This window comes from Bradyrhizobium sp. HKCCYLS3077, assembly GCF_051167555.1.
Classification (GTDB): Bacteria; Pseudomonadota; Alphaproteobacteria; order Rhizobiales; family Xanthobacteraceae; genus Bradyrhizobium.
Genome location: NZ_JBNPTH010000001.1, coordinates 453,024 through 509,894 on the forward strand (window position 1 = coordinate 453,024; position 56,871 = coordinate 509,894).

Sequence of the window (56,871 nt, forward strand, 5' to 3'; positions counted from 1 at the left end):
GCCGGCGGCGACGAAGCGGCCGAGCTGGATCTGGTCGACCTGCGTGGCGATGCCCGGCATCGGCGCACGCAAGATCGTGTGGTCGAGATCGCGCTGGGCGTCCTCGAGCTTGGCCTTGGCCTGGATGTAGGGCGGGAATTCCTCCAGCGGCAGGTCGGGATTGCCGAGCAGCTGGGTCTTGGCGTTGGAGAGCTGCTGCTTGATGAACTGCGCCTGTGCGCCCGCCGTCACCAGCGCGTTCGCGGCGTTGTCGAGATCGAGCTGCGAGCCGAAATTGTTCTTGGCGAGCGTCTGCTTGCGCTCGACGTCCTTCTGCTTGAGGTCGATGCCCTGGTTGGCCAGATCGAGCATCTGGCCGTAGATCTTGATGTTGGCGGTGAGGTTGTCATAGGCCGTGCGCGCCTGCGCCAGCGCCGCCTTGGCCTGGTCGACCGCGAGCCGATAGGGCACGGCGTCGATCTCGAACAGCTCGTCGCCCTTCTGGACCTGCTGGCCCTCCTTGACGAGAACCTTGATGATCTTGCCGGAGATGTCGGGCGTGATCAGAACCTTCTGCGCGCCGACATAGGCGTCGTCGGTGGTCACGTAGCGGCCGCCATTGAGATACAGCACGAAGCCGCCGATCGCGGCCACGAGCGGCAGCACCACCAGCAGCAGGGTGCGGCGGTAGCGGCGCAGGACTCCGGGACGCGCCGGCTTCGCGGCGGCAGCCGCCGGCGGCGCCGCGTCCGGGCTGGCCTTCTGTTCGGGGGCGAGTTTCAGGGCTGGCTCAGCCATAGCGCTGCTCCTTTCGCTGCTCGTCACACAGGGACTGCAGGGCGTTTCTCACATTTTCTTTGATGGCTTCGAGATGGGTCATCAGCCGCTCGGCATCGCCTGAGCTGATGCCGTGAAGGGCGGTGTCGGTCAGCTCGGCCTTGAGCACGCCGAGCTTGGCGAGCAGCGGGCGCGCGGCCTTCTTCAGATACAGCCGGTTGACGCGCCGGTCGGTGTCGTCGCCGCGGCGCTCGATCAGGCCGGCGTCTGCCAGCTTGTCGATCAGCCGCGTCAGGGTGATCGGCTGCATCTCCAGCTGCTCGGCGAGCTCGGACTGCTTCATCCCCTCGTTGCGCTCGACCTTGGCCAGCACGGCCCATTGCGCGCGGGTCATTCCGAAGCGCGCGGCTTCCTTGTCGGCATAGGCGCGCACCAAGCGCTGCAGCTCGCCGAGGGTAAACAGGAAGTTGGCGTCCGCGGAGGTGCGGCTCATGAGTGTCTCGATTCGGGATCGGAGGGAACTAAGCTTTGGCTGTAATGAGCCTCGGATATGATAAGCAAGCTTATGAATATTTCATTCTGTTTCGGTGCGGCCCCGTCCCGCGATTGACGCATGGCTCGGCCGCAGCCTTTGGCGGGATCGGTCCGAGATGCTAGATTGTCAGCGATGACCCTCGCCAAACCCATTTTCCCGGCACCGGACCATGATCATGGCCGCTGCGCGGCCGACGCCCTGGACCATGCCGAGCGCGTCTGCGCGCAGCGCGGCCAGAAGTTCACGCCGCAGCGCCGCCAGGTGCTTGAATCGCTGCTGTCGAGCCACCGGCCGCTCGGCGCCTACGAGATCATCGAGGAGCTCGCCAAGTCCGGAACGCGGCCGGCTCCGATTACGGTGTATCGCGCGCTCGAGTTCCTGATGGCCAACGGCCTGGTGCACCGCATCGAAAGCCGCAACGCGTTCCTCGCCTGCGCGCATGACCACGAGCAGACCGCGCTGGTCGCGTTCCTGATCTGCGAAAGCTGCGGCGCGGTCGGCGAGGTTCCCGCAGCGCCGATTGCCGAAAGCCTCAAGAGCGCCGCCGCCGCATCGGGGTTCCTGCCTAAGATGTCGGTCGTCGAGATCACCGGCCTCTGCGCGCACTGCCAGAAGGCGGCGTAAGATCCTTAGTGCGCCGCAAGGTGTACACGCCTAACTAATCATCGTATTCGAGATTTTCGCCCGGGCGACGGTGCGCCCCCTCTCCCCGTCCTTCACGGGGAGAGGGTTGGGGTGAGGGGCGGCCACACCCACCGACCGTGCTGAGAGTCCCCCTCACCCGGATGGCATCTGACGATGCCATCCGACCTCTCCCCGCAAGCGGGGCGAGGTAGGGCACCGCCGCTGCCGCCCTACCGTTCGCCTCACGACGCGGACCTAGACCACGCCGACCGCAGTCCTCCGCGGTTCAAAAACAAAAACGTCTTAGGGAGCCCCCGTCCTCGTGTCCGCACCGTCCCCTTCGTCCGCCGCCACCCGGCCACTCGGTCCGGGCGCCATCGCCATCACGCTCGTGCTCTGCCTGTCCTGGGCGTTCAACCAGATCGCGATCAAGCTTTCGCTGCCCGAAGTGCCGCCGATGCTGCAGGCGACGTTCCGCTCGGCGGGCGCGCTGCCGGTGCTGCTGATCTTCGCGCAGCTGCGCGGGGTGAAGATGTTCGAGCGCGACGGCACGCTGTGGCTCGGTCTGATCGCCGGCGCGCTGTTCGGCTTCGAGTTCGTGCTGATCTATCAGGGCCTGCTGCTGACCTCGGCCTCCCGCGCGGTGGTGTTCCTCTACACCGCGCCGTTCTTCGTCGCGCTCGGCTCGTTCCGCTTCCTAGGCGAGCGGCTCGGCCCGGCGCAATGGGGCGGACTTGCCATGAGCTTCACCGGCGTCGCGCTCGCGATCGGGATCCCCCAGGCCAATGTCGACAGCCGCGTCCTGCTCGGCGATCTCCTGGTGGTTGGCGGCGGATTGCTCTGGGGCGTCACCACGGTGTTCATCAAAGGGACCCGGATGCGTCTGATCGCGCCGGAGCGCGCACTCGGATACCAGGTCGCGGTCTCCGTCCCAATCATGGCCGCGGCCGCGCTGGTCGCCGGCGAGCGGCTGACCCATGTTCCCAGTCCGTTCGTAATCGGGCTGCTCGCCTATCAGGCGATCTGGGTGGTCGGGACTACCTTCACGATCTGGTTCGCGCTGATCAAGGCCTATTCGGCCAGCAAATTATCGGCATTTACCTTCATCACCCCTTTATTCGGGGTCGTGGCGAGCTATTTCATCCTGCATGACGCCCTGACGCTGGCTTTTGGCCTGGCTGCCGTGCTTGTGATCATTGGGCTTTTTCTCGTAAACCGCCCGAACCGCGCGGTCGCCGCCGCGACTGATCCATTGCTGACCGTCACCAAAACCTGATATCCGAGCGCCCATGAACAAGCCCGAGACAGTGCCCCAGAACGACATCGCCGGACCCGCTCCCCGGCATCAGACCACCAAAGTCATGGTCGGCAACGTCGCCGTGGGCGGCGGGGCGCCGATCGTGGTCCAGTCCATGACCAACACCGACACCGCCGATGTCGACAGCACGGTGGCCCAGGTCGCAGCGCTGGCGCGCGCCGGGTCGGAGATGGTCCGCATCACGGTGGATCGCGACGAGGCGGCCGCGGCCGTCCCGCACATCCGCGAGCAGCTCGACAAGCGCGGCATCACCACGCCGCTGATCGGCGACTTCCATTACATCGGCCACAAGCTGCTGACCGAGTACCCCGCCTGCGCCGAGGCGCTGGCGAAGTACCGCATCAATCCCGGCAATGTCGGCTTCAAGGACAAGCGCGACACCCAGTTCTCGACCATCATCGAGCTCGCCAACAAATACGGCAAGCCGGTGCGCATCGGCGCCAATTGGGGCTCGCTCGACCAGGAGCTGCTGTCGAAGCTGATGGACGAGAACGCCGAGTCCGCGAACCCGCGCGATGCCCGCGCGGTCATGCGCGAGGCCATGGTGCAGTCGGCGCTGCACTCGGCCGAACGCGCGCAAGAGCTCGGCATGCCCAAGGACCGCATCATCCTGTCGGCCAAGGTCTCGGCCGTGCAGGACCTGATCGCGGTGTATCAGGATCTCGCCGCACGCTCCGACTACGCCATCCATCTCGGCCTCACCGAGGCCGGCATGGGCTCGAAGGGCATCGTCGCCTCCTCGGCCGCGCTCGGCATTCTCCTGCAGCAGGGCATCGGCGACACGATCCGCATCTCGCTGACCCCCGAGCCCGGCGGCGACCGCACCCTCGAGGTGCAGGTAGCACAGGAGCTGCTGCAGACCATGGGCTTCCGCACCTTCGTGCCGCTGGTCGCGGCCTGCCCGGGCTGCGGCCGCACCACCTCGACCACGTTCCAGGAGCTGGCGCGCTCGATCCAGGATTTCATCCGCGACGAGATGCCGACCTGGAAGACCAAGTATCCGGGCGTCGAGGCGCTCAACGTCGCGGTCATGGGCTGCATCGTCAACGGCCCCGGCGAGTCCAAGCACGCCAATATCGGCATCTCGCTGCCGGGCACCGGCGAGGCCCCGGCCGCGCCGGTGTTCGTCGACGGCAAGAAGTTCCGCACCCTGCGCGGCCCGACGATCGCCGCCGACTTCAAGGCCCTGGTCATCGACTACATCGACCAGCGCTACGGAAGCGGTGCCAAGGCGCCGGAGAGCGTGACCGCGGCGGAGTAGGGCAGGGGCTTACATCCGAGGGCGCCTGCGCGCCCTCGCGGAAGCCGCTTAGTTCGCGGCCCTCCTTCGTATGCCACATGTGAGTTGAATCCCACCTGCCACTGCATCGACGGTGCGCTCCCTCTCCCCGTCCTTCACGGGGAGAGGGTTGGGGTGAGGGGCCGCCACACCCACCGACCGTGCTGAGAGTCCCCCTCACCCGGATTGCATCTGACGATGCAATCCGACCTCTCCCCGCAAGCGGGGCGAGGTCTTCAAGCCGCTACGCCGGTTGTCTGACGCGCGGCAGTCTGTGAGCGAAGCAATCCCTCTGCCTGCAACCCGCGGCTGCTTGCTCCCTGCTCGTCATTCTGAAACCTTCCGCCACGCGCGCGAATGCGTTCCCGACACGCCGCTGCCGTGACCCGCGCGATCACCCGCTGCCCCACTACCGCCCGCATGATCAGCACCTTGAGGCCTGCTGAAGAGGATGCCGCAATGAACCTCGATGTCCGGGAAATGGAGCTCGCCGAGACCGCGCTGGTCATCGACTATTTCTATTCATCCAGCATCGAGCAGCTCGACCTGATGGGTATCGACCCCACACGCTTGCCGACCAAGCCGGTGTGGGCCGGCCTGTTCAAGACGCTCTACGAGCTGCCGCTCACCGAACGCGCGGCTCTGCTCGTGATCTGGCGCCTCGACGGCCGCCCGATCGGCTTCTCCAGTTGCGACCGCATCGTGTTCGGCAACCGGGCCCACATGCATCTGCACGTCACCGAGCCCGAGCTGCGCGGCCGCGGCTTGGGCACCGAATGTATCAGCCGCAGCATCGATCTGTATTTTGATCGCCTGCAGCTCAAGCAGCTGTTCTGCGAGCCGCACGCCTACAACACCGCGCCCAACCGCGCGCTGCAGAAGGCCGGCTTCCGTTATCTGAAGACCTACAAGACGGTGCCCGGCCCGATGAACTACCATCAGGCGGTGACGCGCTGGATGATCGAGCGGTGAGGGCGCGCCCGCCTGCTATCGCGCTTCATTGCGGTCAGCGCATCATCTCGCCAGAGACGGTCTAACTCTTTCCACGTCGTCATTCCGGGGCATTCGCGCGCAAAATGGCGCAGCCATTTTGAGTCCGCGCGAATGAGCCCGGAATCCATAACCACAGGCAGACATGGGTCGAAGACGATCGCCACATCGATCCCGTCCCTCATCGGCAGTCGTGGCTATGGATTCCGGGCTCGCGCTTCGCGCGCCCCGGAATGACGCGCGGAGAGAGTAGCAGTGTCGTCCCGGCCTTGAGCCGGGACCCATAACCACCGTCTTGAGTTGTTGCGCAAGCTGGAGCGGCGTTCTTCGTCATCACACCCGCTTGTGAGTATGGGTCCCGGCTCAAGGCCGGGACGACAGCGGTGGGTGTGGCCGGCGCTCGCGAGACACAAATTGCCCGTCGCGTTACCATGTCGCAGCCATCGGGCCTTGTGTCGTCGGGCAAATCAGATCGATCCTTCCGCCCGTCCCGCCTCACTGAAGAGGGGCGCTTCGCGGTCGTCACGAACGTGGAGGCGGGATGCGGTGGACGCGACGTGGCGCAGCGGGCCGATGGGCTCGCGGACGAACGTCATGGCGCGGACGGTCAAGTCGCATGGTCCTGACATCCCGACGCTGATGCCAAGCTGGCCGACGATGGGCCGGTGACGGGGGCAAGAAAGCCCGGTCCCCGGGGAGAGTGCGAAGCAGCCGTTAAAACCATTGCGCAGGGAGGGCCGGGTCTTGTCCGGCTGAACCTGTGGTACCTGCCGCCTGCTTGTTTTTCCGCAGGCGGGCCACGGGCCTCAGTCGGGGCCCGGCCTTCCTTGCGCCCTCTGATTGGTGAGGGCGAGAGAGAAGATCAATGCTCGGACGCGAAACGCGGGCGCGAGGGTGATGAACTGCGTCTACAAACTCAGTCGACGTAAGTGTACCCCGCTCCATCCACGTCATTGCGAGCGCAGCGAAGCAATCCAGAGTCCCGCCCACCATCCTGGATTGCTTCGCTGCGCTCGCAATGACGGTGTGCGCGTCGAGCGACTGCGCCCGACAACTCGCCCACACATCGAGGCCTGCATCCCACGCCTACAACGGCGCCTGCCCATATTCCCGGTTGGCGAGGCTCGCCTCTTCCAGATCGAGATCGCGCTCGATGCGGCGGCGGGTTTCGTCGGTGATCTGGCCGTCGCGGAGCATGGCATGAATGGTCTTGCGCTCGACGCCGATCAGTTCGCGGGTCAGCTCGATGCCGCGCGCGGAGGCATCGTAGTCGTCCGGGTTGAGGTTCTCCGGCAGCTGGTTGACGCGGACCTCGTGCCGCGCGCGCAGGAGACGCACGACCTCCTCGGAGACGTCGCGGTCATTGGTCATCGTCTCCAGCGATTGCAATGCGCGATCGAGCACCTCCCGCCGCGCGGCGATCTCCTGCTCGTGCTCGCGGACATGCTCGGCGCGGCCGGTGCGGCCGACGCCGAGCCAGCGCACCACGAGCGGCAAGGTCAGGCCGAGCCCGATCAAAGTGAAGAAGATCACGCCGAAGGCCACGAACAGGATCTGGTCGCGATACGGAAAGCCGTCGCCCGTCGGCAGCGTCAAAGGCAGGGCCAGCGCGGTCGCCAGCGAGACGGTGCCGCGCACGCCGGTGAAGCCGATGATGAAGGTCTGCTGCCAGGGCGGCAGCGGATCACGTGCTCGCAGCGAGCTGCTCAGGACGCGCGGCAGGATCGTCGCCGGAAAAGTCCAGGCAAACCGCGCGATGACCACGATGGCGACGACCAGCGCGGTGGCGATGATGATCTCGTCGAGCGGGAAGACCTTCGACTTCTCGTAGATCAGCCGCATCTGGAAGCCGGTCAGCAGGAACAGCATGCCCTCGATCAGGTAGACCACGAGGTCCCAGAAGAACACGCCCTGCAGACGGGTCGCCGAGGAGATCCACAGTGGTCCGTTCCAGCTCATGTAGAGGCCGCAAGCCACCGTGGCGATCACGCCGGAGCCGCCGACATGCTCGGGAATCCAGTAGGCGAGATACGGCGTCAGCAGCGACAGCGTGATCTCGACGCGGGTGTCGTCGGAATAATGCCGCGCACGCAGCATCAGCCAGCCGACGCCGATGCCGAAGGCGATCTCGCCGACCACGATTCCTGCGAATTCGCCGGCGGCCACCGGAAGCGAGAAGGTGCCGGTGGTGATCGCCGCGACCGCGAAGCGGTACAGGATCAGCGCCGTCGCATCATTGGCAAGACCCTCGCCTTCGAGGATGACCATCACCCGGCGTGGCAGATGCAGCCGGCGGGCGATGGCGAGCGGCGCCACCACGTCGGGCGGTGCGACGATGGCGCCGAGCAGGAAGCCGATGCTCCAGGGAAGGCCGAGAACAAAATGGGTGGCCGCGGCCACGATGGCTGCGGTGAACAGCACGCAGCCGACCGCCAGGAACACGATCGGCCGCAGATTGCGCTTGAACTCGCGCCAGCTCATCGCGACGCTGGAGGAATAGATCAGCGGCGGCAGCACCACGAGCAGCACCAGCTCCGGCGGCAGCGCGAAGGCCGGCATGCCCGGCACGAAGGCGAGCCCGATACCGGCCAGCATCAGCAGGATCGCCGGCGCCAGATTGGCCCGGCGCGCAACGAGCGCGGTTCCCGCCAGCACGGCCAGCAGGATCAGGAAAATTTGAAAATGCTCTTCCATCGGGGACAGCCTGGCGTCGATGCGCCGGGCTCAGTCCCGGAGGTCGTAGCGGTAGGACTTGGAGACGATCTGCCAACCGTCGGCGAGCTTCATGGCGACGAGATAATCGGTGAAATAGCGCGGCGGCAGCTGGCAGCGCACCTTGATGAACGCCGTCTTGTCGTCCGAACGGTCGATGGTGACGATGAAGTCCTCGCGAGGCTTGCCCTCGGCCTTGGCGGAGGGGCGCTTGCGCACCCAGGCCAGCCAGTCCGGCACGGTCAGGATCTTCAGCTCGCCCTTCTCGACCCAGCGCAGGTCGGCAGTGGGATGGAACACCGCGCCGAGCTTGTCGGCGTCGCCCTCATAGAGCGCATCGAAATAGCCCTGGACGACGGATTCGACGGTGGAACGGTCGGCGCTCATGGGCTGCTCCCTGAAACCCAGACAAACAAGGATCGCATTTTCGATGCAAAATCAGGCTTGGCAAGCCATGAACTGCAACCGATGCTCGGTCGACTGAAATATACTGGCCGAAGCGGCATGTTCCGGAAATAAAGGCTGCGTGATGCTGGTCACAAGCCAAATGGGCTGCCTCTGGTAGGCAGAGCCAGCAGGTTTCCCAGGCTGGGAGTATGTTCAAGATGTCGTGGTCAATCCGATTGAGCGGTTTTCTCGTTGCGGTAGCGCTGCTGCTCGCAGGCCACCCCGCGCTCGCCGAGAAGCGGGTGGCCCTCGTCATCGGGAATTCGGCCTATCAGAACGTGCCGCAGCTCACCAATCCCGCCAATGACGGCGCGGTGATGACCCAGACCTTCAAGAACGCCGGCTTCGACGTCGTCGACTACCGCCGCGACCTCACCGCGCGCGAGACCCGGCGGGCGCTGCGCGATTTCGCCGATGCCGCGCGCGATGCCGACATCGCGGTGGTCTATTATGCCGGCCACGGCATGGAGGTCGAAGGCTCCAACTACCTGATCCCGATCGATGCCCGGCTGGAGCGCGACACCGACGTCTATGATGAGACCTTGTCGCTCGACCGCATCCTGGTGGCCGTCGAGCCCGCCAAGAAGCTGCGGCTCGTCATCCTCGACGCCTGCCGCGACAACCCCTTCACCCGCAACATGCAGCGGACGGTGGCGACGCGCAGCCTCGGCCGCGGCCTCGCCAAGGTCGAGCCGACCAGCCCTAACACCTTGATCGCCTATTCGGCGAAGGCGGGTTCGACCGCACAGGATGGCGACGGCAGCAACTCGCCGTTCACGCTGGCGCTGTCGCGCCACATCGCGACCCCCGGGCTCGATGTCCGCAAGGCGTTCGGCTTCGTCCGCGACGAGGTGCTGAAGTCGACCAGCAACCGCCAGGAGCCGTTCGTGTATGGCTCGCTCGGCGGCGAGGACGTACCGCTGGTGCCCGGCGTGCCGCGCGTCATGACGCAGATGCCGGTGACGCCGCCGGCGGCCAATCCGCAGGCGGACATGCGCCGCGACTACGAACTGGCGATGCAGGTCGGCAACAAGGGCGCGCTGAACGCGTTTCTCGCGCAATATCCGGACGGCTTCTATGCGAGCCTCGCCAAGCTGCAGATCGAAAAGCTGACGGCGGAAGAGAACCGCGCCGCCGCCGCCGAGAAGGCGCGCGTGACGGAAGCCGAGCGGGCACGGCTCGCGTCCGAGGGCGCGCGCAAGGATACGCTGGCCAAGGCGGAGGCCGAGGCCAAGGCGGCCGAGCAGGCGCGTGTCGCCGCCGAGAAGGCCAATCAACTCGCGCAGCAGCAGGCCGCCGAGGCCGAGCGGAAGCGCCAGGAGCAGCAGCTCGCGGCGGCGGACAATCCGCGCGCGGCGACCTCGCCGGCCGCAGCCACGCAGGGGCCGCAGGTGGCCTCGCTCACCCCGGCGTCGCAGCCGGCTGATCTCACCAAGTCGGTGCAGCTCGAGCTGCGCCGCGTCGGCTGCCTGACCGAGGACGCCGACGGCGATTGGGGCTCCGCCTCGCGCCGCTCGCTGTCGCAGTTCAACCGCTACGCCGGCACCAAGCTCGACACCCAGGCGGCGTCGGCCGATGCGCTCCAGGCGATCAAGCTCAAACAGGCGCGCGTCTGCCCGCTGGTCTGCCAGCACGGCTACAAGTCGGACGGCGACCGCTGCACCCGCATCGTCTGCGCCGAGGGCTCGTTTGTGAATGATGACAACGAGTGCGAGAAGCGGCGCGAGAAGAAGCCGGTCGCCAAGCGTGACACCAGTGACGACGAGGATATGCCGTCGCGCCGCCGTGCCCGCGTGACACCCGAGCCGAATGCGCCGATGCCGGCTCCAAACGTCGGCATTGGCGTCGGGATCGGAGTTGGCGGCGGCGGCGTTGGCATCGGTGTGGCGCCGAGCTTTGCTCCGCCCAAGCCGCAGGCCCAGGCGCGGCCCAAGCCGTCCTCCGGCCAGATCTATTGCGACGCCTATCTGTGCCGTCCGGTGCGGCAGGGCTGCCGGCTGGAATATCGCGGCGGCGGCGGCCCGGGCGTCAACGCCACCGCCGAGGTGTGCAACTGATCAGGACGAGATCACGCTGGCTGCGATGTTGACCATCAGCGCGACCAGCGCGGTGTTGTAGACGAACGAGATGATGCCGTGGACGGTCGCGGTGCGGCGGATCACCTTGTCGGTGATCCCGACATCGGAGACCTGGGCGGTCATGCCGATGATGAAGGAGAAGTAGACGAAGTCCCAATAGTCGGCGGGCTCGTCGCTGTCGCCGCTCGGAAACTGCAGCCCGCCCGGCTTGGCGCCGCGATAATAGTCGTGGGCGTAGTGCAGGGCGAAGGTCGTATGCACCGCCACCCAGGACAGCGAGACCGTGAGCAGCGCCAGCGTCAGCGCCGGGGCGTCGCGCTTGGAGGCGCCGAGCTCGAACACGATCGCGGCGATGCTGGCGAAGGCGCCGAGCGCGGTAACCAGCAGGATCACGAAGCGGCCGTCGTCCTGCATCACTGCCTTGCGACGGATGTGCTGGTGCTCGCTCCTCAGCATCAATACCGCGACCAGCACGAGGTAGATCGTGGTGAAGATGTCCCAGCTGATCAGGAGCCGCGTGATCAGCCGCAGCGCGCCTGGCAGGAGAAAGAATGCGAGCGCGGCGATGCCCAGCGAGATGAAGGTGCGGGGACGGGCGTAGATGATGCGCAATCCGCGCGGCAGGCGCGCGAAGCGCGCCAGCACCGGATCGTCAGGATGAAGTCCCGTCAACCGCGCCGTCCCGCCTCAGCTCTTGCGCTCGGCGACGAAATGGGCGGCGGCGCGCAGCACGTCGCCCTTGGCGCCGAAGATCGACAGCGCGGCATCGCCGCGGGCGAGCAGGTCGCGGACGCGCTGCTTGGCGCCCTCGATGCCGAGCTGGGTGACGAAAGTGGTCTTGCCGAGCTCGGCGTCGGCGCCGGCCGGCTTGCCGAGCGTCGCGGCATCGCCCTCGACGTCGAGCAGGTCGTCGGCGATCTGGAAGGCCTCGCCGAGCGCGCGGCCGTAATCGTCGAGCGCCTGGTACTCGGCGGGCGAGGCCTGGCCGAGCAGGGCGCCGGCGATGCAGCCGAAGCGGAGCAGGGCGCCGGTCTTCATCTGCTGCACGCGGGCGACGTCGACGGGATCGCGATCGCCGAACCGGCCTTCGCCGGCGAGGTCGAGGATCTGGCCGCCGGCCATGCCGCCGACACCGGCGCAGCGGGCGAGCGCCCGGGTCAGCGCCAGGCGGACGCCGGCATCGGGATGGATCTCGTCGCGGGTGATGATGTCGAAGGCGATGGTCAGCAGCGCGTCGCCGGCCAGGATCGCGGTGGCGTCGTCATAGGCCTTGTGCAGGGTCGGACGTCCGCGGCGCAGGTCCGAATTGTCCATCGCCGGCAGGTCGTCGTGGATCAGGGAGTAGCAATGGATGCATTCGAGCGCCGCGCCCGCCATCAGCGCGCCACGGCGGGGCACGCCGAACACGGCGGCGCTCTCGACCACCAGGAACGGGCGCAGCCGCTTGCCGCCGCCGAGGCTGGAATAACGCATCGACTCGATCAGCCGCTTGGGACGGGCGATCTCATCGGCCATCGGCTCATCCGACAGCAGCTCGCCGAGCAGCGCCTCGGTCTCCTCCGCGGTCTTGTCCAGGCGTTGGGTGAAGTCGGTGGCCGTCGCGGTCATTTAAGAAGAGCTCCAAGGGCAAAATTCGCCGGACAATCGTTGATGGCGGCGACTTCGTCAATTGCGGGGACGGCGGCGGCTTTCGGCCGGTTAATGGCGTAAAAGATCGGGAAACCTCATGGAGATGTCGGATAATCCACCCCTCACCGCTCCCCCCGTGGCGGTCCAACCCGAGCGACGCCTGCCCTTGCGTACCGTCAGAACCATCCTCCTGGTCGCCGTGCTGGTACTGCTCGTACCTTACGTGCTGACGCCGTTCTATGCGGGAGGTCACCCGGTCTCGACCCTGATGCTGTGGCGGTCGGTGACGGGCCAGCCGATGGAGCGGCGCTGGGTCGATCTGTCGGCCATGTCGCCCTATCTGCCGCGCTCGGTGGTCGCGGCCGAGGATGCCAAATTCTGCAGCCATCACGGCATCGACTGGGGCGCGCTGCGCGAGGTGATGGACGACGCCGAGGACGGCGAGGTGTCGAGGGGCGGCTCGACCATCACCCAGCAGGTCGCCAAGAACCTGTTCCTGTGGCAGGGCCGCAGCTATGTCCGAAAGGCCCTGGAGCTGCCGCTGGCGTTGTGGATCGATCTCGTGCTGAGCAAGCGGCGGATCCTGGAGATCTACCTCAACATCGCCGAGCTCGGCCCGTCCGGCCAGTTCGGGGTGGAGGCGGGTGCGAATTACGCCTTCAACCGCTCGGCCGCGGGTCTGGGCCCGCGGGAGGCGGCGCTGATGGCCTCGATCCTGCCGAATCCGGTCAAGCGCAGCGCGCGCACGCCCGGTCCCGGCGTGCGGCGGCTGTCCGCGACCTATATGGTCCGGGCGCAGGCGTCCGCGCTCCAGACCTGCTGGGGAGACCGACGTTGAGGTCGGCAGGCCGCGAATTTTGGCCAAAAATGCCTCGGGGAGCCCTAGCCATGCCGCACCCCATCCTCTATAAGCGCGGCCTTGATCGGCATCCGGGCTCGCCAGCTTCATGGCTGCAGCCGTCCTTTGCGGACGATGCCTTCCGAATTACCCCTAGAGGATACCGATATGGCCGTCCCCAGAAGAAAAACTTCGCCGTCGCGCCGCGGCATGCGCCGCTCGGCCGACGCCATCAAGAAGCCGACCTATGTCGAGGACAAGGACTCCGGCGAGCTGCGTCGTCCGCACCACCTGGACCTCAAGACCGGCATGTACAAGGGCCGTCAGGTCCTGAAGAAGAAAGACGCCTGATTGCCGGCGCGGGCCGCTTTTCAAGCTGCCCGAATTCGGCCATCGATGGGGTTGAAAGCGGTCCCGCGCGACGTGATTCGCCGGGACCGTTGCGCGTCTGTGCCTGCGTGATCCCGTCTCGCCGTTATAATCTTCCAATTGATTTCGTGGCGGGTCCGCCGCCCGCGCCATAAGGCTTCAACCGATGTCCATGGTCGGTTTCCCGCTGCTGCTGATCCCGCTGGCGATCTACAACATGATCGTCTTCCTGATGCCGGGGGTCGCCTTCAGCGAGATCCTGCTGCGCCTGCAACTGCCGTCCGGCGAAGTCTGGACGGTGTCGCTCGGCGACATGCTCCTGGCGCTCGGTGTGCTGCTGCTGCTGCTCGAGGTCATCAAGGCGGCCAAGCCCAACGGCAAATATCTGACCGACCATCTGCTGTCGCTCTTGGTGTTCGGCGGCGCCGCGGCCGAATTCGCGATGTGGCCGAAGTTCGGGAACTCGACCTTCTTCCTGCTGGCCCTGCTGGCGATGGTCGATTTCTTCAGCGGCGTCTCGCTGCGCACCAAGCGCCGCGAGCGGGCCGTCGTCGTCGCGGCTCCCGATCCCATCCCGGCGCCGGTCAATCCAACCGTGCCTGAACCGGAGCCTGAGCCGATCGAAGAGCCGGCCAGGGAGACGGTCAAGGAGCCTGCGGCCGCAGAGGTTCAACAGGCCGGCGCCGCCGTGCCTGGCGTTGAAGAGCGAACCGATGCCGTGCCTGCGGCTGCGTCCGTCGCCGAGTCCGTGCTGCTCGATCGCTCGGTCCCGCGGCCGGCTCCGGTGCAGCCGACCGGCTGGGTCTCGGACGTGAAGGAGGCGGAGGCCGCCGCTCCGGGTGCTCCAGAGCCGCCCAAGCCAGACGCGCCCAAACCCGAGACTCCCAAATCCTAAAATCCCTCGCCCTCGGGCGCGGACAGGCACCGTTCAGATGATGTCCCGGGTGCGATCGCCCGCCCGCGTGACCGACTGAAGCCGTGCGGAATAAGCGCGGTGGACGTCCGCAGCCGCTGCCCGCCGGAGCGCGCGAGTCTGCGGCAACTGCTCGGCGGTCGCGATCAATTGCGTGACGAAGCCGGCATCCGGACGCGCTGCACTCGTCACCATCCCGCGGCGATCCTCGCTCCCGGCGCCCGGCATCACCGCCAGGGACCTGGACGCCTGATCCATTCCGCCTGAGCCCTCGCCCTGATCGATCGTTAACATTGTCCCACCACAACCGGCGCGCTTGTCACGTTCCGGGACGCCGGAGCCTTTCGCCGGTCCACCTCGCAAAGCCAGTGCCGCCCAGGCCACGACGGGCGCCGCGCCGCCGAACATGGTTGATGCGCCTCGGACGTGTCCGTGTCGCATCGGCATGCTCTCCGTTAACCAGAGATGCGTAGTCTGATTCGCGAAGTCGGCCGCCGCCGCTCGCGCGGGGGGATGGTCGCTGTCCCCCGATATCGACGCCGGCTGTGCCGGCTTGTTCCGAAACGAGGCAATCTTGACGTCCGATTTGCCACAGACCGCGATGATCCTGGCGTCCCTCGGCCAAGCCGCCTTCGTGTGGGATCTGGCGAGTGACGTGATCGTCTGGAGCGATCATGTCGGCGCCGTGTTTCCCGACGTGCCGCTGCCGCAGCTCTGCAACGGGGCCGAATTCGCCAGGCTGATCGAGCCCGACCGGCGCATCCGCTCGGAGGTCATGCGCCAGGCGGCGCCGCTTTACGGCGCCAGCGGCACGCCCTATCGCATCGAGTACGGCGTGCGCACGCATACCGGCGCGCCGCTGATCTGGGTCGAGGAGACCGGCTGCTGGTTCGCCGGCGCCGACGGGCGGCCGTCGCGCGCCCAGGGCATCATGCGGATCAACAACGAGCGGCATGCCCGCGACGAGCAGCTGCTGAAGCTGTCGCGCCATGACCCGCTGACCGGCGAGCTGAACCGCACGCATCTGCTGGCGACCCTGGCGGAGGTGATCGAGGAGTCGCAGCGCTTCCGCTTCTCCTGCGCCTTCATGCTGGTGGGCATCGATCACCTCGCGCGCATCAACGATGCCTTCGGCTTCGACGTCGCCGACGGCGTCGTGCTCGAAGTCGCGCAGCGCATCCGGGGGCGGCTGCGCGGCGGCGATACGCTGGGACGGTTCTCGGGCAACAAGTTCGGGCTGATCCTGAAGAACTGCACGATGGACGACATGACCATCGCCGCCGAACGCTTCCTCGCCACCGTTCGCGACGAGGTGGTGCCGACGAAGTCAGGACCGGTGGCGGTCACCGCCACGATCGGTGCCGTGAGCGTGCCTCGTCACGCGCGTTCGGTCGAGGAAGCAGTCAATCGCGCCCACGAGACGCTCGATGCCGCCAAGCGCCGCCGCATCGGATCGTTCTCGACATGGCGGCCGAACGTCGAGCGTGACGCCCAGCGCAAGGTCAACATCCGCGTCACCGACGAGATCGTCACGGCGCTCAACGAGCGGCGCATCGTGACCGCGTTCGAGCCGGTGGTGAACGCCACCACGCTCACGCCCGCCTTCTACGAATGCCTGGTGCGGATGCGGCAGGATGACGGCCGCGCTCTGCTGGCGCCCGACGTCGTGCCGGTCGCCGAGCGGCTCGGCCTGATCCGCCTGGTCGATCACCGCATCCTGGAGCTGGTCGTGGCCGAGCTCGCGAGCACGCCGGACGTGACCCTGAGCCTCAACATCTCGCCGGAAACGACCATGGACCCGGACTGGTGGGCCTCGATCGAATCGATGATGCGCGCCCATCCCGGCGTGGCCGAACGGCTGATCGTCGAGATCACCGAGACGGTCGAGATCCAGGACGTCGACGATCTCCGTGGCTTCGTCACGCGCCTGAAGGATCTCGGCAGCCGGATCGCGATCGACGATTTCGGCGCGGGCCACACCTCGTTCCGCAACCTGCGCAAGCTCGGCGTCGACATCGTCAAGATCGACGGCGCGTTCGTGCAGAACCTCGCGCGTTCTGCCGACGATCGCGCGTTCGTGCAGACGCTGGTCGAACTGGCGCGACGGCTCGACATCAAGACGGTGGCGGAATGGGTGCAGGACGAGGCGTCGGTCGCGCTGCTGCGTGACTGGGGCTGCAACTACATCCAGGGCCGGGTGATCGGCCTCGCCTCAACCGACAGACCCTGGATCGGCCAGGGAAGGGTGGACTTGCCGGCGGCGAGCTGATCAGCCGCCGGCGTTATTGCCGCTGCAATGCAGGGCTTCAGCCCTGCTGCTCGTCCTTCTTCGGCTCGCTCATGCGGTCGAGCCGGTCCTGCATCTCTTTCATCTGGCGGCGCAGCTCGTCGATGTTGTCATCGCTCGCTGGTGCGGGCTCCGCGGCCTTCTCCTCGGTGCGCGCCGCGGCAGGCGCGAACGGCTTGAACATCGAGAAGGTCTGCTGGAACAGCTCCATGTTGCGTCGCACCTGCTCTTCGAGCGGCGCGAAGGGCGTGCCGCTGAAAGTGTCGGCGATCTGCTTGCGGAACTTCTCCTGCTCCTTGGTCAGCGTATCGATCGACTGTTCCAGGTATTTAGGAACCACCATCTGCATGCTGTCGCCGTAGAAGCGGATGAGCTGGCGCAGGAAGGTGGTCGGCAGCAGGTTCTGGCCGGCCTTGTTCTCCTGCTCGAAGATGATCTGGGCGAGCACGGAGCGCGTGATGTCGTCACCGGTCTTGGCGTCGTAGACCAGGAAATCCTCACCGTTCTTAACCATCGAGGCAAGGTCTTCGAGGGTCACGTAGGTACTCGTCCCGGTATTGTAGAGCCGCCGGTTCGCGTATTTCTTGATCGTCGTGGGTTGGTCAGATTTCGCCATTGAGCTCACACATGCAAACCGAGAACAGGGAACCCAGCGGCGCTGCCGCGGGGGCGAAGAGCTACGCAATGCAATAAGGTAATCACTTTCGAGCGAGTTCGGCTACGGTTTTGTGCGGAACGGTTAATCCGACAGCAGAAATCTTGCCCATCAAACGGCCAAGCGCACCATTTTGAGTGCGCCGCAACAGGAATTGCAGGGACGGCCAATTGACATGTCGCAACGACGTTAACAGGATGATCGGCGAAGGTTGCGCCCGCCCAGCCGGGGCTTGCGGACGGCCGGCACGACCATGAACTGAGCTATTCGCTTTCGTTTCAAATCCGCTCTCGCTCTCAAGCCGCCTTCACACCTTAGATTTCGCACCCAAGATCAAAAACGTCAGGAGATGCCCATGTCAGACGATGTCGTCATCGTCAGCGCCGCCCGCACCGCGGTTGGAAGTTTCAACGGTGCGTTCGCCAGTGTTCCGGCCCACGATCTCGGTGCGGTTGCCATCAAGGCGGCGCTCGAGCGCGCCGGCGTCGAACCCGGACGCGTCTCCGAGGTCATCATGGGCCAGATCCTGACCGCGGCGCAGGGCCAGAACCCCGCCCGTCAGGCGTCGATCGCGGCCGGCATCCCCGTGGACAGCCCGGCCTGGGGCATCAACCAGCTGTGCGGTTCCGGTCTGCGCTCGGTGGCTCTCGGCTATCAGGCGCTCAAGAACGGCGATTCCGATATCGTGGTCGCCGGCGGCCAGGAGTCGATGAGCATGGCCGCGCACGCGCAATATCTGCGCGCCGGCGTGAAGATGGGCTCGCTGGAGCTGGTCGACACCATGATCAAGGACGGCCTGTGGGACGCCTTCAACGGCTATCATATGGGCAACACCGCCGAGAACGTGGCGAAACAGTATCAGATCACGCGCGCGCAGCAGGACGAGTTCGCGGTTGCATCCCAGAACAAGGCCGAGGCGGCGCAGAAGGCCGGCAAGTTCAAGGACGAGATCGCGCCGGTGACCATCAAGGGCCGCAAGGGCGACACCGTCGTCGACACCGACGAATATCCGCGCCACGGTGCGACGCTGGAGGCGATGGGCAAGCTTCGCGCAGCCTTCGAGAAGGACGGCACGGTCACGGCCGGCAATGCCTCGGGCATCAATGACGGCGCCGCGGCGGTGGTGCTGATGACCGCCAAGCAGGCCGCCAAGGAAGGCAAGACCCAGCTGGCGCGCATCGTCTCCTGGGGGCAGGCTGGCGTCGACCCGAAGATCATGGGCACCGGCCCGATCCCGGCGTCGCGAACGGCGTTGAAGAAGGCCGGCTGGAATATCGCCGACCTCGACCTGATCGAGGCCAACGAGGCCTTCGCCGCGCAGGCCTGCGCGGTCAACAAGGATCTCGGCTGGGATCCGGCCAAGGTCAACGTCAATGGCGGCGCGATCGCGATCGGCCACCCGATCGGCGCGTCCGGCGCGCGCGTGCTCGTCACCTTGCTGCATGAAATGCAGAAGCGTGACGCCAAGAAGGGTCTCGCCACGCTGTGCATCGGCGGCGGCATGGGCATCGCCCTGTGCGTTGCACGCGACTAAAAACGCGGCAGTGACTGCGAACCCTTCGGTCTTCGCAATCGCGTCCAGCTCAACTAAAGATCAACGCCCGGCGACCTCGCCGGGCGTTTTGTTCTTGATGTCCGTCAAACACGTCGCATAATCGAAGACATAAAAATGAGAGTTGAGCGAGCATGTATGTCGCAGCGGCGAGGTGATTGTCGCCACGACGTGCATGGTCCAATAACAACGGAATTCACGTCGGCATCCTCTGGTTGTTGCCGTGTGATCAGTCATCGAGGGAAGGATTCGACATGGCACGTGTGGCGTTGGTGACGGGGGGGACGCGCGGTATCGGTGCGGCCATCAGCAAGGCGCTGAAGGCGGCGGGATACAAGGTCGCAGCGAATTACGGCGGCAACGATGCCGCTGCGGAGAAGTTCAAGAGCGAGACCGAGATCCCGGTCTACAAATGGGACGTCAGCTCGTTCGATGCCTGCGCCGAGGGGATCAAGAAGGTCGAGGCCGAGCTCGGCCCGGTCGACGTACTGGTCAACAATGCCGGCATCACCCGCGACACCGCGTTCCACAAGATGACGCTCGAGCAGTGGAGCGCCGTCATCAACACCAATCTCGGCTCGCTGTTCAACATGACCCGCCCGGTCATCGAGGGCATGCGCGCGCGGAAGTTCGGCCGCATCATCAACATCTCCTCGATCAACGGCCAGAAGGGCCAGTTCGGCCAGGTGAACTACTCCGCGGCGAAGGCGGGTGACATCGGCTTCACCAAGGCCCTGGCTCTGGAGACCGCGAAGGCCGGCATCACCGTCAACGCGATCTGCCCGGGCTACATCAACACCGAGATGGTGCAGGCCGTGCCGAAGGACGTGCTGGAAAAAGCCATCCTGCCGCTGATCCCGGTCGGCCGCCTCGGCGAACCCGAGGAGATCGCGCGCGCGGTCGTGTTCCTCGCCGCTGACGAAGCCGGTGCTCTCACCGGCTCGACGCTGTCGATCAACGGCGGCCAGTACATGGCTTGATCGGGATGTCGTCCCGGTGCGCGTCGACACATGGCGTCGCGGCTGGCGGCGTGGGTGCGAGTGTGGTCCTGGACCGATCTGCTGCCTGGATGCGATCTCGCGCATCCAGGCTTTCTCTTTCTCAAGTGAGTCTCGATTTTTCCGCACGCGCGAGCGCGGTGCAATGAGGCGACGACTCTCGCTGGCCGCAGTCCTTGCAGGCGTCACCCTCATCGGTGAATCCGCCCTCGCCCAGGTCGTTGTCCCGCCGCATCCGACAGAGCCGGTGTTTCGGGGCCTCCATCGGCACAAGGCCGTCCAAGGAAGCGCGGAGACCGTCACCATCACCGACGGTAAGACCTATCAACGGATCAGCGAGCAGAATTATCGCGAACGCGGCTACCAGCCGGATTTCGAGCGCCTGCCCACCGTGTTCGTTCAGCGCTTGCCCGTTCGCGCCTTTTCCCCGCACGACCTCGACTAGACAGGCCGTCCCTCGATTTTGGCAAAGATGGCGCGATCCGATGGCGACGATACGATCGGGATCGGCTATGGACCCCGCATGCATTGCTTTCGTTCGCCTGTCGTCTTCTGATGTCCCAGCGCACTGCGACCCTGATTGGCCTGACCGCGATCCTGATGTGGTCGCTGCTCGCCTTGCTGACGGTGGCCACGGGAACGATCCCGGCGTTTCAGCTCGCGGCGATGACCTTTGCCGTCGGCGGCGTCGTCGGCATGCTCGCTGTGTTGCGCCGGCCCGATGGGCTTCGGGTGCTGCGGCAGCCGGTGACGGCATGGGCGGTGGGCGTCGGGGGCCTGTTCGGCTATCACGCGCTGTACTTCCTGGCGCTCCGCTTCGCGCCGCCGGCCGAGGCCGGGCTTTTGAATTATCTCTGGCCGCTGCTGATCGTGCTGTTCTCGGCGTTTCTTCCCGGCGAACGGCTGGCGGTGCATCACGTGATCGGCGCCGCGCTCGGGCTGGTCGGCACGGCGCTGCTGCTCGTCGGCAATGGCGCGAGTTTCGCGACCGGCCAGCTTCCGGGGCTCGCGGCGGCCTTCATCGCCGCCTTCGTGTGGGCGATCTATTCGGTGCTGTCGCGCCGCCTCAAGGCGGTGCCGACCGACGCCGTCGCCGGGTTCTGCCTCGCCACAGCGGTTCTCGCCGCACTTGTCCATCTCGCGGTCGAGCGCACGGTCTGGCCCGACACCATGACGCAATGGCTGGCGGTGGCCGGCCTCGGCATCGGTCCGGTCGGCGCAGCGTTCTACGCCTGGGACATCGGCATGAAGCGCGGCGACATTCGCGTACTCGGTGCGGCGTCTTATGCGACACCCTTGTTGTCGACAGCGTTCCTGATCGTCGCCGGCTATGCCCGGCCCACCGCCAGCATCGCGCTTGCCGCGCTCCTGATCGCGGGTGGCGGCCTCGTCGCCGCCAAGGACATGTTCCGGCTGCGCAGGCGCTGACCCCTCTGCTTCGCTCGCGATCCCCTGGAGCCGAGCCGCCATCGCGGCCGAGCACATCTGCCGATTATCCTTGATCCCCGCTTAACCCGCAGCGACTTGCGACTGGCTGGCGGTAGTGTGCAACCGCCGCTGGCAATCACGCGTCATTTGCACCTAACCCAGCCTTTACTCGCGCTGCGCAACACTTGGTCCCGCAATGGTGCTGAAACGGGGCGGCGGATGCCGAACGTGAGACGTTACATGGCCCGCCTGGGGGAGCTGTTTCGCGTTCCTGCCGACAATCCCGAGCTGACGCGCGCGCAGTTCCAGGCGTTCTCCAAGCAGGTGCCGCTGCTCTATTTCATCCTGATCACCAACAGCCTCGCGCTTGCCTATACGTTTCTGCCGCTGGCACCCGCGTGGCTGAGCGTCTCGGTGCCGGCACTGCTGACGACGATCACCGGCCTTCGCATGCTGTGGTGGCTGCGACAGCGCGAGGTCCCCAGCAGCGACGCCGAGGTGCTGCAGAATCTGCGCGTCACCAACCGCATCGCCGGACCCATCGGCGTGCTGTTCGTCATCTGGTCTTTCGCGCTGTTTCCCTATGGCGATCCGTTCGCCAAGGGACAGGTCGCATTCTACATGGCGGTCACCGTCATCGGCATCATCTTCTGCCTGATGCACCTGCGCTCGGCGGCGCTGATCGTGACGCTCGTGGTGATCGTTCCCTATGTCATCTTCTTCCTGGCGACGGGCGTGCCCGCGCTGCGGGCCATCGCGGTCAACCAGCTGCTCGTGTCCGGCGCGATGGTGACGGTGCTGTTCATCTACTACCGCGATTTCGCTGCCCTTGTCGCCAGCCGCAAATCGCTGCTGGCTGAACAGGCCGCGACGCAGGCCCTGTCGGATGAGAACTTCCGCCTCGCCAATCTCGACGCGCTGACCGAGCTGCCCAACCGCCGCCGCTTCTTCTCCGAGCTCAAGCAGGCCTTCACCGAGGCCGAGCGCGATGGCACGCGGCTCGCCGTCGGCATCATCGATCTTGACGGTTTCAAGCCGATCAACGACACGTATGGACACACCGTCGGCGATCGCGTGCTGATCGAAGCCGCCCGCCGTATCGGCGACGTCTGCGCCAGCTATGGCACACGGGTGCATCTTGCGCGGCTCGGCGGTGATGAATTCGGCCTGGTCGTCACCGGCAATCCCGCGGATGAGGATCTCATCAAGCTCGGACGTGACATCACCGAGCTGATCAAGCTGCCCTATCAGTTCGACACGACGCATACCGGCCTGTCCTGCTCGACCGGCTTTGCGCTCTATCCGCGCTCGGCGATGGCGGCGGATGCGCTGTACGAATGCGCCGACTACGCGCTGTATCACGCCAAGCGTCGCGCCCGCGGCCAGGCGATCATCTTCTCGGCGGAGCTCGAGGCGGAGATCCGCAGCCGCGGCGTGATCGAGCATCTGTTGCGGATCGCTGATTTCGAGACCGACATGCACCTGGTGTTCCAGCCGATCGTGGATGCCCTGAACGCACGCACCACCGGCTTCGAGGTGCTGGCGCGCTGGCACAGCGCCAAGCTGGGTATCGTCTCGCCGTCGAGCTTCATTCCCGCCGCGGAGCGTATCGGCGTGATCCGCAGCCTGACCCGCGTGCTGCTGGTGAAGGCGCTCGCCGCAGCGCGCACCTGGCCCGACGACATCCGCATGTCGTTCAATCTGTCGGCGCACGACATCTGCTCGCCCGAGGGCATTCTGCCGCTGATCGCGGTGATCCAGGCCAGCGGCGTGCCGCCGCGCCGGATCGAGTTCGAGATCACCGAGACCGCCGTCGCCTTCGACTTCGTGCGGGCCGAGCAGTCGATCGCGGCGCTGAAGGCGATCGGCTGCAGCATTTCGCTCGACGATTTCGGCACCGGCTATTCGTCGCTGAGCCATGTGCATCGGCTGCCGCTCGACAAGCTCAAGGTCGACCGCAGCTTCGTGCATGACGTCAATGCCAATCCGGTCAGCCACAAGATCATCAAGTCCCTGACCGGACTGTGCGCCGACATGGAGATTTCCTGCGTCGTCGAGGGCGTCGAGACCAAGGAGCAGCTCGACAGCCTGCGGCGTCTCGGGGCCGACTTCATCCAGGGCTATTACTTCGCCGAGCCGATGCCGGCCGACGCGATCTCCGGCTTCCTCGCCAGAGAGCGTCAGCGCTTGGCCGAGCCCGCCGCCGCAAAGGTCGCCGGCGCAAGCGCCTGAGCTACGCCGCTGGCTCCCAGCCCGGCGGCGCGAGCTCGAACTTCTCGAACATGAATCCAGGCGCCACGGTGCAGCCCACCAGCGTCCAATCGCCGGTGCTTTCGGCGGCCTGCCAGGCATGGGCGGGCACCACCGCCTGCGGCTGCTGGCCGGCCGCGAGATCGATGCCGAGCGTGATCGCCTGCGGTGCCTGCCCATCCGCCGCGATGCGCAGGATCAGCGGCGCGCCGGCGTAGAAGTGCCAGGTCTCGACGGCGTCGACCTTGTGCCAGTGCGAGCGCTCGCCGCGGGCAAGCAGGAAGTAGATCAAGGTGGAGTGCGCGCGGCCATCGGCATCGGTCGCGGGATCGCGATAGGTCTCGCGAAAATGCCCGCCCTCGGGATGCGGCTGCAGGCCGAGGCGCGCGATGATGTCGGCGGCTGTGAGCGCGGTCATCGGCCGCGGCCCTATGACTTGTTCTTGCGCTCGCGCAATTCGCCGAACACCTCTTCGGCGCCGGCGCCCTTCATCCGCAGCCGGATCGCAATCGCGGGATCGTCGGCGCGCAGGAACACGTTGGCGAGTTTCTCCTCGCCGAGCAGCGTCGGGATGGTCGCCTGGTTGGCGGCGCGCAGCCGCGTCACCTCGGCCGCGCGCGCCTTCAGCGCCTCGTTGTCGGGGTCGACGGTGAGCGCGAACTTGACGTTGGAGGCGGTGTATTCGTGGCCGCAATACAGCCTGAAATCGTCCGGCAGCGCCCGCAGCTTCAGCAGCGAATCCCACATCATCGGATAAGTGCCCTCGAACACGCGGCCGCAGCCGATCGAGAACAGCGTGTCGGCGGCGAACACCGCCTTGTCGGCATCGAACACGTAGGACACGTGGTCGAGCGTGTGGCCGGGTGTCTCCAGCACGCGCGCCAGGAGATCGCCGACCTTGACCACGTCGCCATGGGCGACGCGCTGGTCGACATGCGCGATCGCCGCGGCCTTGTCGTGCGGCGCCACGACGCGGCAGCCGTATTTCTGCTTCAGCTCGGCGACGCCGCCGACATGGTCGTGGTGGTGGTGCGTGATCAGGATGTCGGTGAGCCGCCAGCCCGAGGTCTCCAACTGCCGGATGATCGGTCCGGCCTCGGGCGCATCGATCGAGGCCGTCGCGCCGGTCGCGGTATCATGGATCAGATAGCCGAAATTGTCGGACAGGCAGGTGAAGACGCGGATGTCGGCGGCCATGATGTCTCCGTCGGCGGTACAGGCGCGGCGCGCGATCGTGGCGCTCGCGAGATCGGAAAGTCGTGAGTGGGAGCCGGGCGCGGCGATGCGGGCAGCCTCCCTGTGCCGGGCAGAGATATGGCGTTAACGCTGGGGGCGCAACGCAATATTCGGCGCGCGGCCTCCGGCGGCGGCGTGATACATTGCCGTCATGGACGTGATCGATCTGCGAAATTTCTACTCGGGTCGCCTGGGGATCGTCGCGCGGCTGCTGATCAACCGCGGCATTCGGGAGCGGTGGCCGAGCGCGGCGGGTCAGCGCGTGCTCGGGATCGGCTATCCCACGCCCTATCTCGGTCTGTTCCGCGAGGATTCGGAGCGCTGCATCGCCTTCATGCCGGCGGCCCAGGGCGTGCTGAAATGGCCGACCGCGCGCCCGACGCTGGCCTCGCTGGTCGATGAATTCTCGCTGCCATTACCGGATGCGGCGGTCGACCGCATCCTGATCGTGCACGCGCTGGAGATGTCCGACGATCCGGCGGGACTGCTGCGCGAGACGTGGCGGGTGCTGTCGCCGGCTGGGCGCATGATCATCGTGATCCCGAACCGGCGCGGCGTCTGGACCCGCACGGACAACACGCCGTTCGGCCATGGCCGTCCCTATTCGCGCTCGCAGATCACGCAGCTGCTGCGGCAGACCTGGTTCACGCCGACCGCGTGGGGCGAGGCGCTGTTCATGCCGCCGGTCGGCGGCTGGTTCCTGAAATCGGCGATGGCCTGGGAGCGGGTCGGCGCGGCGCTGTCGCTGCCCTTCGCCGGCGTCCACATCGTGGAGGCGACCAAGCAGGTCTATCGCGTGATCCCGGCGCGCCGCGAGCGCATCAGGCTGATCCCGCGGCTCGAGCCGGTGCTGGCGCCGTCGCCCTCGACCCAAGGCTCGAACCGGCGTGGATCGGACAAGGGAGCCTGCCCTCCGTCGTGACAGGCCTGCCCCTCCGGCGCTCCGCGACCGTTGCGCGACGTTGCCAGCCGGCAAAAAGAAAGCGGGCGGGCCCTGGGGCCCACCCGCTTCCATCGCATCAGGTGATGACGATCACTCGCCGGGATTGAGGTCCTCGCTCGGCGCCGGTGCGGCGGCGGCCGCTTCGGCGCGCGGGCCATGCGGACGGCGGCGGCGGCGCGGATAACGCTCGGCGCCACCTTCGAACGCGGCCGGCGGATTGGCGATCTGCGGCTGCGGGCCGGTGATGAAAGACGGCAGGCGGTCGACGCCGCTGTCGGCGATCACGGGCTGGGGCTGCGGCTGATAGGCCGCGGGCTGCGGGCGTTCGCGGTGCTCACGCGGCTCGCGATTTTCGCGCGGTTCACGATGCTCACGGGGTTCGCGATGCTCGCGCGGCTCACGATGCTCGCGTGGTTCGCGGTGCTCACGCGCCTCACGATGCTCGCGCGGCTGCTGCTCGCGCTGATAGGGCTGGTTGTCGCCACGCTCGCGCTGGCCGCCGTCACGGTCGCGCATGAAAGGCTGGGGCTGGGGCTGCGGCTGGGCCGGAACAAAGCCGGGCTCCTGGCCGAAATTCGAGAAGCTCTCGCCGTCATCGTCGAGGTCGTCGACGGTGAGGTCGTCGGTGGCGCGCGGCTGCTGCGGCTGGTTCTGGCGGAACTGCTCCTGGGCGGCGGCAATCAGGCGGAAATAGTGCTCGGCGTGCTGGTAGTAGTTCTCGGCGGCGACGGGATCGCCAGAGGAGCGGGCGTCGCGGGCGAGCTGGACATATTTCTCGGCCACGTGAGAGGCGGTCCCGCGGATCTTGATGTCCGGCCCGTTGGACTCGAACACGCGGGTCAGCGGATTTTGGCCGCGCCGGTTATTATTATTGTTACCGTTGTTCCGGTTGCGCATCCGCTTGTTGTTTTGACCGTTTCTCATGTCCTGCCTTTATTCCAACCCTGCGTTAGGAGCACTGATTGTCAGAGCACTGATTGCCAGAGCACAGATTGTCATCGGAATACCGATACCGTATTGAAATACCTCTTGAAGCAAGGGGCGCGTCATGCGCGGTCCAATCCGACCCACGCGGGCCTGATTCATGCCGATGTGATCGACAGCCGATTCGCTCGACAAAAGCGCGTTCAAAACGCGTTCCCCACCCACCAGCCCTTCCGGCCGGCGAACCACGTCATTCAGCCCGCCACGGCGATGTGCGCCACGACCGACCCAGTTTGCTTAGCGTAAGACCTCAAGTGCAAAGTCAGGCTTTCGTTCGCTTTGCAGTCGTAGGCTGCGCAGCCATCCGGCTCTCGCGCTCAACAGATCTGCGTTCTGGAACCAATCGCCCGGCGCGGCTCTCTGGCATCTGTCCGTGGCGGTGTTCCGTGAATACCGCTCGACGGGGCCTGCGCCGATGCTACGAACGGAACGTAGTCGCTCCCGGGGGATATTCCAAGAGCTTTTTCAGGCCAGGGCGGCCTTTACCGGTCCTTTTTTAGGCCCATGACGGCCCTTGGAATACCGCCCAAATCCCGCCTGATTGCCCCTGGATCGGTCACCAGGCCGGCGTTGATCATCAGCGTCGCGGCGTCCTCACTCTGCCCCAGACCGACCTCGACGACCAAGGCGCCGCCGGGTCGAAGCAGCGGTGCCGCCTGCGGGATCAAGGCGCGATACGCATCCAATCCGTCGGAGCCGCCGTCCAGCGCGCGTGCGGGATCATGGGCGCGGACCTCGATGGCGAGCTCGTCGATGTCGCGCGAGGGGATGTAGGGCGGGTTCGAGACGATCAGGTCGAACGACCGCGACAGTGCACTGGCGTAGGAGCAGGCGACGAAGCCGGCGCGGCCGCCGAGCCCGAGGACGTGGGCGTTGTCTCGCGCGGTCCGCAGCGCTGCGTGGCTGATGTCGGTGCCGATCCCGAAGGCGTCCGGCAGCTCGGACAGCAGCGCCAGCAGGATCGCGCCGGAGCCGGTGCCGAGATCGGCGATGCGCAAGCGGCGCTTCAGGTCGCCGCCGGTCGCGAGATGCGCGAGCGCGAGCTCGACGACGGTCTCGGTGTCCGGCCGCGGCACCAGCGTATCGGCGGACAAGGCTAGTTCGAGGCCCCAGAACTCTTTCGTCCCGAGAATCCGCGCCACCGGCTCGCCCGCAAGCCGACGCGCCGCCAGCGCTTCGAGGCGCCGCGCGTCGTCCGCGGAGAGCTGTCGCTGGCCGTGCATCACCAGGCCGGTGAGGTCGAGCTGCAAGGCATGCCCCGCCAGCAGCCGCGCATCGAGATCGGGCGAATCGAGACCTGCATCGGCAAAGCGTGCCGCCAGCACGCGTCGCGCCGCATCGATCGTTGCCCCGGCGACGATCTTCGTCATCGCCTCAACTCCCTCCGCGAGTCATCCCCGCGAAAGCGGGGATCCATACGCCGTGCAAGCGCGGGACGGGCGGTCGGAGTTGCTGTTCGTGGCAGCCATTGAAGCCGGTGGTTATGGGTCCCGGCTTTCGCCGGGACGACGGCGAGGGTGTCGAAACAGTGCCGCAGTGCTTCTGGCAGCGCCGCGCGCTCATCACGCCGCTGCGCCTTGCGCGGCAAGCTGCGCGGCCTGGTGCTCCGTCGTCAACGCATCGATCAGTTCGCCAAGCGCCTCGCCGGCGATCACCTGCGGCAGCTTGTAGAGCGTGAGATTGATGCGGTGGTCGGTGACGCGTCCCTGCGGGAAATTGTAGGTGCGGATGCGCTCGGAGCGGTCGCCCGATCCGACCTTCTCCTTGCGCTCGGCCGAGCGCGCGGCATCGACCTTCTGCCGCTCGGCATCATAGATGCGCGAGCGCAAAATGTTCATCGCCGATGCCCGGTTCTTATGCTGCGAGCGGCTGTCCTGCATCATCACCACGATGCCCGTGGGAATATGCGTGATGCGGATCGCCGATTCGGTCTTGTTGACGTGCTGGCCGCCGGCGCCTTGCGCGCGCATGGTTTCGATGCGCAGATCGTCCTGCTTGATGTCGACGTCGACATCCTCGACCTCCGGCAGCACGGCGACCGTCGCCGCCGAGGTGTGGATGCGCCCCTGCGTCTCGGTGTCGGGCACGCGCTGCACGCGGTGCACGCCGGATTCGAATTTCAGCTTGGCGAAGGCGCCGCGGCCCTGCACCTCGGCGATGATTTCCTTGTAGCCGCCGACGGTGCCCTCGGAGGCCGAGATCACCTCGACCTTCCAGCCCTGCAAGGCGGCGAAGCGCTCATACATCCGGAACAGGTCGCCGGCGAACAAAGAGGCCTCGTCGCCGCCGGTGCCGGCGCGGATTTCGAGCACGACGTTGCGGTCGTCCATCGCATCCTTCGGCAGCAGCGCGACGCGGATCTTCTGCTCCAGCTCGCCGCGGCGCGCGACCAGCTCGTCGCGCTCCGCCTCGGCCATCGCACGCATTTCGGCATCGGTCTCGGGATCGGCGATCAGCGCCTCGGTGTCGGCGAGCTCCTTCACCCCTGCGCGATAGGCCTTCACGGCATCGATCAGCGGATTGAGCTCGGCAAGCTCGCGGGTGATCTGCACGTAGCGGTCGGAATTGACCTGGCCGAGCAGCTCCGCCTCGAGCGAGGCGTGGTGTGCGAGCAGAACGTCCAGTTTGGCTTCGGGAAGCGACGACATGATGCAATCTGATTGAGGAGCAAACGATAGGGGGCCAGGCTCGTAGCGAGATTGGCCCGCTACAATGCGAGGCCTTCGCTCTCGGCGAACTCGGTGAGCTTCTGCCGCATCGAGAAGCTGCCCGCCGGTGCCGCCAGCCACTCGGCCATCTTCGCCTCCGCCTTGGCGGCGTCGAGCTCGAGGATCATCGCCTTCACGGGTCCGTGCGCGGTCGCCGACAGCGACAGCGAGCGGTAGCCGAGCGCGATCAGCGCCAGCGCGCCGATCGGCTTCGAGGCCATCTCGCCGCACAGCGACACCGAGCGCTTGGCCGCCTTGGCCTTGCGTACGATTTCCTGCAGGGCCCGCAGGATCGGCGTCGACAGCGTGTCGAAGCGATCGGACACCTTGGCGTTGCCGCGGTCGACCGCGAACAGGAACTGGAACAGGTCATTCGAGCCGACCGAGATGAAGTCGACCTTCGCGAGCAGCTCGTCGAGCTGGTAGAGCAGAGCGGGGACCTCGAGCATGGTGCCGACGTCGACGCGCTCCGGCAGCGTGTGGCCGTGCTGGCGCAAATAGGTCAGCTCGCGCTCGACGATCGCTTTCGCAGTGTCGAACTCGGCGACCTCCGAGATCATCGGGAACATGATGCGCAGCGAGCGGCCGCCGCCGGCGCGCAGCAGCGCGCGGATCTGGCCGCGCAAGAGACCCGGACGATCGAGACCGAGGCGGATCGCGCGCCAACCGAGCGCGGGATTTTCCTCGATCACGGTCTCCATGTAGGGCAGCGCCTTGTCGCCGCCGATGTCGAGCGTTCGGAACGTGACCGGCTTGTTGCCGGCGGCATCCAGCACCGAGCGGTACAGCGCGAGCTGGTCGCTGGAGCGCGGCAGGCTGGCTGACACCATGAACTGCAGCTCGGTGCGGAACAGGCCGATGCCGGCGCTGCCGGTGTCCTCGATATGCGGCAGGTCGATGACGAGGCCGGCGTTGATCATCAGCTCGATCGGCTGGCCGTCCTTGGTCTTGCAGGGCTTGTTGCGCAGCTCGCTGTATTGCGCCTGGCGGCGGGCGCGGAAACGCACCCGCTCGGCATAGGCGGATTCGATCTCGGAGGACGGCCGCACATAGATCGATCCGGAGGTGCCGTCGACGATGATGGCGTCGCCGGGATCGGCGATGCCCGGCGCGTTCGGCACCTCGCCGACGGCGGGAATGCCGAGCGCGCGGGCGACGATGGCGACGTGGGAGTTGGCGGTGCCTTCCTCCAGCACCAGGCCGCGCAGCCGCTTGCGGTCGTAGTCGAGCAGCGCCGCCGGGCCCATCGCGCGCGCGATCAGGATGGCGTTGTCGGGCAGGTGGTCGCGGCTCGGCGCATGGTCCTGGCCGACCAGCTGGCGCAGCAGTCGATAGCCGAGATCCTCGAGATCGTGCAGCCGTTCGCGCAAATACGGGTCAGTCGAGCGCAGCATGCGCGCGCGGGTATCCGACTGCACGCGCTCGACGGCGGCTTCCGCTGTAAGGCCGGTCGCCACCGCCTCATGCAGCTTGTGCGACCAGCCCTGGTCGTTGGCGAACATCCGATAGGCTTCGAGCACCTCGCGATGTTCGCCGCCGTCGGCGACGTCGCCGCGCTCCAGCATGCGGTCGAGATCGGCGCGCAGCTTCACAAGCGCGGCGTCGAGCCGCTTGATCTCCTTCGGCAGGTCCTCGGCGATGTAGTTGTTGACGACGACGCGCGGCTCGTGGAGCACGACATGCCCGAGCGCGATACCGTCCGACAGCACTGCGCCAGTCTTGTGGATCGAATGCCGGACGGCCGGCTCAGCGCCGGGCTGGGCGAGGGCTGCGAGCTCGCCGGAGGCGATCATCTCGGCGAGCACCATCGCGGTGGTCTGCAGCGCCTCGACCTCTTCCTCGACATAGGTGCGCTTGGCGCGGTTCTGCACCACCAGCACGCCGAGCGTGTTGCCGGCGCGCAGGATCGGCACGCCGAGGAAGGAGTGGTAGATTTCTTCGCCGGTCTCGGGACGATAGGAGAAGGCCGGGTGGCTGTGCGCGTCGCTCAGATTGAGCGGGGTGGCCTCGCTGGCGACGAGGCCGACCAGGCCTTCATGTGCGCTCATCACCGTGATGTGCACGGCGTCGCGGTTCAGACCTTCGGTGGCGTAGAGCTCGAGCGTGTTGTCGACGCGCAGCACATAGACCGAGCAGACTTCCGCGACCATGTTGGCCGCGATCAGCACCACGATCTTGTCGAGCCGCTCCTGTGCCGAGACCTGCTCCGCCATGGTCTCGCGAAGCCGTCTGAGCAGGACGCGGGGGCCTCCCGACGCGCTTCGCATGTGGCACAATCCCCCTTCCTGGGGCCAGCCCGGCGCGGCGGCCGGATCTGGCGCTAAACTCGCGGCATCGAACAGCTTTCTCGATTCGGCACTATCGCACGCTCAAAGTGCCGGCCCGAATCAGAACAACCATCACTGGAGCACAGGTCGCGCCAGTCATCCTGCGAGGCGTATAGCGAATTAGGGCTTGTTTTGCCAAGCAAAACGCCTGCCAGCGCGGGCGGCGTCAACGGCTTTCGGCGATCGTCCGACCCCTGTCCCATTGTCGCATAACGGGACAGGTGTGGTCGCGGAGCAGAATTTTCTAGGCCTGGTCCAATCCGTAGAGCGTATGCAGCGTGCGGACGGCCAGTTCGGTATAGGCGGCGTCGATCAGCACCGAGAACTTGATCTCGGAGGTCGTGATCGCGCGGATGTTGATGTTGCGGGCGGCAAGTGCGGCAAAGCCCTTGGCGGCAACGCCGGCATGGCTGCGCATGCCCGAACCGATCACCGAGACCTTGGCGACGTCGGTGGCGGTGTCCAGGCGCTGGTAGCCGATCTTGTCCTTGGCCGCGGTGATGGTCTCGCGGGCCCGGTTATAGTCGGTCGCCGGCACCGTGAAGGTGAGGTCGGTGGTCTTGCCGTCCTCGGAGACGTTCTGGACGATCATGTCGACGTTGATGTTGGCATCCGCCAGCGGGCCGAAGATCGAGGCCGCGATGCCCGGCTTGTCCTCGATCTGGCGCACCGAGATCTGGGCCTCGTCCTTGGAGAAGGCGATGCCGGTCACGACGTGATTTTCCATGATTTGTTCCTCGCTGCAGATCAGCGTCCCCGGCGGCTGGTTGGCGTGCGGGTCGATATCCTCGGGCTTGTCGAATGAGGAGCGGACGAAGATCGGCATGTTGTGCACCATGCCCAGTTCCACCGAGCGGACCTGCAGCACCTTGGCGCCCTGCGACGCCAGCTCCAGCATGTCCTCGAAGGCGATCTTGTCGAGCCGCTTGGCTTTCGGCACCACGCGGGGGTCGGTGGTGTAGACGCCGTCGACGTCGGTATAGATGTCGCAACGGTCGGCCTTGATGGCGGCGGCGATCGCGACAGCGGAGGTATCGGAGCCGCCGCGGCCGAGCGTGGTGATTCGCCCGGTCTCGGCATTGATGCCCTGGAAGCCGGCGATGACCGCGACCTCCTTGCGCTCCTGGAAGCGCTGGATCAGCTCGGTGCCGTCGATGTCGACGATGCGCGCCGAGGCGTGGGCGTCGCTGGTCTTGATCGGGATCTGCCAGCCCTGCCAGGAGCGGGCCTGGATGCCCATGCTCTGCAGCACGATCGCCAGCAGGCCGGAGGTGACCTGCTCGCCCGAGGCCACGACGGCGTCGTATTCGCGCGCGTCATGCATCGGCGAGGCCTCGGTGCACCAGGCCACCAGCTCGTTGGTCTTGCCGGACATCGCCGAGACAACCACAGCGACTTCATGACCGGCATCGACCTCGCGCTTGACGTGGCGCGCGACGTTGCGGATGCGGTCGATGTTGGCGACGGATGTGCCGCCGAATTTCAGCACGAGGCGACCCATGACGACGCGCTCATTCCCATCAGGAGGATAAGTTGACCGGCTCGCGCGGAAACCGGAGGCGCGCCAGCCGAAACGCGCGTATACATAGCGTCGCGGCCGGGGGCAAGACGGTTCCTTGTGGTGATGGGGTGAGGTAAAGGACTGGTATGGCGCGTTACATCGACGAAATCCTGCAACCCGGCGAGAAGGTGCTGTATTCGACCAATGCGCACTGGATGTTCTACCTGCCCGCCGTCGGAGCCTGGATCGTCGTGTTCGGGCTGCTCGTCGCCTCGCGCATGACCTTGAACGACAATCTCGTGATGCTGTCGCTGGCCACAGCCGCCGTCATCGCGGTGGTGGCCCTGTACTGGACCGTGCGGGCCTGGTTCCACCGGCTGACGACCGAGACCGACGTCACCAATCGTCGCGTGGTCCACAAAACCGGTTTCATCCGCCGCCGTACCTTCGAGATGGCGCTCGACAAGGTCGAGAGCGTCGACGTGAACCAGACGATCATGGGACGGGTTCTCAATTACGGCGACGTCACCATCTTGGGCGTGGGCGAAGGCAAGGAGACCATTGCGACCATCGCGGAGCCGCTGGCGTTCCGCAACGCCATCACGGCGCGCTAGCGAGCCGCCGCCGCCCAGCTTCGATCATTTGAGTATGCAGCGATGACAATGCCTCAGGATTCCCGCAGCAGCCCTGTTCCGCCCGGCTCGACCGTCGATCCGGCGGAGATCGCCAAGTTCTCGAAGCTGTCCGAGACGTGGTGGGATCCGAAGGGCAAGATGGCGCCGCTGCACAAGATCAATCCGCTGCGCTTGACCTACATCCGCGATGCCGCCTGCCGGAAATTCGAGCGCAACGCCAAGAGCCTCAACTGCCTCTCGGGCCTGCGCATGCTCGACATCGGCTGCGGCGCCGGCCTGCTGTGCGAGCCGTTCACGCGGCTGGGCGCGCAGGTCGTCGGCGTCGATCCCTCGGCCAGCAACATCGCCGCCGCCAAGCTCCATGCCGAGAAGGGGCATCTGTCGATCGACTACCGCTGCACCACGATCGAGGAGATGGACCCGCGCGAGCGCTTCGACATCGTGCTGGCGATGGAAGTGGTCGAGCACGTCACCGACGTCAGCGCCTTCCTCGGCCGCTGCGCCGCGGTGCTCAAGCCCGGCGGCATGATGGTGGTCTCGACCCTCAATCGCAATTGGAAGAGCTTTGCGCTCGCCATCGTCGGCGCCGAATATGTGCTGCGCTGGCTGCCGCGCGGCACGCATGAATGGAGCAAGTTCGTCACCCCGGACGAACTGACCAAATACCTGCTCGACAACCGCCTGGTCATCACCGAGCAGAGCGGCGTCGTCTACAGCCCCTTCGCCGATCGCTGGAGCCTGTCGAGCGACATGGACGTGAACTACATGATGGTGGCCGAGCAGATGGTGTGAGGCTCGGCACCGGCCCGGTCGTCGCTCAGACGACGCTCACGCCGTCTTGTCTGCCAGTCCCACCGCCCACAGCGCGAATGCATAGACGATCGCGATCTCGTCGAGCCGGTTGAAGCGGCCCGACGCGCCGCCATGGCCGGCGCCCATGTTGGTGCGCAACACCACAGGACCGCCACCGGTCATCGTCGCGCGGAGACGCGCGATCCACTTCGCCGGCTCCCAATAGGTGACGCGCGGGTCGGTGAGGCCGGCCATCGCGAGGATGGCCGGATAGTCCTTGGCCGCGACGTTGTCGTAGGGCGAGTAGGACAGGATGGTGCGAAAATCCTTTTCGCTCTCGATCGGGTTGCCCCATTCGGGCCATTCCGGCGGCGTCAGCGGCAGGGTGTCGTCGAGCATGGTGTTGAGCACGTCGACGAACGGCACCTCGGCGACGATTCCGGCGAACAATTCGCCCGAGCGGTTGGCGACCGCGCCCATCAGCATGCCGCCGGCGCTGCCGCCATGGCCGACGATGCGCTTGCCGCTGGTGTAGTTCGCCGCGATCAGCGCGCGGGCACAGGCCGCGAAATCGTCAAAGCTGTTGGTCTTCTTCTCGCGCTTGCCGTCGAGGTACCAGCCCCAGCCCTTGTCGGTGCCGCCGCGAATATGCGCGATCGCATAGACGAAGCCGCGGTCGACCAGCGACAGCCGGTTGGCCGAGAACGACGCCGGCATCGCATGGCCATAGGAGCCGTAGCCATAGAGCAGCAGCGGCGCGGAACCGTCGGCCTTGAAGTCGCGCCGGTGCAGCAGCGACACCGGCACCTCGGCGCCGTCCTCCGCCTTCGCCATGATACGCGTGGTGACGTAGTCGGCGGGATTGTGACCGGACGGAATCTCCTGGCGTTTGCGCAGGGTCTTGGCGCGCGTCACCATGTCGTAGTCATAGACTTCCGACGGCGTCGTCATCGACGAATAGGCGAAGCGCAGATTGGTGGTGTCGAACTCGTAGGAGCCCATCGCGTCCAGCGAATAGGCGCCCTCGTCGAAGGCGATCGCGTGCTCTTCGCCCGATTTGAGATCCCGGATCACGATCGACGGCAGCGCGTTGGCGCGCTCCAGCCGCACCAGGTGGCCTGAATAGAGATCATGGTCGAGCACGTAGATGCCGGCGCGGTGCGGAATGAGATCGCGCCAGTTGGTGCGCTCGGGTGAGGCCAGCGGTGCCGTCACGATCTTGAAGTCGATCGCGCCTTCGGCATTGGTGAGGATGAACAGCTCGTCACCGCGATCGGCGATCGAATATTGCACGCCGTTCTTGCGCGCGGCGACGAGCCGCGGCGGCGTCTCGGGATGGTCGAGATCGATCAGCCGCTGCTCGGAGGTCTCGTGATCGCCGCCGGCGATGACGCAGAACTTGCCCGAGGTCGATTCGTGGACATGCGTGAACCAGCCGGTGTCCTTTTCCTCATACACCAGCATGTCCTCGGCCTGCTTGGTGCCGAGCTTGTGCCGCCACACCTGCATCGGGCGGTGATTGTCGTCGAGCTTGACGTAGAAGAAGCTCTTGCAGTCCCGCGACCACACCACGCCGCCATCGGTCTCTTCGACGATGTCGGCGAGATCGTCACCGCCGTCCCAGTCGCGGACGCGGATGGTGAAGTATTCCGAGCCCTTGGTGTCGGCGCTCCAGGCGACGAGCTTGTGATCGTGCGAATGCCGGCTGCCGCCAAACTTGAAGTACTCATGGCCGCGCGCCAGCGCATCGCCGTCGAGCCCGATCGTCTCCGCCCCGCCGTTGCGCGGCGTGCGGCAGAACAGCTCGTGCTGGCCGCCTTCGCGGTACTTGCGGAAATAGGCGTAGGGACCGTCAGGCGACGGCACCGAAGAATCGTCCTCCTTGATGCGGCCGCGCATCTCGGCCACGATTTTCTTTTGCAGCGGCGCGGTGTGGCCGAGCACGCTCTCCGCGTAGCCGTTCTCGCCCTCCAGGTAGGCGCGGATGTCCGCATCGAGCAGCGTGGGATCGTGCAGCACCTCCTGCCAGCGCGCGTCCTTCAGCCAGGCATAGTCGTCCTGCACGGTGATGCCGTGACGGGTGAAGGAATAGGGACGGCGCGGCGCCACCGGCGCCCTGGTGCTGTGATCGGTCATGTCGGTCCTTATGCGGTCACGCTCTCGCCGAGCCACTGAATCGCGGCATCGAGGCCGCCACGGCCATGCGGGATCTTCAACGCCACCAGCGCCATTTCGATCACGCCGAGCGTGCCCAGCACCATCGGCGCGTTGACATGGCCCATATGGGCAATGCGGAACGCCTTGCCGCTGAGATCGCCGATCCCGGTGCCGAGCACGACGCCACACTGTTCCTTGCAGTAGGTCTGCAGCACCGCGGGATCATAACCCTCGCCGACCAGCACGGTGGTGACGGTGTTGGAGCGCTCGGCAGCGTCTTCGATGTTGAAGCCGATCACCTGGCCTTCGCTCCACTTCGCCACCGCGCGGCGCACCGCCTCGGCGAGCAGCTGATGGCGGCGGAAGGCGTGCGGCAGCCCTTCGGCGAACAGCATGTCCATCGCCTGGCGCAGAGCGAACAGCAGATGTACCGGCGCCGTGCCGCCATATTTGCGATAATGCTCGGCGCCCTCGCGCTCGCTCCAGTCCCAATAGGGCGTGCGCAGATTGGCGCGCTTGTGCGCTTCCAGCGCACGGTCGTTGGCGGCGACAAAGCCGAGGCCGGGCGGCGTCATTAGGCCCTTCTGCGAGCCGGACATCGCGACGTCAATGTGCCATGCATCCATCTCGAACGGCATGCAGCCGAGCGAGGCCACGGTGTCGACCATGTAGAGGGCAGGGTGGCCCGAGGCCTTGACGGCGCGGCCGATCGCCTCGACGTCGTTGACGACGCCCGATGCGGTGTCGATCTGCGCCACCACGATCGCCTTGATGGTGTGCTCCTTGTCGGCGCGCAGCCGGGCCTCGACCTCGGCCGGACGCACCGCGCGGCGCCAGTCGCCGCGGAGCACCTCGACCTCGGCACCCATCGCTTTCGCCGCATTGCCCCAGCCGATCGCGAAGCGGCCGCTTTCGAGCACCAGCACCTTGTCGCCGCGCGACAGCACGTTGGAGAGCACGGCCTCCCAGGCGCCGTGACCGTTGGCGATGTAGATGTAGGTCTTGCCCTTGGTAGCAAAGAGACGGCCGAGATCCGACATGATGCCGTCGGTCAGCTCCACCATCTGCTTGGAGTAGATGTCGAGCGCCGGGCGGTGCATCGCCTGCAGCACCTCGTCGGGCATCGTGGTGGGTCCCGGGATGGCCAGAAACTCCCGGCCCGCGCGAACGGTCATTGTCAGTGTCCTCAGGCGAAGTGATTTGGGCGATGTGGTCTTGCGATTGGGGTGGCGGGCTCTCACACGCGGAGCCTGAAACCGTTTTAGGGGGCGCCGCGGCATAAGAAAAGCCGGAGAAGCCGGGAGGCTGGCATGCCGGGGCCGTCCGGCCTAGCGCCTGGTCTCGCGGCAGCCGGCGGCCTCGGCCTCCTCGACCGAGCAGAACCAGCGCGTACCCTTGGCGACGCGCATCTTGATCTGCGCGTACCAGCGACTCGTGGGCGTGTGATAGATGCACTCGCCGGCGCCGTTGACGTTACCCTTGATGGTGCAGTCGGGCGACGGCGCCACGGGCCCGGAGGCCGAGGCGAGCAGGATGGCCTTGGCACCATCCGGCGGCTTCGTCGCGCCGAGGATCGTGGTCTTCTTGTTGCGCACCCGCCAGTCCCACGGCGCGATGAACGCGCCCTGCCACATCCCGGCCTTGGCGGCGCGCGCCTCGGCCTCATCGGGCTCGTAGTCGTGCGAGAGGGTGCGATAGGCCAGCGCCCAGCCGTGCTGCACCAGCCATTTCTGGATGTCCTCGCCGTCGACGTCGCAGCGCGCCACTTGGCGTCCCCGGCGGTCGATCGAGCGCGGGTGGCACACCCAGCTCTTGCCGTCGGCATGCTTGATGAGCTCGTCGCGTGCGGCCACGCCACACGTCCAGCGCTCGCCATCCTTGTTCAGGCAGAGCTGATCCACCGACGGCGCGTCGATGCCGCCGAGCCGGACGCGGGTGGTGCCGATCATCACGCTGTCGGCCTCGCGGACCTTGGCGATGCCGGTGATGTCGGCGGCGGACGCGACGGTGGGAAGCAGCAGGAGCAGCGCGAGCAAAGCGGGTTTCATCGACATGAACGGGCGCGGGTCGTCCTTGAGATGGGCAATATCTCCAATTGTGCGGCGGATCGCCCGGCCGTTCCAGCGCGGTGATTGGCTGATTTGCTCAACTTCGCGCGATGCGAGGCCGTCAGGCATGAGGAATTCAGTCATCACCACGGCGGCGGTGCGCTCCCCTCCCCCTTGCGGGGAGGGGGCGGGGGTGGGGGTCTCCGGGCGTTGAGCTCAGCTGTCATGCGACATTCAGACTAGCTTTTTGACGGTCCTTTTCGACGATCGAAGTGCTCAGCAGCGCGCGCGGCTCATTGAGAGTGGGATTCGTGGACCCCCACCCCCGACCCCTCCCCGCAAGGGGGAGGGGAGCGCACCGCCGTTGCCGCTGATGGCTTGGCTCACCGCACGTTCACCCGCCGCGCCAGCGCCAGACCCATCAGCACGAAGGCCGAGGTCACCTCCGGCCCGCCGACGAGAATTCGCGTCGGGGTCTTCATCTTGTTCCACTCATACGCGCGATATGGATGCCGCCGGCCGCCTTCGCCGAAGCTCGTGACGATGCAATGCACGGCCGGCGCGAAGCTCGCCGCGTTGCCGCCGAGATGGCCGAGCGCGATCAGCGCCAGCGCCGCGTCGAACGGATTCATCTCGCGCCCGACCAGTTCGTCCTCGACATAGGCGAGCACGCGCAGGCGGATCAGTTCGAACGCGCCGCCGGGGTCGATCGCCTGCCGGGCGGCGGGCGGCAGCGCCATGAAGGCGTGGTAGCAGCGGCCGAAATAGGCGCAATACAGCTCCGGCAGATAATAGATGTGCGAGCGCGGATCGGCGAAGGCGCCGCTGGTGACCAGCCGCAGCTGGAAGCCGACGATCCGCCTGATGAAGTCGAGCCGCGCCTGCGTCTCCAGGATCTGCCAGCGCGCGAGGTTGCGGAACGACACTTCGAGCACGTCGAGATTCAAGGTCGGGTCGAGATCGTTGCCGTAGGGCCGTTCGCCGGCCATGCTGTCGATCCAGGTGGCGACGCCGCCCTCATAGTCGATGTTGTCGTTGATCGGCACCGTCACGCGCGGCTCGTTGCTGCCGGCGCGCACTTGATAACCGGCGTAGAAATCGACCAGAGGCTGGTTCAGGATCGGATCATCAGAACCCGCCTGAGTCGCCGCCGAGAACGAGCACGCCGTGGTGTCGCAATCCGGCACGTAGACGCCGAAGCCGAGGTCCTGCTTGATCTGGGTGAAGAAGCGCGAGAACCGCGGATGCGGATGCGGCGCCAGCGCGGTGACGACGTCGTAGCTCTTGCCGTCGGCGCCGCGCACTTCCTCGCGGCTGGTCTTGAGGCAGAACTCGACCATCGCCGCAATCGCGCCGCGCGCCGCGCTGCTCTGTTCTGACGAGGCGAGGCCGGTCTCGAGATAGCTCAGTAGCGCCTCGGTGAAGAACGCGTCGTAATAGGCGGAGCGGTGGCGGATCTGCACCGGCTCCCACATCGGCTCGGCAATGCCGCGCCAGGGCGGGTTGATCACCGCCGCCGCAGGCGAACGGGCGATGAAGACGCGGGCCAGGTTGAACAGCAACGTCGAGTTCTTGTAGCCGCGCGCGTCGAGCCCCTGCAGCGCCATCGTGACCTCGCGTCCCCTCATGTCGGGATCGCCGATCAGGTTGAAGGCGGCGTAGGTCGGGATGAAGCCGTTGCGGCCGAAGGAGACGAGCAGGTCGGCGCCGCAGGCCCGGATGACGCGCTCGATCTCGGCCGCCGCGGGCATGGCGACGGCTGCGGTCCGGCGCGGCGGGGCAGGGTGATGCAGCGCGATGCTGTCGACGAGGTCGGCGACCGGGCGGCCGACCTCCGCCCAATCGGGCGTCGGATTGTCGCGGGCCAGAACCAGCGCCTCGCGCAGCGCATTGAGGCGGGCGGGGTCGTTGAGTTCCGGCAGGCCGGCCCGGCGCAGCAGCGTGCGCAGCGCGGGGTTGCCGAGCGCGGTCCGATAGAAGGTCGACAGATGCGGGTCGCCACGGCCGGGCTGACGCAGGATCGGGTCGCACACCTCGTACAGCGAGGGCCCCTCTTTGCGCGCCGTCAGGGCGCGGCAGGCTGCGCCGGCAAAATATGGGAAACTCAAGGCGGGCACTCGTGGCTGGTCACGTGCGGACGGGGATGGGCGGGACGAACGGCCTGTGCTGCTCGAAACGCCCTGCAAACGGCCCGTCACGCGCATGCAGGACGCAAACTGGCATGCGGGGCGGCCAAAGACAACGTGACCGGGCTCACTGCGGAGGTAAGGGATCAGGCGGCATTGTGGCTGTCCGAAGGTCGGCCCCGGGCGCTGGAGAGGTCAGCGTCATGGTTAAATTCGCCTTAATTCCCAAGTGGTTGATAAGTCAATGGTGTTCCGATGTTGCCCTCGCTGCGGGATCAGGTTAAGCCTTTCTTCGTTGCGGCGCCGCAAATTGCGCGCAATTCGACGACACATCGTCTCGCAACCCCTCAAACCTCAGAGGCGCCCGCGCGACCAAAGGGTGCGTACCCCGCACGGGTGCTCACCCCTTGGCCACGATGGACAGGCTCGGACCAGGATTGACGTGATGACCGCAAGGCAGCCTTCTCTCTCCCGCCGAACGGCCGTGATCGCCGCCGCGCTTCTGTGCACGGTGTCGCTCGCGATCGGGGCGCATGCTGCCTTGAACAAGCGGTCGTTCGAGTCGCCGAAGGCGGCCGCCTCCGAGCGCGTGTCGAACGGCAACGCGGCGCGTCTCGCGCTCGTCATCGGCAACGGCCACTATCCGGACGCCAACGCCCCGCTCGCCCAGCCGATCAACGACGCGCGCGCGCTGACCGGCGCGCTGCACCGCGACGGTTTCGACGTCGACGTCGTCGAGGACGCCAGCAAGGACGACATGGCGCGCGCGATCGAGCGCCTCAAGGCGCGGATCAAGCCGGATTCGGTCGTGATGCTGTTCTTCGGCGGCTACGCCATCCAGGCCGGACGCGAGAGCTACATGATCCCGGTCGACGCCAAGATCTGGAAGGAAGCGGACGTCCGCCGCGAGGGCACCAGCATCGAGCGCCTGCTCGACGTCGTCCGCGAGCAGGGCGCGCGCGCCAAGCTGGTCGTGATCGACGCCGCCCGCCGCAATCCCTATGAACGCCGCTTCCGCGCCTATTCGCACGGCCTCGCCCCGATCAATGCGCCCGCCAATGCGCTGATCCTGTCGTCGGCGACGCCGGGCAAGGTGCTCGACGATTCCACCGGCCAGAACAGCGCGCTGGTCGGCGAGCTGCTCAACCAGCTCGGCAAGAGCCCGACCGCCGAAGCCGTCTTCACCAAGACCCGCAACGCCATCGTGCGCAATTCCGACGGCGAGCAGGTCCCCGCGGTGTCCTCCTCCCTGGTCGAGGACATCCGCCTCGGCTCCGAGGTCGCGAACGCGGGCAGCTGAGGCCGACTGGGCTGCTGACAGCGCCGGGTGAGCCGCACCCTCTTTCCACGCCGGCGGTCCGCTCCCCTCCCCCTTGCGGGGAGGGGTCGGGGGTGGGGGTCTCCGGGCGCTGAACTTAGCGAGTCCTGCGGTCCTATACGTCGGGCCAGCACTCATCGGCGACACGCGCTCATCACCTCGAGCGGGATTCGTGGACCCCCACCCCCGACCCCTCCCCGCAAGGGGGAGGGGAGCCGACCGCCTCTGCGGCCACCGCTCGACTTCCCACTGATGCTTGCCGGCCGAGTTGCTTGCCCGCCCTAATTGCTCGCCATCACCGGACGCACCGGGTCGCCCTCGCGCAGCAGGGCGCCGGCGCGGGCGACGACGACGTCGCCTTCGGCGAGGCCGTCGCGGATCTCGACCTGGCCGCCGGCCGTCAGACCGATCTCGACGCGCTTGGTCTCGATGCGCTGGGCGCGCACCACCTGCACCACGGTGCCGTCGGGATCGTACAGCACGGCCGTCAGCGGCACGGACACGCCGCAGCTCTGGCCGATCTTGATCGCGGCGCGGCCGAACGCGTTCACCAGCAGCTTGGCATTGCCGGTGATGCCGATGAACGCCTGGCCGAGCTGGCTGTTCGGCTCGACGGTCGGCGCCACCCGGCGGATCTTGCCCTGGACCTCGCCGGCGCCGACAATGCGGATGCGCGCGGTCTGGTTGACCGCGAGCTTGGACAATTGGGCTGACGGCACCAGCCCGACCAAATCATATTCGTTGCGGGCGAGGATCGAGAACAGCGCCTCGCCGCGGCCCGAGGCGAACGCGCCGATGGTGGCGGTCGACGACAGGACGGTGCCGGCGACCGGCGCCTGGATCATGACGCTGCCGCCCTCGGGCGGCGTCAGCCGCGCCAGGTTCTGCCCGGCGGTGACGGTGTCGCCGGCGTCCACCAGCACCTCCGCCACCTTCAACCCGGGCCGGTCGGGCCGCACCGCCGTCTCGTCGCGCGCCAGTACCATGCCGGACACCTCGACGGTGTTGTCGAAGCACGCCTTGGTCGCCTTGAGCACGCTGACCGCGGCGCCGCGCGGCGCTGCGTCATCGGCCGCGGCCGCCTGGACCAGAACCAGCAGGCTGGCGGCGAGCATAGGCAGCCGGCGCATCGTGGCGGCAGTGACGGCATGTCCCATGCGAACGCGATCCCCAAAAACCAAGTCATCGAACGGCTCACGGCGGAAATAGCAGACGCGCAGCCGCCGGGCCAGCCGACCCGATTGCTCGGTAGTCGCGCCAGGGGCCCGCGACGTTCAGCGCGACAGAACTTAACCGTGCCGAACTTTGCGGTCATCGCCACGTTGTCGCTGCCGACGATTGGCCTGTCTTCACCTGGATATCACCCGCATGCTTCGGCTCTGGATACCGCTTCTGCTCTGTCTCGCTGTCATCACGCCCGCGGTCGCCGCCGACCTCACCGCCGACGCCGTCAACGGCGCCGAGTTGCGCAAGCGGCAGCCCTCCGAGGAGAAGATGGACCCGGTAGCGATCCGCGCCCAGGTGCTGCTCGACCGCGCGCATGTGTCGCCGGGCGAGATCGACGGCCGGTTCGGCGACAATGCGCGGCAGGCGCTGGCGGCGTTCGCCCGCACCAAGGGTCTGGCCGGCGACGCGAAGCTGACGCCGGAGGTCTGGGACGCGCTGGTGCGCGGCGACAGCGCACCCGCGATCGTCAGCTACACGATCAGCCGCGACGATGTGAAAGGGCCGTTCCTGGAGAAGCTGCCGAAGCGCATGGAGGACATGAAGGGCCTGCCGCGGGTGGGCTACACCTCGCCGGTCGAGGCGCTGGCCGAGAAATTCCACATGAGCGAGGCGCTGCTAAGAGCGCTCAATCCCAAGGCCGGTTTCGACAAGGCCGGCGAGACCATCACTGTTGCCAACGTGCTCAAGCCGGACGAGACCGTGCCGGAGATTACCCGGCTCGACATCGACAAGCAGGCCGAGACCGTGCAGGCCTTCGCCAAAGACGGCAAGCTGGTCGCGGTGTTCCCGGCCACCGTCGGCAGCGACGACAAGCCGACCCCGGTCGGCAGCTTCAAGGTGGACTCGATCGATGCCAATCCGAACTATCGCTACAACCCGGACTACAAGTTCAAGGGCGTGAAGGCGCGCAAAGCCTTCGACATCAAGCCCGGCCCGAACAATCCGGTGGGGTCATATTGGATCGGCCTCTCCATCGGCAACGGCTACGGCATCCACGGCACCGCCGAGCCCTCCAAGGTCGGCAAGTCCGAGTCCCACGGCTGCGTCCGCCTGACCAATTGGGACGTGGCGTTCCTCGGCCAGCATCTGTCGAAGAAGGCCGTGGTGGAGCTGCGGTGAGCGGGACCGCGATCCCGCTCGCTTGAATTGAAGCACAGTGTAATCTGCCGAGCGGCCTCGGCAACCTCCGCTGTCGTCCCGGCGAACGCCGGGACCCATAACCACAGGGAGTAGTTCGGGGCAGGCGTGTCGTTCAAAGCGCGTGCTCACCAGGACCGCCACGGCGTATGGATCCCGGATCGGCGCCACGCCGCGCTCGCGCGCGCCGCGGCTTGTCCGGGATGACGGTGGTGGGTGGCAATGATGGCGGAGCTCCTCGCGATCGCCTTCGATCAAGCAGAGCGCAGCCGCTACGACTTCGCAAACGACCGCTTCGGCGGCACGTGCAGCGCATACGCATCCGCCGCGTCGTTCACGCGCGGATAGAGCTCGGTCACCAGCGGATCGTGTCCCGGGATGAAGCGATCGGGATGGCCCGCGAGGCGCTCGATGATCTCCCAGCCGCGCGCCATGTCGCCGATGTCGAGCACGATCGGAAACGGGCTGCGGCGCTGCAGATTGGCGTAGTAATGCGCGGCGTCGGAGGCGAGCACGACCGGGCCGCGCGCGGTCTCGACCCGCACCACCTGCAGGCCGTCGGAATGACCGCCGACGCGGTGCACCGTGACGCCGGGCGCGATCTCGCCGTCGCCGCTATGGAAGGTGACGCGCTCGCCATAGACATGACGCACCATGGTGGTGACGTGCTCGACCGAGAACGGGTGGCGCAGCAGGCCGTTGCACATGCAGCGCCCCGTCGCATAGGCCATCTCGCGCTCCTGCAGATGGAAGCGCGCGTTGGGGAAGCGGTCGAGATTGCCGGCGTGATCGTAGTGCAGATGCGTGACGATGATGTCGCGGATCGCGCTCGCGTCGACACCGAACAGCGCCAGCGCATCGACCGGATTGCGCGTCAGTTTGCGGTGGCGCAGTTCGGCCTCGGCGGCGTTGAAGCCGGTGTCGACCAGGATGTCGCGGCCGCCGCTGCGAATCAGCCAGACGAAATAGTCGAGGTCCTGCGCGACGGTGTCGTGCGGATCGGGCTGCAGGAAATTCATCTGCAGCGTGCGCTGGGACATCGTCGCATAGCGCAAGGCATAGATCTCGGTGGCGTTCCCCATGACGGCCTTCTCATTCTTGTTTCGGCATTGACGGCATCGAGCCACCGCCGCGCTGCGAGGTCAATCGCCGCCCGCGTCGAACCGGCGGATCGGCTGGCGCGACCCAGTGTGAGGCATCGCACATCATGCGAGACCTCGGCGGCGGCATGGTCTGACGGTGTCATGGCCCGCGGCTTTCGCAAGAGGTTCACGCGGGCGGTCGTCTCGCTCGACGATTCGTCAACCGCTCCAAGCAGTTGACGTGCCGTCACGGCGATTTGATAATGCCTGACGCGTGGGATATGGTCGCCCCGGCGCAAGCTGGACGGCGCCTGATTGCTGACCGCTGGACCGCCATCGTGATGATCTTCCGCCTGCTGTTGCTGCTCGGCCTGCTGTTCTCCGTCGCGCTCTCCGAGACCGCCATGGCGGCCACTGAGCGCTTTGCGCTCGTGATCGGCAATGCGAAGTATCCCGATGCCGATGCGCCGCTCAAGGAACCGATCAACGACGCGCGCGATCTCACCGACGAGCTGAAGCGCGACGGCTTCAACGTCGAGACGCTCGAGAATGCGACCGGCGACGCGATGCGCCGCGGCTTCGAGCGGCTCTATGGCAAGCTCAAGCCCGGTTCGGTGGCGCTGCTGTTCTTCTCCGGCTACGGCATCCAGTCGAGCCGGCAGAGCTACATGATCCCGGTCGATGCGCAGATCTGGCAGGAAGCCGATGTGCGGCGCGACGGTTTCAGCCTCGAGCAGGTGCTGCAGGAGATCAACAGCCGCGGCGCCGGCGTGAAGATCGCGCTGCTCGATGCCTCCCGGCGCAATCCCTATGAGCGGCGCTTCCGCACCGCATCGGCCGGCCTCGCGCCGGTGATCGCGCCGAGCGGCACCCTGGTGATGTATTCGGCGGCGCTGTCGTCGGTGGTGTCGGATACGGGGCGCGATCGCAGCCTGTTCGTGCAGGAGCTGCTCAAGGAAATCCGTGTTCCCGATCTCACCGCCGAGGAGACGCTGAACCGGACCCGCGTCGGCGTCACCCGCGCCTCGCGCAGCGAGCAGGTGCCGTGGATCTCGTCGTCGCTGGCGGAGGACTTCTCCTTCGTGCCCGGCGCCGGCGGCGGACGTCCGCCGGCCGAGAGCAATGTGGTCGCGCCGCCGGTTCCAACGCCCACACCCACGCCGACGCAGGTCGTGGTGGCGCCGCCGCTGCCGACGCCGCAGCCGCCGCTGCCCCCCGTGCCGTCGCCGCAGCCTACGCCCACTCCGGTCCAGAAGGTGGATACACCGCCGCCTCCGCCGGTGCCGCCCGTCACGCCGGTTCCGACATCCTCGCCGGTCATCGCCAACGTCGCGCCGACGGTGCCGACCACCCCGGTGACGCCGCCCGTTCCGCCGCCGGACCCGTTTGCCGAAGATCCGACGATCAAGAGCCTCACGGCCAAGATCGCCGCCAATCCCGAGGATGCCGGTGCGCTGTACCGGCGCGGCCAGGTCTATGCGAGCAAGGGCGCCTATCCGCAGGCGATCCGCGATTTCGACGAGACCATCCGGATCAATCCGAAGGACGTCGAAGCGCTCAACAACCGCTGCTGGGCGCGCACCGTCGTCGGCGAGCTGCAGTCGGCGCTGCGCGACTGCAACGAGGCGCTGCGGCTGCGGCCGAATTTCGTCGACGCGCTCGACAGCCGCGGCCTGGTGAACCTGAAGTCCGGCGCGGCCAAGAACGCGATCGCCGATTTCGACGCGGCGCTGAAGATCAATCCGCGGCTGACCTCGTCGCTGTACGGCCGCGGCCTCGCCAAGCAGCGCAACGGCGCCGCGCAGGAAGGCGCGCTCGACATCGCCAACGCCAAGGCGATGGATCCGAACATCGACCGCGAGTTCGAAAGCTACGGCGTCCGCTGATTTCTTGCGCGCGCCGGCCTGCCGGCTCGAACCATGCGGCACGCCGGATCGACATATCGAGCGAACAGCCGGGGTCGCGGGCGGGGGCTACGCGACGGGGCCGGCAGGATCAGTTCGCGTGAACAGGGGATGGCCATGACCGCACCGAAGACGATTTCGACCCATACCGCCGGCCTGACGGGTCTCGTGGTGGCTGCAGCCTTGAGCGCCGTGGTGTCGTTCGGCCTGACGCCGGCCTCCGCCGCGGAGGATGTGACGGAGGATCAGATCGTCCGCGCCCTCGCCGGGCCGAAGAAGCCGCTGACCCGAGGGCTGTCGATGGCGCCGCCGGCCGAGGCGGCCGCCGCGCCCGCCGTCACGCCGGAACAGGACAAGTTCCTGCAGAGCATCCGCGGCCGCTCGACCCGCTCGCTTTCGGTCGCCGAGCGCGAGGAGATCGCGGCGGTCGCCAAGACCAAGCCGAACATCGATCTCGAGATCACCTTCGACTACAACTCCGCCAATATCAGCCAGAAGTCGCTGCCCTCGGTGCAGGCGCTCGGCCGCGCGCTGACCAGCGCCGAGCTGAAGGGCTCGACCTTCGTGCTCGCCGGCCATACCGACGCCGCGGGCGCCGATGCTTATAATCAGGATTTGTCGGAGCGCCGCGCCGACTCGATCAAGCGCTATCTGGTTGAGAAGTTCGGCATCGCCGGCACCGATCTGGTCACGGTCGGCTACGGCAAGAGCAAGCTGAAAAATCCGGCCCAGCCGCTCGCCGAGGTCAATCGCCGCGTCCAGGTCGTCAACATGCAGAGCAAGACGGCGTCCGCCAAGTAGTCGGCGTCTGCAAAGCGCCATTGGGGGTCGCGTGGCCTTGTACCGAGCAGCCGAGATGCGTCCCGCAACCTTGCGGGGCGCATCGTCTCGTCGGATGCTCGTCACGGCCTTCGTGACCGCATACGCTGTCGCTAGTCCGCACCTCGAGCCGACCGGATCGATTTTCCGATGAAGCTGCCCAAACTCGTCAAGCAAGCCGTGACCGGCGTGGTCTTCCTCGGCCTGTTCGCCGGCTATTATCTGTACGAGCATCGCGGACATCAGACCGCTGAAGAGCCGCGCATGCAGGCGCAGGTGCTGGTCACCAAGGCTGGCAAGGCCTGCTTCTCCGATCTCGTGCGCGTCACCGGCTTCGTCGTGCCCCGCCGCGAGGCCGTGGTCGGCGCCGATCAGGAAGGCTCGCGCGTCACCGACGTGCTGGTGAAGGAAGGCGACACCGTCACCGAGAACCAGGAGCTTGCGCGGCTGACACCGCCGCCGCCCCAGCCGGGGGCGCCGGCCGCGGCGGCCGGCCGGCCGGTGTCCCTTCGCGCGCCGGCCGCGGGCCTCGTCACCGAGGTGCGCACCATCGCCGGCGTCCCGGCCTCGCCGCAGGCTGGACCGATGTTCCGTATCGCCGTCAACAATGAGCTGGAACTCGACGCCGAAGTCCCCAGCATTCATCTGTTGAAGCTCAGCGCCGGCGCGCCGGTGCGCATCAGCCGCGACAATCTCCCCGACATCGTCGGGAAGCTGCGCGTCGTCGGCCCGCAGGTCGACCGCACCACGCAGCTGGGCCATGTCCGGATCGCGCTCACCAGCAATCCCTCGCTGAAGCCCGGCATGTTCGCGCGCGCCAACATCGATGCGCGGCGCAGCTGCGGCGTTGCCGTTCCCAACACGGCGATCGATCACCTCACCATTCAGGTCGTGAAGGGCGACGTCGTCGAGACGCGCAAGGTTCGGGTCGGGCTGGTGTCCGATACCTCGACCGAAATTCTCGAAGGCCTGGCCGAGGGCGAGGTCGTCGTGGCCGACGCCGGCAGCTCGCTGCATGACGGCGACCAGATCAAGACCATGTTCGCCGAAGACATCGATCGCACGCGGGTACGCTGATGGCACTGAATATCTCGGCATGGTCGATCCGGAACCCGCTGCCGTCGATTCTCTTTTCGATCATCCTGCTCGTGCTGGGCTGGATGAGCTTCACCAAGCTCGCGGTGACGCGGCTGCCGAACGCCGACATTCCGGTGATCTCGGTGGCGGTGGCGCAGTTCGGCGCGGCGCCGTCGGAGCTTGAATCCCAGGTCACCAAGATCATCGAGGACGGCGTCTCCGGCGTCGAAGGCGCCCGCCACATCCAGTCGCTGATCACCGATGGTCTCTCCGTCACGACCATCACCTTCGCGCTGGAGACTAACACCGACCGCGCCATCAACGACGTCAAGGACGCCGTGACGCGGGTGCGCTCGGACCTGCCGCAGAACGTCACCGAGCCCCTGATCTCGCGCGTCGACAAGATCGGCCTGCCGATCGTCACCTATGCCGCGATCTCGCCCGGCAAGACGCCCGAGCAGCTGTCGTTCTTCGTCGACGACGTGGTCAAGCGCGAGCTGCAGGGCGTGCGCGGCGTCAGCCAGGTCGAGCGCATCGGCGGTGTCGAGCGCGAGATCCTGGTCTCGCTCGATCCCGACCGGCTGCAGGCGATGGGCCTCACCGCCGTCAATGTCAGCCAGAGCCTGCGCGGCACCAATGTCGACGTCGCCGGCGGCCGCGCCGAGATCGGCAAGAACGACCAGGCGATCCGCACGCTCGCCGGTGCCAAGACGCTCAACGAGCTCTCGAACACGATGATCCCGCTGTTCGGCGGCGGCGAGGTCCGGCTCGCCGATCTCGGCACGGTCACCGACACCATCGCCGACCGCCGCACCTTCGCGCGCTTCAACGGCGAGCCGGTGGTGGCGCTCGGCATCAAGCGTGCCAAGGGCGCCAGCGACGTGGTCGTCGCAGCCGCCGTGCAGAAGCGCATCGACCAGGTGAAGGCCGCGCATCCCGATGTCGAGCTGAAGCTGATCGATACGTCGGTCGAGTTCACCAAGGGCAATTACGACGCGGCGATCTCGACCCTGTTCGAGGGCGCGATCCTCGCCGTCATCATCGTGCTCTTGTTCCTGCGCGATCTCCGGGCGACGATCATCGCGGCGATCTCGCTGCCGCTGTCGATCTTCCCGGCGTTCTGGGCGATGGACATCCTCGGCTTCTCGCTGAACATGGTCTCGTTCCTCGCCATCACGCTGTCGACCGGCATTCTCGTCGACGACGCGATCGTTGAGATCGAGAACATCGTGCGCCACATGCGCATGGGCAAGTCGCCCTATCGCGCGGCGCTCGACGCCGCCGACGAGATCGGACTCGCGGTGATCGCCATCAGCCTCACCATCATCGCGATCTTCGCGCCGGCGAGCTTCATGTCCGGCATCGCCGGCCAGTTCTTCAAGCAGTTCGGCATCACCGTCTCGGTGCAGGTTTTCTTCTCGCTCCTGGCCGCACGCTTCGTGACGCCGATGCTGGCGGCCTATTTCATGAAGCATCACGACCACGAGGATCCGCCGCCGGGCTTCATCCTGCGCGCCTATCATCGCATCGTGACGTGGTCGGTGAAGCACTATTACATCACGATCCTGCTCGGCGTCGGCATCTTCGCGGCGTCGATCTGGAGCACGACGCTGCTGTCGAAAGGCTTCCTGCCGGCCCAGGACGCCGCGCGATCGCTGCTCGCGATCGAGCTGCCGCCGGGCGCGCAGCTCGCCTATACGGAGAAGGTCACCGAGGAGATCGTGGCGCGGCTGCGCAAGCGGCCGGAGGTGCGCAGCGTATTCGTCGACGGCGGCCGGCTGCAGGGCGCGATGGAGGTCCGCCGCGCCGGCATGATCGTCAACTACACGCCCAAGACCGAGCGCAAGATCACGCAGAAGGAACTCGAGCTCGCGATCTCCAAGGAGCTCGAGACCATTCCCGACATCCGGTTCTGGTTCACGGATGAGAACGGCCTGCGCCCGATCAAGCTGGTCTTGACCGGCACCGATCCCAAGCTGGTCGACAATGTCGCGAGCGAGCTGGCCTCCCAGATGCGGCGGATTCCGATCATCTCCAACGTCGTCTCCGACACCTCGCTCGACCGGCCGGAGCTGCGGGTGCAGCCGCGCGCCGATCTCGCCGCACGTCTCGGTGTGTCCACCGAGAGCCTGTCGCAGACCATCCGCGTCGCCACCATCGGCGACGTCGGGCCGGCGCTGGCGAAATACGACGTCGGCGGCCGCTTGGTGCCGATCCGGGTGCAGTTGGAGGACGCCGCGCGCAGCGACGTGAAGATCCTCGAACAATTGCGCGTGCCGCTCGGCCAGTTCGGCGAAAAGGGTGGCGTGCCGCTGGCGGTGGTCGCCGACATCAAGCTCGATCAGGGGCCGACCAGCATCAGCCGTTACGATCGCGGCCGCCAGGCGACGGTCTCCGCCGATCTCGTCGGTCTGGCCGCGCTCGGCGATGCCACCAAGCTGATCGACGAGCTGCCGGTGCGAAAGACCATGCCGGCGAGCGTCAAGCTGATCCCATCCGACGACGCCGAGAGCCTGAACGAGCTGGCCTCCGGCTTCATCACGGCGATCACGGCCGGCCTGATGATCGTCTATGCGGTGCTGGTGCTGCTGTTCGGCACCTTCCTGCAGCCGATCACGATCCTGTTCTCTCTGCCGCTTTCGATCGGTGGTGCCATCGCCGCGCTGATGCTGACCGGCAAGCAGCTCACGATCCCCGTCTATATCGGCATGATGATGCTGATGGGCATCGTCACCAAGAACGCGATCATGCTGGTCGAGTTCGCGATCGAGGCGATCCATGCGGGTGTCAGGCGCGACGAGGCGATCATCGACGCCGGCATGAAGCGCGCGCGGCCGATCGTGATGACCACGATCGCGATGGTCGCCGGCATGATGCCGAGCGCGCTCGCGGTCGGCGCCGGCGGCGAATTCCGCTCGCCGATGGCGCTCGCGGTGATCGGTGGCCTCGTGTTCTCGACCGTGCTGTCGCTGCTGTTCGTGCCGGCGATGTTCCTGGTGATGGACGACGTCGGATCCGTGTTCGCGCGGCTCGGCCGCAAGCTGGTCGTCTCCTCCGGCGACGCCACCGACGAGGCGGACCACGCGGCAGCGGGTCATGACCACAAGCCGCCGCCGCCCGCGGCGATCTCGCCGGCGGCGGAATGATACGCGAGGTCAGTCGGCGGCCGGAATCATCCGCCTCGCGGCACTGACATCCTGCGGCGCGTCGGGGGCGTTCTCGGTCGGCGCCTCGGCCGCGGGCGGCACGATCAGTGCGACGAAGCCCTGGCTCGCGCCCGGCCAGCCGAACAGCTTGGTCCGGAGCGTGAAGTCGACACGGACCGATCGCTTCGCCAGCGCCGCCGCCTGCTGCATGCCGCCGACGCAGGACAGGTCGGTGTCGTAGCACAGCGCGGCCCAGCCCTGCGCGGTCAGCGTCGTGCTCGGCGTCTGCAGCTCGTGCGGGTGCACCAGCGCGGCTTCATAGCGCGGATGGTCGGCGCCGTAGAACGCCGCCGCAAAGGCCAGCCCGTCATCGCCGCCGACATGGGCGAGGGGGCGGTCCGAAGTGGTCCGCCACAGCCGGTCGAGTTCGGCCGCCGCCGGCTGATAGAAATTGCGGCCCTCGTTCAAGGGCACGTAGTTGCGATACAGCGCATGCAGCGGCGCCGCTACGATGGCGGCGAGCACGGCGATCCAGATCATCGTCGCCGCGAGTCTGATGGTCGTCTCGCGCGGGGCCTGGTAGCTGGCGCCGCACACGATCACGATGACGATCAGGAACACACCCTGCAGGCCCCAGAGCGGCGGCATGTCGGTGCCGAACATCGCCGACACCATCGCCGGGAGCGTCACGGTGCCGATGCCGATCATCGCCAGCAGCCGCAGCCCGGAGCCCAGGCTGAGCGCATCGTTGAGCACCTGGCTCGGACGCGGCCGCGTCATCGCCAGCCAGATCAGGCCGGGAATGCCGACGATGCCGGCCATCGCGACCACGAATCCCCCGGCCTCGACCAGGGCCGCCGCGGCCGACTTGCCGACATGGTGCTCGACCGCATGCGAGAAGGGCTGCGCGCCGGTCGTGGCGAGCCACAGGATATGAGGAGCCAGCGCAGCCAGCCCGGACAGCGCCGCGATCCAGGGCGCGGACGAGGTGAAATAGGCGCGCCGCTCGCTGTGGCACAGCGCCGCGATGGCGAAGCTCACGATCAGGAAGATCGAGTAGTACTTGCCGAGCATGGCAAGCGCGGCAGTGAGGCCAGCGGCGACCGCCCAGCCGGCGTGGCGGGTCTCGAACGAGCGCAGGAAGCACCAGGTCGCGAGCGGCCAGCTCGACAGCAGCACCGCATTGGCGTTGAAGCGCTGCGCGTGCAGCTGATAGACCGGTAGCAGCATCAGCAGCAGCAGCACGGTCAGGCGCTTGTCGCCGCGTGCGAAGCGCTGGCTGATGCGGTCGACGGCCCAGAGTCCGGCCGCGCCATTGGTCAGCGCCAGCAGGTTGAACGACCAGTTTGTGAGCGGAAACACCGTGGTCCAGGCCCACGCGGCCCATCCCATCAGCGGCGGATGCTTGGTCGAGCCCCACTCGAAGCTGCGCCCGAGCGACCAGGTCTCGATCACGTCCTGGTGGAGATCGCCGCCGAGATAGGCCAGCGAAAAATACGCCATCCAGACCGCGACGAAGCCCGCGATCAGCGCCGGCACCGCCCAGCCGTCCTCGACGGCATCGATCCAGACCGTGAGAGCCTTGCGCCAGCGTACACCCGAACCATTGGTCGCGATCGCGATCGCCGGCAGCGCAAGACTCATGATTTCCCTTCCAACGATGGTGTTCGAGCCTGGCGCACGCTCCATCGCCCGCGCATGATGTGCGCGGACGATGGGGACAGCACCGGTGCCGGATTGACCCTGTTGGAATCGTTAAAAACGGTTCATGTCGCAAATTGTGAGGCGCGGTGGCCCAAATGCGATCATGTTTGGCCGAGCTGGATACGCGCCGATGCACAATGGCCGGTTCCGGCCATCAGGCCGGCCCGCAAACGACATATTCGCTTATTTGCCATCGTGCTGTGCCGAGGTCAGCTAATCGTTGCGCGCGATCGTGCTGAGCCTGGTGAGGTCGTGCAGCAGGATGCGGCCGCGCTGCAGGTCGAGGATCTTGTCCTTGCGCCAGGCCTGCAGCTGCCGGTTCACGCTCTCGCGCGCCGCGCCGACGAACACGCCGAGCTGCTCCTGGGAGATGTGAACCTCCGAGCCGAAATCATCCGCCAGCGCGCACAGCCGGCGCGCCAGCCGCACCGGCAGCGGCTGCAGCACCGATTCCTCCATTCGCTCGCTCTGCCAGCGGATGCGCTGGCACAACAGCTGGATGATCCGGATCGCGACCTTGGGCTCGCGCTCCAGGAAGCCGAGGAAGTCCTCGCGGCGCAGCACGAACAGCTCGGTCTGCTCGCCCGCGGTGGCGTCGGCGGTACGCTCCTGGCCGTCGAGCACCGCGACCTCGCCGAACAGGTCGCCCGGACCCATGAAGTTGAGCGTCAGGCGGCTGCCGTCGGTCGCGCCGGTCTCGATGCGGATCTGGCCGCGCCGCACCCCGAACAGCGCGTTGCCGGGATCGCCCTTCTGGAACAGCAGCTCGCCCGCCGAGAGATGCTGGGTGTGGCAGAGGTTCGCCAGCCGCTGCAGCTCATCGGCCCCGAGGTCCGCGAACATCGGGTTCATCTTCAGAATGACCGCAAATTCGGCCTGCTTGCTCATCACTATACCTTCGGCATTGGTTTAAGGCCTCACTTACCGAAACCCCATCGGCAGAAGTGTGTCGTAAGTCACATAACGCGCATGGGCTCACGCCTATCTTGGTCGCTCCCGGGGCGGTCTACGTTCTGGGAAAAATTCAGATTGAACCGGGTCGGTGTTGCCGCATGCTAACCCCAGGCGGCCGCTCGCGCGTCGCGCTTGGGACATCGAGATGAAAGCATTGAAGATCGCAGCCGGCTTGCTGGGCGCCGTCATCGTGGTGCTCGCACTGGCGCTTGCCTTCGGACTTCCGGCAGGCTTCCTGACGGTCGCCATCCAGGATCGCGTCGAGCGCGACACCGGCTACCGTCTGAGCATCGCGGGCTCGGCGAGCGTCAGCCTGTGGCCGTCGCTGCATGCCACGCTGACCGACATCACCCTGCAGGATCCGAAGGAGCGCGACGGCAGCGCGCGGCTGACGGTCGGCCGGGTGCAGGCCGACATGGCACTGTCGAGCCTGTGGTCCGGCCGGCCGGTGATCACGGAGATCGTCGTCGAGAAGCCCACGCTGCAACTGCCGCTGCTGCGCGAGCGCCTGCGCGACAACAGTCCGCGCAGTCGCCCTGCGGCCAAGGCGGAGGGCGCAGCCTCGGTGCAGATCCGGCGCGTCACCGTCAAGGACGGCGCCGTCATCCTCGCCAATGTGCGCGACCGGGTCGAGAACCGCCTCGAAACCATCGCCGCGACCGCTGTGCTCGGCGATGACGACAAGATCAAGATCACGGGCTCCGCCCGCGCCGGCGACGGTCCGGTGACCTTCGACATCACCGCCGCGGCGCCCGCGATGCCGGTCGAGCGGCAGACCGTCCCCGTCGATTTCAAGCTCACGATGGCGAGCGCCTTTCGCGGTGCTGTGACCGGCCGGGCCGATGTCCGGCTGAACGGGCCGCTGGTGATGATCAACGGCCTCAGCGGCACGCTCGGTGAGGGCGATTTCAACGGCTGGGCCTCGATCGATCTCGCCAGCAAGCCGATGCTGAAGCTGGATCTCGACGTGCGCCGTCTCGATTTCGACGGCCCGGCGCCGCGCGGTTCGGCAGCGGCCGGATGGAGCACGGCGGCGATCGACCTGCGCGGCCTCAACTACATCGATGCGCGGGTCAAGCTGTCGGCCACCGATGTCGGCCTCTCCGGGGCGCGTGTCGGTCCGCTTGATCTCGAGGCGTCGCTGGCCGGCGGGCTGATGAAGGCGACCGTGACCAATCTCGGCGCCTATGGCGGCCAGGCCAGCGGCGAGGTCGTCATCGACGCCTCCAGCGGCAATCCGGCCTATGCGATGCATTGCGATCTCACCGGCCTCCGCGCGCTGCCGCTGCTGCAGAACCTCGCCGATTTCGACCGCATCGACGCCCAGCTGCAGGGCAAGCTGGCGCTGCGCTCGACCGGCGCCAGCCAGCAGGCGATCATGAGCAATC

47 protein-coding genes (2 of these 47 running past the window's edge) are annotated in these 56,871 nt (G+C 66.8%); 24 read left to right on the forward strand and 23 right to left on the reverse strand.

Annotated features, from left to right (window positions below):
* Both ACQR0Z_RS01995 and ACQR0Z_RS02000 read right to left on the reverse strand, forming a co-directional pair.
* Window positions 1–777, reverse strand: the 5' portion of a protein-coding gene (locus ACQR0Z_RS01995) for an HlyD family secretion protein (RefSeq protein ID WP_434917523.1). The gene continues 378 nt to the left of window position 1, outside the view; only the first 777 of its 1,155 coding nucleotides appear in the window; the start codon lies at window positions 775–777; its stop codon lies beyond the left edge, outside the window.
* Complete coding sequence (locus ACQR0Z_RS02000; RefSeq protein WP_434917524.1) at window positions 770–1,249, reverse strand: MarR family winged helix-turn-helix transcriptional regulator; 480 nt, start codon at window positions 1,247–1,249, stop codon at window positions 770–772. Before ACQR0Z_RS02000 ends, ACQR0Z_RS01995 begins: the two co-directional genes overlap by 8 nt.
* Before the next feature lie 174 nt (window positions 1,250–1,423).
* Here ACQR0Z_RS02000 and ACQR0Z_RS02005 point away from each other — a divergent pair, with 174 nt between their 5' ends.
* From ACQR0Z_RS02005 to ACQR0Z_RS02020, 4 genes are all read left to right on the forward strand, one after another.
* Window positions 1,424–1,915, forward strand: coding sequence for a Fur family transcriptional regulator (locus ACQR0Z_RS02005; protein ID WP_434858223.1), 492 nt, complete (start codon window positions 1,424–1,426; stop codon window positions 1,913–1,915).
* A gap of 322 nt (window positions 1,916–2,237) precedes the next feature.
* Window positions 2,238–3,191: a DMT family transporter gene (locus ACQR0Z_RS02010; RefSeq protein ID WP_434917525.1), complete on the forward strand. Its 954-nt coding sequence runs from the start codon at window positions 2,238–2,240 to the stop codon at window positions 3,189–3,191.
* A 13-nt stretch (window positions 3,192–3,204) separates the two neighbouring features.
* The gene (ispG, locus tag ACQR0Z_RS02015) at window positions 3,205–4,494 is read left to right on the forward strand and encodes a flavodoxin-dependent (E)-4-hydroxy-3-methylbut-2-enyl-diphosphate synthase (RefSeq protein WP_434858225.1); all 1,290 of its coding nucleotides are present in this window, start codon (window positions 3,205–3,207) and stop codon (window positions 4,492–4,494) included.
* Window positions 4,495–4,971: 477 nt separating this feature from the next.
* Window positions 4,972–5,484 (forward strand): GNAT family N-acetyltransferase, encoded by a 513-nt coding sequence (locus tag ACQR0Z_RS02020; RefSeq protein WP_434917526.1) that lies wholly within the window; start codon window positions 4,972–4,974, stop codon window positions 5,482–5,484.
* Between the two features lie 1,104 nt (window positions 5,485–6,588).
* Here the strand turns inward: ACQR0Z_RS02020 and ACQR0Z_RS02025 are convergent.
* A complete protein-coding gene (locus tag ACQR0Z_RS02025; RefSeq protein WP_434917527.1) occupies window positions 6,589–8,196 on the reverse strand; it encodes a Na+/H+ antiporter in 1,608 nt (535 codons plus the stop codon).
* Between the two features lie 30 nt (window positions 8,197–8,226).
* Window positions 8,227–8,601, reverse strand: coding sequence for a nuclear transport factor 2 family protein (locus ACQR0Z_RS02030; RefSeq protein WP_434858230.1), 375 nt, complete (start codon window positions 8,599–8,601; stop codon window positions 8,227–8,229).
* Window positions 8,602–8,819: 218 nt separating this feature from the next.
* Here ACQR0Z_RS02030 and ACQR0Z_RS02035 point away from each other — a divergent pair, with 218 nt between their 5' ends.
* Complete coding sequence (locus ACQR0Z_RS02035) at window positions 8,820–10,718, forward strand: caspase family protein (RefSeq protein ID WP_434917528.1); 1,899 nt, start codon at window positions 8,820–8,822, stop codon at window positions 10,716–10,718.
* Here the strand turns inward: ACQR0Z_RS02035 and ACQR0Z_RS02040 are convergent, their stop codons facing one another.
* Together ACQR0Z_RS02040 and ACQR0Z_RS02045 are read right to left on the reverse strand one after the other, a co-directional pair.
* Entirely contained in the window at window positions 10,719–11,411 is a 693-nt protein-coding gene (locus ACQR0Z_RS02040) for a DUF1345 domain-containing protein (protein ID WP_434858232.1), read from the reverse strand.
* Between the two features lie 15 nt (window positions 11,412–11,426).
* Window positions 11,427–12,347: a polyprenyl synthetase family protein gene (locus ACQR0Z_RS02045; RefSeq protein WP_434917529.1), complete on the reverse strand. Its 921-nt coding sequence runs from the start codon at window positions 12,345–12,347 to the stop codon at window positions 11,427–11,429.
* A gap of 187 nt (window positions 12,348–12,534) precedes the next feature.
* Here ACQR0Z_RS02045 and mtgA point away from each other — a divergent pair, with 187 nt between their 5' ends.
* The 3 genes from mtgA (at window position 12,535) to ACQR0Z_RS02060 (ending at window position 14,470) form a co-directional block, all read left to right on the forward strand.
* Window positions 12,535–13,206, forward strand: a complete 672-nt coding sequence (mtgA, locus tag ACQR0Z_RS02050) for a monofunctional biosynthetic peptidoglycan transglycosylase (RefSeq protein ID WP_434917530.1) — start codon at window positions 12,535–12,537, stop codon at window positions 13,204–13,206.
* Window positions 13,207–13,374: 168 nt separating this feature from the next.
* Complete coding sequence (rpmF, locus tag ACQR0Z_RS02055) at window positions 13,375–13,557, forward strand: 50S ribosomal protein L32 (RefSeq protein WP_006610266.1); 183 nt, start codon at window positions 13,375–13,377, stop codon at window positions 13,555–13,557.
* A gap of 184 nt (window positions 13,558–13,741) precedes the next feature.
* Window positions 13,742–14,470, forward strand: coding sequence for a hypothetical protein (locus tag ACQR0Z_RS02060; protein ID WP_434917531.1), 729 nt, complete (start codon window positions 13,742–13,744; stop codon window positions 14,468–14,470).
* Window positions 14,471–14,503: 33 nt separating this feature from the next.
* On the opposite strand, the gene ACQR0Z_RS02065 is transcribed toward ACQR0Z_RS02060, so the two are convergent.
* Window positions 14,504–14,683 (reverse strand): hypothetical protein, encoded by a 180-nt coding sequence (locus ACQR0Z_RS02065; RefSeq protein ID WP_434917532.1) that lies wholly within the window; start codon window positions 14,681–14,683, stop codon window positions 14,504–14,506.
* Window positions 14,684–15,089: 406 nt separating this feature from the next.
* Here ACQR0Z_RS02065 and ACQR0Z_RS02070 point away from each other — a divergent pair, with 406 nt between their 5' ends.
* Window positions 15,090–16,757, forward strand: a complete 1,668-nt coding sequence (locus ACQR0Z_RS02070) for an EAL domain-containing protein (protein ID WP_434918000.1) — start codon at window positions 15,090–15,092, stop codon at window positions 16,755–16,757.
* A gap of 37 nt (window positions 16,758–16,794) precedes the next feature.
* On the opposite strand, the gene phaR is transcribed toward ACQR0Z_RS02070, so the two are convergent.
* The gene (phaR, locus tag ACQR0Z_RS02075; RefSeq protein ID WP_434917533.1) at window positions 16,795–17,391 is read right to left on the reverse strand and encodes a polyhydroxyalkanoate synthesis repressor PhaR; all 597 of its coding nucleotides are present in this window, start codon (window positions 17,389–17,391) and stop codon (window positions 16,795–16,797) included.
* Window positions 17,392–17,785: 394 nt separating this feature from the next.
* On the opposite strand from phaR, the gene ACQR0Z_RS02080 reads away from it, so the two are divergent.
* The 5 genes from ACQR0Z_RS02080 (at window position 17,786) to ACQR0Z_RS02100 (ending at window position 23,640) form a co-directional block, all read left to right on the forward strand.
* Window positions 17,786–18,964: an acetyl-CoA C-acetyltransferase gene (locus ACQR0Z_RS02080; RefSeq protein WP_434917534.1), complete on the forward strand. Its 1,179-nt coding sequence runs from the start codon at window positions 17,786–17,788 to the stop codon at window positions 18,962–18,964.
* Between the two features lie 272 nt (window positions 18,965–19,236).
* Entirely contained in the window at window positions 19,237–19,962 is a 726-nt protein-coding gene (locus ACQR0Z_RS02085; RefSeq protein WP_434858239.1) for a beta-ketoacyl-ACP reductase, read from the forward strand.
* A 163-nt stretch (window positions 19,963–20,125) separates the two neighbouring features.
* Window positions 20,126–20,425 carry a hypothetical protein gene (locus ACQR0Z_RS02090; RefSeq protein WP_434917535.1) on the forward strand — a complete coding sequence of 100 codons (300 nt, stop codon included), beginning with the start codon at window positions 20,126–20,128 and terminating at the stop codon, window positions 20,423–20,425.
* Window positions 20,426–20,535: 110 nt separating this feature from the next.
* The gene (gene yddG / locus ACQR0Z_RS02095) at window positions 20,536–21,408 is read left to right on the forward strand and encodes an aromatic amino acid exporter YddG (RefSeq protein WP_434858240.1); all 873 of its coding nucleotides are present in this window, start codon (window positions 20,536–20,538) and stop codon (window positions 21,406–21,408) included.
* Window positions 21,409–21,627: 219 nt separating this feature from the next.
* Window positions 21,628–23,640 carry a putative bifunctional diguanylate cyclase/phosphodiesterase gene (locus ACQR0Z_RS02100; RefSeq protein ID WP_434917536.1) on the forward strand — a complete coding sequence of 671 codons (2,013 nt, stop codon included), beginning with the start codon at window positions 21,628–21,630 and terminating at the stop codon, window positions 23,638–23,640.
* 1 nt (window position 23,641) lies between these two features.
* Here the strand turns inward: ACQR0Z_RS02100 and ACQR0Z_RS02105 are convergent, their stop codons facing one another.
* Window positions 23,642–24,076: a cupin domain-containing protein gene (locus tag ACQR0Z_RS02105; protein ID WP_434917537.1), complete on the reverse strand. Its 435-nt coding sequence runs from the start codon at window positions 24,074–24,076 to the stop codon at window positions 23,642–23,644.
* A gap of 11 nt (window positions 24,077–24,087) precedes the next feature.
* Window positions 24,088–24,855 carry a hydroxyacylglutathione hydrolase gene (gene gloB / locus ACQR0Z_RS02110; protein ID WP_434917538.1) on the reverse strand — a complete coding sequence of 256 codons (768 nt, stop codon included), beginning with the start codon at window positions 24,853–24,855 and terminating at the stop codon, window positions 24,088–24,090.
* 190 nt (window positions 24,856–25,045) lie between these two features.
* Here gloB and ACQR0Z_RS02115 point away from each other — a divergent pair, with 190 nt between their 5' ends.
* Window positions 25,046–25,816 (forward strand): class I SAM-dependent methyltransferase, encoded by a 771-nt coding sequence (locus tag ACQR0Z_RS02115; protein ID WP_434876168.1) that lies wholly within the window; start codon window positions 25,046–25,048, stop codon window positions 25,814–25,816.
* Between the two features lie 111 nt (window positions 25,817–25,927).
* Here ACQR0Z_RS02115 and ACQR0Z_RS02120 read toward each other — a convergent pair whose 3' ends face one another.
* The 5 genes from ACQR0Z_RS02120 to ACQR0Z_RS02140 all read right to left on the reverse strand — a co-directional run bounded on the left by ACQR0Z_RS02120 (window position 25,928) and on the right by ACQR0Z_RS02140 (window position 33,357).
* Entirely contained in the window at window positions 25,928–26,761 is an 834-nt protein-coding gene (locus ACQR0Z_RS02120) for a DUF4167 domain-containing protein (protein ID WP_434917539.1), read from the reverse strand.
* Between the two features lie 542 nt (window positions 26,762–27,303).
* Window positions 27,304–28,191, reverse strand: coding sequence for a peptide chain release factor N(5)-glutamine methyltransferase (prmC, locus tag ACQR0Z_RS02125; protein WP_434917540.1), 888 nt, complete (start codon window positions 28,189–28,191; stop codon window positions 27,304–27,306).
* Between the two features lie 192 nt (window positions 28,192–28,383).
* Window positions 28,384–29,469, reverse strand: coding sequence for a peptide chain release factor 1 (gene prfA, locus ACQR0Z_RS02130; RefSeq protein WP_434858247.1), 1,086 nt, complete (start codon window positions 29,467–29,469; stop codon window positions 28,384–28,386).
* 59 nt (window positions 29,470–29,528) lie between these two features.
* A complete protein-coding gene (gene ptsP / locus ACQR0Z_RS02135) occupies window positions 29,529–31,796 on the reverse strand; it encodes a phosphoenolpyruvate--protein phosphotransferase (RefSeq protein WP_434917541.1) in 2,268 nt (755 codons plus the stop codon).
* 304 nt (window positions 31,797–32,100) lie between these two features.
* Window positions 32,101–33,357 carry an aspartate kinase gene (locus ACQR0Z_RS02140; RefSeq protein ID WP_434917542.1) on the reverse strand — a complete coding sequence of 419 codons (1,257 nt, stop codon included), beginning with the start codon at window positions 33,355–33,357 and terminating at the stop codon, window positions 32,101–32,103.
* Between the two features lie 146 nt (window positions 33,358–33,503).
* Here ACQR0Z_RS02140 and ACQR0Z_RS02145 point away from each other — a divergent pair, with 146 nt between their 5' ends.
* Complete coding sequence (locus ACQR0Z_RS02145; RefSeq protein ID WP_434917543.1) at window positions 33,504–33,971, forward strand: PH domain-containing protein; 468 nt, start codon at window positions 33,504–33,506, stop codon at window positions 33,969–33,971.
* Window positions 33,972–34,019: 48 nt separating this feature from the next.
* Complete coding sequence (ubiG, locus tag ACQR0Z_RS02150; RefSeq protein WP_434858251.1) at window positions 34,020–34,784, forward strand: bifunctional 2-polyprenyl-6-hydroxyphenol methylase/3-demethylubiquinol 3-O-methyltransferase UbiG; 765 nt, start codon at window positions 34,020–34,022, stop codon at window positions 34,782–34,784.
* 36 nt (window positions 34,785–34,820) lie between these two features.
* On the opposite strand, the gene ACQR0Z_RS02155 is transcribed toward ubiG, so the two are convergent.
* The 4 genes from ACQR0Z_RS02155 to ACQR0Z_RS02170 form a co-directional block, all read right to left on the reverse strand.
* Window positions 34,821–36,920 (reverse strand): S9 family peptidase, encoded by a 2,100-nt coding sequence (locus ACQR0Z_RS02155; RefSeq protein WP_434917544.1) that lies wholly within the window; start codon window positions 36,918–36,920, stop codon window positions 34,821–34,823.
* Between the two features lie 8 nt (window positions 36,921–36,928).
* The gene (locus tag ACQR0Z_RS02160; protein ID WP_434876160.1) at window positions 36,929–38,116 is read right to left on the reverse strand and encodes a pyridoxal-phosphate-dependent aminotransferase family protein; all 1,188 of its coding nucleotides are present in this window, start codon (window positions 38,114–38,116) and stop codon (window positions 36,929–36,931) included.
* A gap of 153 nt (window positions 38,117–38,269) precedes the next feature.
* Window positions 38,270–38,995, reverse strand: coding sequence for a thermonuclease family protein (locus ACQR0Z_RS02165; RefSeq protein WP_434858303.1), 726 nt, complete (start codon window positions 38,993–38,995; stop codon window positions 38,270–38,272).
* 377 nt (window positions 38,996–39,372) lie between these two features.
* Entirely contained in the window at window positions 39,373–41,097 is a 1,725-nt protein-coding gene (locus ACQR0Z_RS02170) for a hypothetical protein (RefSeq protein ID WP_434917545.1), read from the reverse strand.
* 463 nt (window positions 41,098–41,560) lie between these two features.
* On the opposite strand from ACQR0Z_RS02170, the gene ACQR0Z_RS02175 reads away from it, so the two are divergent.
* Entirely contained in the window at window positions 41,561–42,415 is an 855-nt protein-coding gene (locus ACQR0Z_RS02175) for a caspase family protein (protein WP_434858255.1), read from the forward strand.
* A gap of 299 nt (window positions 42,416–42,714) precedes the next feature.
* On the opposite strand, the gene ACQR0Z_RS02180 is transcribed toward ACQR0Z_RS02175, so the two are convergent.
* On the reverse strand, window positions 42,715–43,590 hold the full coding sequence (locus ACQR0Z_RS02180; RefSeq protein WP_434858256.1) for an efflux RND transporter periplasmic adaptor subunit: 876 nt from the start codon (window positions 43,588–43,590) through the stop codon (window positions 42,715–42,717).
* Window positions 43,591–43,801: 211 nt separating this feature from the next.
* Here ACQR0Z_RS02180 and ACQR0Z_RS02185 point away from each other — a divergent pair, with 211 nt between their 5' ends.
* On the forward strand, window positions 43,802–44,779 hold the full coding sequence (locus ACQR0Z_RS02185) for a L,D-transpeptidase family protein (protein WP_434917546.1): 978 nt from the start codon (window positions 43,802–43,804) through the stop codon (window positions 44,777–44,779).
* Between the two features lie 290 nt (window positions 44,780–45,069).
* On the opposite strand, the gene ACQR0Z_RS02190 is transcribed toward ACQR0Z_RS02185, so the two are convergent.
* Window positions 45,070–45,879 carry an N-acyl homoserine lactonase family protein gene (locus ACQR0Z_RS02190; protein ID WP_434917547.1) on the reverse strand — a complete coding sequence of 270 codons (810 nt, stop codon included), beginning with the start codon at window positions 45,877–45,879 and terminating at the stop codon, window positions 45,070–45,072.
* Between the two features lie 341 nt (window positions 45,880–46,220).
* Here ACQR0Z_RS02190 and ACQR0Z_RS02195 point away from each other — a divergent pair, with 341 nt between their 5' ends.
* The 4 genes from ACQR0Z_RS02195 (at window position 46,221) to ACQR0Z_RS02210 (ending at window position 52,825) form a co-directional block, all read left to right on the forward strand.
* Complete coding sequence (locus ACQR0Z_RS02195) at window positions 46,221–47,765, forward strand: caspase family protein (protein WP_434918001.1); 1,545 nt, start codon at window positions 46,221–46,223, stop codon at window positions 47,763–47,765.
* A 135-nt stretch (window positions 47,766–47,900) separates the two neighbouring features.
* Entirely contained in the window at window positions 47,901–48,584 is a 684-nt protein-coding gene (locus ACQR0Z_RS02200; RefSeq protein ID WP_434858259.1) for an OmpA family protein, read from the forward strand.
* Window positions 48,585–48,752: 168 nt separating this feature from the next.
* A complete protein-coding gene (locus tag ACQR0Z_RS02205) occupies window positions 48,753–49,679 on the forward strand; it encodes an efflux RND transporter periplasmic adaptor subunit (RefSeq protein ID WP_434858260.1) in 927 nt (308 codons plus the stop codon).
* Window positions 49,679–52,825 (forward strand): efflux RND transporter permease subunit, encoded by a 3,147-nt coding sequence (locus tag ACQR0Z_RS02210; RefSeq protein ID WP_434858261.1) that lies wholly within the window; start codon window positions 49,679–49,681, stop codon window positions 52,823–52,825. Before ACQR0Z_RS02205 ends, ACQR0Z_RS02210 begins: the two co-directional genes overlap by 1 nt.
* A gap of 9 nt (window positions 52,826–52,834) precedes the next feature.
* Here the strand turns inward: ACQR0Z_RS02210 and ACQR0Z_RS02215 are convergent, their stop codons facing one another.
* Window positions 52,835–54,469 carry a glycosyltransferase family 39 protein gene (locus tag ACQR0Z_RS02215; protein WP_434917548.1) on the reverse strand — a complete coding sequence of 545 codons (1,635 nt, stop codon included), beginning with the start codon at window positions 54,467–54,469 and terminating at the stop codon, window positions 52,835–52,837.
* A gap of 273 nt (window positions 54,470–54,742) precedes the next feature.
* Window positions 54,743–55,417, reverse strand: coding sequence for a Crp/Fnr family transcriptional regulator (locus tag ACQR0Z_RS02220; RefSeq protein ID WP_434917549.1), 675 nt, complete (start codon window positions 55,415–55,417; stop codon window positions 54,743–54,745).
* Between the two features lie 211 nt (window positions 55,418–55,628).
* On the opposite strand from ACQR0Z_RS02220, the gene ACQR0Z_RS02225 reads away from it, so the two are divergent.
* Window positions 55,629–56,871, forward strand: the 5' portion of a protein-coding gene (locus tag ACQR0Z_RS02225) for an AsmA family protein (protein WP_434917550.1). It continues 866 nt past the right edge of the window; the window shows 1,243 of its 2,109 coding nt (coding positions 1–1,243); the start codon lies at window positions 55,629–55,631; its stop codon lies beyond the right edge, outside the window.

Excerpts from the sequence above, each read along its gene's own strand:
- ACQR0Z_RS02000 (WP_434917524.1), bottom strand. The coding sequence starts at position 1,249 with ATGAGCCGCACCTCCGCGGACGCCAACTTCCTGTTTACCCTCGGCGAG.
- ACQR0Z_RS02005 (WP_434858223.1), top strand. The coding sequence starts at position 1,424 with ATGACCCTCGCCAAACCCATTTTCCCGGCACCGGACCATGATCATGGC.
- ispG (WP_434858225.1), top strand. The coding sequence starts at position 3,205 with ATGAACAAGCCCGAGACAGTGCCCCAGAACGACATCGCCGGACCCGCT.
- ACQR0Z_RS02020 (WP_434917526.1), top strand. The coding sequence starts at position 4,972 with ATGAACCTCGATGTCCGGGAAATGGAGCTCGCCGAGACCGCGCTGGTC.
- ACQR0Z_RS02025 (WP_434917527.1), bottom strand. The coding sequence starts at position 8,196 with ATGGAAGAGCATTTTCAAATTTTCCTGATCCTGCTGGCCGTGCTGGCG.
- ACQR0Z_RS02030 (WP_434858230.1), bottom strand. The coding sequence starts at position 8,601 with ATGAGCGCCGACCGTTCCACCGTCGAATCCGTCGTCCAGGGCTATTTC.
- ACQR0Z_RS02035 (WP_434917528.1), top strand. The coding sequence starts at position 8,820 with ATGTCGTGGTCAATCCGATTGAGCGGTTTTCTCGTTGCGGTAGCGCTG.
- ACQR0Z_RS02045 (WP_434917529.1), bottom strand. The coding sequence starts at position 12,347 with ATGACCGCGACGGCCACCGACTTCACCCAACGCCTGGACAAGACCGCG.
- rpmF (WP_006610266.1), top strand. The coding sequence starts at position 13,375 with ATGGCCGTCCCCAGAAGAAAAACTTCGCCGTCGCGCCGCGGCATGCGC.
- ACQR0Z_RS02060 (WP_434917531.1), top strand. The coding sequence starts at position 13,742 with ATGTCCATGGTCGGTTTCCCGCTGCTGCTGATCCCGCTGGCGATCTAC.
- ACQR0Z_RS02065 (WP_434917532.1), bottom strand. The coding sequence starts at position 14,683 with ATGGTGACGAGTGCAGCGCGTCCGGATGCCGGCTTCGTCACGCAATTG.
- ACQR0Z_RS02070 (WP_434918000.1), top strand. The coding sequence starts at position 15,090 with ATGATCCTGGCGTCCCTCGGCCAAGCCGCCTTCGTGTGGGATCTGGCG.
- phaR (WP_434917533.1), bottom strand. The coding sequence starts at position 17,391 with ATGGCGAAATCTGACCAACCCACGACGATCAAGAAATACGCGAACCGG.
- ACQR0Z_RS02080 (WP_434917534.1), top strand. The coding sequence starts at position 17,786 with ATGTCAGACGATGTCGTCATCGTCAGCGCCGCCCGCACCGCGGTTGGA.
- ACQR0Z_RS02085 (WP_434858239.1), top strand. The coding sequence starts at position 19,237 with ATGGCACGTGTGGCGTTGGTGACGGGGGGGACGCGCGGTATCGGTGCG.
- ACQR0Z_RS02090 (WP_434917535.1), top strand. The coding sequence starts at position 20,126 with ATGAGGCGACGACTCTCGCTGGCCGCAGTCCTTGCAGGCGTCACCCTC.
- yddG (WP_434858240.1), top strand. The coding sequence starts at position 20,536 with ATGTCCCAGCGCACTGCGACCCTGATTGGCCTGACCGCGATCCTGATG.
- ACQR0Z_RS02100 (WP_434917536.1), top strand. The coding sequence starts at position 21,628 with ATGCCGAACGTGAGACGTTACATGGCCCGCCTGGGGGAGCTGTTTCGC.
- ACQR0Z_RS02105 (WP_434917537.1), bottom strand. The coding sequence starts at position 24,076 with ATGACCGCGCTCACAGCCGCCGACATCATCGCGCGCCTCGGCCTGCAG.
- gloB (WP_434917538.1), bottom strand. The coding sequence starts at position 24,855 with ATGGCCGCCGACATCCGCGTCTTCACCTGCCTGTCCGACAATTTCGGC.
- ACQR0Z_RS02115 (WP_434876168.1), top strand. The coding sequence starts at position 25,046 with ATGGACGTGATCGATCTGCGAAATTTCTACTCGGGTCGCCTGGGGATC.
- ACQR0Z_RS02120 (WP_434917539.1), bottom strand. The coding sequence starts at position 26,761 with ATGAGAAACGGTCAAAACAACAAGCGGATGCGCAACCGGAACAACGGT.
- prmC (WP_434917540.1), bottom strand. The coding sequence starts at position 28,191 with ATGACGAAGATCGTCGCCGGGGCAACGATCGATGCGGCGCGACGCGTG.
- prfA (WP_434858247.1), bottom strand. The coding sequence starts at position 29,469 with ATGTCGTCGCTTCCCGAAGCCAAACTGGACGTTCTGCTCGCACACCAC.
- ptsP (WP_434917541.1), bottom strand. The coding sequence starts at position 31,796 with ATGCGAAGCGCGTCGGGAGGCCCCCGCGTCCTGCTCAGACGGCTTCGC.
- ACQR0Z_RS02140 (WP_434917542.1), bottom strand. The coding sequence starts at position 33,357 with ATGGGTCGCCTCGTGCTGAAATTCGGCGGCACATCCGTCGCCAACATC.
- ACQR0Z_RS02145 (WP_434917543.1), top strand. The coding sequence starts at position 33,504 with ATGGCGCGTTACATCGACGAAATCCTGCAACCCGGCGAGAAGGTGCTG.
- ubiG (WP_434858251.1), top strand. The coding sequence starts at position 34,020 with ATGCCTCAGGATTCCCGCAGCAGCCCTGTTCCGCCCGGCTCGACCGTC.
- ACQR0Z_RS02155 (WP_434917544.1), bottom strand. The coding sequence starts at position 36,920 with ATGACCGATCACAGCACCAGGGCGCCGGTGGCGCCGCGCCGTCCCTAT.
- ACQR0Z_RS02160 (WP_434876160.1), bottom strand. The coding sequence starts at position 38,116 with ATGACCGTTCGCGCGGGCCGGGAGTTTCTGGCCATCCCGGGACCCACC.
- ACQR0Z_RS02165 (WP_434858303.1), bottom strand. The coding sequence starts at position 38,995 with ATGTCGATGAAACCCGCTTTGCTCGCGCTGCTCCTGCTGCTTCCCACC.
- ACQR0Z_RS02175 (WP_434858255.1), top strand. The coding sequence starts at position 41,561 with ATGACCGCAAGGCAGCCTTCTCTCTCCCGCCGAACGGCCGTGATCGCC.
- ACQR0Z_RS02180 (WP_434858256.1), bottom strand. The coding sequence starts at position 43,590 with ATGGGACATGCCGTCACTGCCGCCACGATGCGCCGGCTGCCTATGCTC.
- ACQR0Z_RS02185 (WP_434917546.1), top strand. The coding sequence starts at position 43,802 with ATGCTTCGGCTCTGGATACCGCTTCTGCTCTGTCTCGCTGTCATCACG.
- ACQR0Z_RS02190 (WP_434917547.1), bottom strand. The coding sequence starts at position 45,879 with ATGGGGAACGCCACCGAGATCTATGCCTTGCGCTATGCGACGATGTCC.
- ACQR0Z_RS02195 (WP_434918001.1), top strand. The coding sequence starts at position 46,221 with ATGATCTTCCGCCTGCTGTTGCTGCTCGGCCTGCTGTTCTCCGTCGCG.
- ACQR0Z_RS02200 (WP_434858259.1), top strand. The coding sequence starts at position 47,901 with ATGACCGCACCGAAGACGATTTCGACCCATACCGCCGGCCTGACGGGT.
- ACQR0Z_RS02205 (WP_434858260.1), top strand. The coding sequence starts at position 48,753 with ATGAAGCTGCCCAAACTCGTCAAGCAAGCCGTGACCGGCGTGGTCTTC.
- ACQR0Z_RS02210 (WP_434858261.1), top strand. The coding sequence starts at position 49,679 with ATGGCACTGAATATCTCGGCATGGTCGATCCGGAACCCGCTGCCGTCG.
- ACQR0Z_RS02215 (WP_434917548.1), bottom strand. The coding sequence starts at position 54,469 with ATGAGTCTTGCGCTGCCGGCGATCGCGATCGCGACCAATGGTTCGGGT.
- ACQR0Z_RS02220 (WP_434917549.1), bottom strand. The coding sequence starts at position 55,417 with ATGAGCAAGCAGGCCGAATTTGCGGTCATTCTGAAGATGAACCCGATG.